Origin of the sequence: Flavobacterium notoginsengisoli (genome assembly GCF_042686225.1) — a bacterium.
In the GTDB taxonomy this organism is placed as follows: Bacteria; Bacteroidota; Bacteroidia; order Flavobacteriales; family Flavobacteriaceae; genus Flavobacterium; species Flavobacterium notoginsengisoli.
The window spans coordinates 1-57,671 of sequence record NZ_JBHUOT010000006.1; the positions used below are offsets into that span (position 1 = coordinate 1).

Annotated in this window: 42 protein-coding genes; 30 read left to right on the forward strand and 12 right to left on the reverse strand. The window is 34.0% G+C overall.

Annotation, left to right across the window (positions count from 1 at the left end):
• Positions 1-864: 864 nt before the first annotated feature.
• Complete coding sequence (locus tag ACFS3A_RS14275; protein ID WP_379826271.1) at positions 865-1,881, reverse strand: LLM class flavin-dependent oxidoreductase; 1,017 nt, start codon at positions 1,879-1,881, stop codon at positions 865-867.
• Between the two features lie 174 nt (positions 1,882-2,055).
• Between ACFS3A_RS14275 and ACFS3A_RS14280 the strand changes: the two genes are divergently transcribed.
• The 4 genes from ACFS3A_RS14280 to ACFS3A_RS14295 all read left to right on the forward strand — a co-directional run bounded on the left by ACFS3A_RS14280 (position 2,056) and on the right by ACFS3A_RS14295 (position 7,324).
• A complete protein-coding gene (locus tag ACFS3A_RS14280; RefSeq protein WP_379826272.1) occupies positions 2,056-2,571 on the forward strand; it encodes a DUF2975 domain-containing protein in 516 nt (171 codons plus the stop codon).
• A 2-nt stretch (positions 2,572-2,573) separates the two neighbouring features.
• On the forward strand, positions 2,574-2,780 hold the full coding sequence (locus tag ACFS3A_RS14285; protein WP_012024053.1) for a helix-turn-helix domain-containing protein: 207 nt from the start codon (positions 2,574-2,576) through the stop codon (positions 2,778-2,780).
• 115 nt (positions 2,781-2,895) lie between these two features.
• A complete protein-coding gene (locus tag ACFS3A_RS14290) occupies positions 2,896-3,780 on the forward strand; it encodes an ABC transporter ATP-binding protein (protein WP_379826273.1) in 885 nt (294 codons plus the stop codon).
• Positions 3,781-3,784: 4 nt separating this feature from the next.
• Complete coding sequence (locus tag ACFS3A_RS14295; protein WP_379826274.1) at positions 3,785-7,324, forward strand: ABC transporter permease/M1 family aminopeptidase; 3,540 nt, start codon at positions 3,785-3,787, stop codon at positions 7,322-7,324.
• Between the two features lie 166 nt (positions 7,325-7,490).
• Here ACFS3A_RS14295 and ACFS3A_RS14300 read toward each other — a convergent pair whose 3' ends face one another.
• The gene (locus tag ACFS3A_RS14300) at positions 7,491-8,723 is read right to left on the reverse strand and encodes a polysaccharide deacetylase family protein (RefSeq protein ID WP_379826275.1); all 1,233 of its coding nucleotides are present in this window, start codon (positions 8,721-8,723) and stop codon (positions 7,491-7,493) included.
• A 358-nt stretch (positions 8,724-9,081) separates the two neighbouring features.
• Between ACFS3A_RS14300 and ACFS3A_RS14305 the strand changes: the two genes are divergently transcribed.
• Positions 9,082-9,867 carry an alpha/beta fold hydrolase gene (locus ACFS3A_RS14305; RefSeq protein WP_379826276.1) on the forward strand — a complete coding sequence of 262 codons (786 nt, stop codon included), beginning with the start codon at positions 9,082-9,084 and terminating at the stop codon, positions 9,865-9,867.
• Between the two features lie 169 nt (positions 9,868-10,036).
• Here the strand turns inward: ACFS3A_RS14305 and ACFS3A_RS14310 are convergent, their stop codons facing one another.
• Entirely contained in the window at positions 10,037-12,010 is a 1,974-nt protein-coding gene (locus tag ACFS3A_RS14310) for a sigma 54-interacting transcriptional regulator (RefSeq protein WP_379826277.1), read from the reverse strand.
• Positions 12,011-12,217: 207 nt separating this feature from the next.
• Here ACFS3A_RS14310 and ACFS3A_RS14315 point away from each other — a divergent pair, with 207 nt between their 5' ends.
• From ACFS3A_RS14315 to ACFS3A_RS14365, 11 genes are all read left to right on the forward strand, one after another.
• Entirely contained in the window at positions 12,218-14,653 is a 2,436-nt protein-coding gene (locus ACFS3A_RS14315) for a tetratricopeptide repeat-containing sensor histidine kinase (RefSeq protein WP_379826278.1), read from the forward strand.
• A gap of 52 nt (positions 14,654-14,705) precedes the next feature.
• Positions 14,706-16,046 carry a sigma-54-dependent transcriptional regulator gene (locus tag ACFS3A_RS14320; protein WP_379826279.1) on the forward strand — a complete coding sequence of 447 codons (1,341 nt, stop codon included), beginning with the start codon at positions 14,706-14,708 and terminating at the stop codon, positions 16,044-16,046.
• Between the two features lie 334 nt (positions 16,047-16,380).
• Entirely contained in the window at positions 16,381-16,662 is a 282-nt protein-coding gene (locus ACFS3A_RS14325; protein WP_379826280.1) for a DUF7674 family protein, read from the forward strand.
• Between the two features lie 188 nt (positions 16,663-16,850).
• Positions 16,851-16,928: a K(+)-transporting ATPase subunit F gene (gene kdpF / locus ACFS3A_RS14330; protein WP_081909388.1), complete on the forward strand. Its 78-nt coding sequence runs from the start codon at positions 16,851-16,853 to the stop codon at positions 16,926-16,928.
• A gap of 91 nt (positions 16,929-17,019) precedes the next feature.
• Entirely contained in the window at positions 17,020-18,741 is a 1,722-nt protein-coding gene (kdpA, locus tag ACFS3A_RS14335; RefSeq protein WP_379826281.1) for a potassium-transporting ATPase subunit KdpA, read from the forward strand.
• Between the two features lie 203 nt (positions 18,742-18,944).
• Positions 18,945-21,002 carry a potassium-transporting ATPase subunit KdpB gene (gene kdpB / locus ACFS3A_RS14340; protein ID WP_379826282.1) on the forward strand — a complete coding sequence of 686 codons (2,058 nt, stop codon included), beginning with the start codon at positions 18,945-18,947 and terminating at the stop codon, positions 21,000-21,002.
• A 164-nt stretch (positions 21,003-21,166) separates the two neighbouring features.
• Positions 21,167-21,718 carry a K(+)-transporting ATPase subunit C gene (locus ACFS3A_RS14345; RefSeq protein WP_379826283.1) on the forward strand — a complete coding sequence of 184 codons (552 nt, stop codon included), beginning with the start codon at positions 21,167-21,169 and terminating at the stop codon, positions 21,716-21,718.
• Positions 21,719-22,174: 456 nt separating this feature from the next.
• Positions 22,175-23,254 carry a porin gene (locus ACFS3A_RS14350; protein WP_379826284.1) on the forward strand — a complete coding sequence of 360 codons (1,080 nt, stop codon included), beginning with the start codon at positions 22,175-22,177 and terminating at the stop codon, positions 23,252-23,254.
• Positions 23,255-23,408: 154 nt separating this feature from the next.
• Complete coding sequence (locus tag ACFS3A_RS14355) at positions 23,409-24,533, forward strand: histidine kinase (protein ID WP_035652123.1); 1,125 nt, start codon at positions 23,409-23,411, stop codon at positions 24,531-24,533.
• A gap of 260 nt (positions 24,534-24,793) precedes the next feature.
• On the forward strand, positions 24,794-26,512 hold the full coding sequence (locus ACFS3A_RS14360) for an ATP-binding protein (RefSeq protein ID WP_379826285.1): 1,719 nt from the start codon (positions 24,794-24,796) through the stop codon (positions 26,510-26,512).
• Positions 26,513-26,879: 367 nt separating this feature from the next.
• Complete coding sequence (locus tag ACFS3A_RS14365; RefSeq protein WP_379826286.1) at positions 26,880-27,641, forward strand: phosphatase PAP2 family protein; 762 nt, start codon at positions 26,880-26,882, stop codon at positions 27,639-27,641.
• Positions 27,642-27,733: 92 nt separating this feature from the next.
• Here the strand turns inward: ACFS3A_RS14365 and ACFS3A_RS14370 are convergent, their stop codons facing one another.
• Positions 27,734-28,507: an XRE family transcriptional regulator gene (locus ACFS3A_RS14370; protein ID WP_179001052.1), complete on the reverse strand. Its 774-nt coding sequence runs from the start codon at positions 28,505-28,507 to the stop codon at positions 27,734-27,736.
• Positions 28,508-28,604: 97 nt separating this feature from the next.
• Here ACFS3A_RS14370 and ACFS3A_RS14375 point away from each other — a divergent pair, with 97 nt between their 5' ends.
• The 6 genes from ACFS3A_RS14375 (at position 28,605) to ACFS3A_RS14400 (ending at position 34,026) form a co-directional block, all read left to right on the forward strand.
• Entirely contained in the window at positions 28,605-29,054 is a 450-nt protein-coding gene (locus ACFS3A_RS14375; RefSeq protein WP_379826287.1) for a LexA family protein, read from the forward strand.
• A 13-nt stretch (positions 29,055-29,067) separates the two neighbouring features.
• On the forward strand, positions 29,068-30,327 hold the full coding sequence (locus ACFS3A_RS14380) for a Y-family DNA polymerase (RefSeq protein ID WP_379826288.1): 1,260 nt from the start codon (positions 29,068-29,070) through the stop codon (positions 30,325-30,327).
• Between the two features lie 39 nt (positions 30,328-30,366).
• Positions 30,367-31,746, forward strand: coding sequence for an exonuclease domain-containing protein (locus ACFS3A_RS14385; protein ID WP_379826289.1), 1,380 nt, complete (start codon positions 30,367-30,369; stop codon positions 31,744-31,746).
• A 40-nt stretch (positions 31,747-31,786) separates the two neighbouring features.
• Entirely contained in the window at positions 31,787-32,413 is a 627-nt protein-coding gene (locus ACFS3A_RS14390; protein WP_379826290.1) for an alpha-ketoglutarate-dependent dioxygenase AlkB family protein, read from the forward strand.
• A gap of 157 nt (positions 32,414-32,570) precedes the next feature.
• On the forward strand, positions 32,571-33,032 hold the full coding sequence (locus tag ACFS3A_RS14395) for a DUF1810 domain-containing protein (protein WP_379826291.1): 462 nt from the start codon (positions 32,571-32,573) through the stop codon (positions 33,030-33,032).
• Positions 33,033-33,279: 247 nt separating this feature from the next.
• A complete protein-coding gene (locus tag ACFS3A_RS14400; protein ID WP_379826292.1) occupies positions 33,280-34,026 on the forward strand; it encodes a hypothetical protein in 747 nt (248 codons plus the stop codon).
• Between the two features lie 257 nt (positions 34,027-34,283).
• Here ACFS3A_RS14400 and ACFS3A_RS14405 read toward each other — a convergent pair whose 3' ends face one another.
• The gene (locus ACFS3A_RS14405; RefSeq protein ID WP_379826293.1) at positions 34,284-35,693 is read right to left on the reverse strand and encodes an APC family permease; all 1,410 of its coding nucleotides are present in this window, start codon (positions 35,691-35,693) and stop codon (positions 34,284-34,286) included.
• A gap of 366 nt (positions 35,694-36,059) precedes the next feature.
• On the opposite strand from ACFS3A_RS14405, the gene ACFS3A_RS14410 reads away from it, so the two are divergent.
• The 6 genes from ACFS3A_RS14410 to ACFS3A_RS14435 all read left to right on the forward strand — a co-directional run bounded on the left by ACFS3A_RS14410 (position 36,060) and on the right by ACFS3A_RS14435 (position 40,288).
• Complete coding sequence (locus tag ACFS3A_RS14410; RefSeq protein ID WP_379826294.1) at positions 36,060-36,443, forward strand: hypothetical protein; 384 nt, start codon at positions 36,060-36,062, stop codon at positions 36,441-36,443.
• 53 nt (positions 36,444-36,496) lie between these two features.
• Complete coding sequence (locus ACFS3A_RS14415; RefSeq protein ID WP_379826295.1) at positions 36,497-36,895, forward strand: DUF5958 family protein; 399 nt, start codon at positions 36,497-36,499, stop codon at positions 36,893-36,895.
• 101 nt (positions 36,896-36,996) lie between these two features.
• Positions 36,997-37,341, forward strand: coding sequence for a hypothetical protein (locus tag ACFS3A_RS14420; RefSeq protein WP_379826296.1), 345 nt, complete (start codon positions 36,997-36,999; stop codon positions 37,339-37,341).
• Between the two features lie 32 nt (positions 37,342-37,373).
• Entirely contained in the window at positions 37,374-38,132 is a 759-nt protein-coding gene (locus tag ACFS3A_RS14425) for a methyltransferase domain-containing protein (protein WP_379826297.1), read from the forward strand.
• Between the two features lie 358 nt (positions 38,133-38,490).
• On the forward strand, positions 38,491-39,915 hold the full coding sequence (locus ACFS3A_RS14430) for a sensor histidine kinase (RefSeq protein WP_379826298.1): 1,425 nt from the start codon (positions 38,491-38,493) through the stop codon (positions 39,913-39,915).
• Positions 39,905-40,288, forward strand: a complete 384-nt coding sequence (locus ACFS3A_RS14435) for a response regulator (protein ID WP_379826299.1) — start codon at positions 39,905-39,907, stop codon at positions 40,286-40,288. Before ACFS3A_RS14430 ends, ACFS3A_RS14435 begins: the two co-directional genes overlap by 11 nt.
• Before the next feature lie 4 nt (positions 40,289-40,292).
• Here the strand turns inward: ACFS3A_RS14435 and ACFS3A_RS14440 are convergent, their stop codons facing one another.
• The 5 genes from ACFS3A_RS14440 to ACFS3A_RS14460 all read right to left on the reverse strand — a co-directional run bounded on the left by ACFS3A_RS14440 (position 40,293) and on the right by ACFS3A_RS14460 (position 49,814).
• On the reverse strand, positions 40,293-41,447 hold the full coding sequence (locus tag ACFS3A_RS14440) for a C40 family peptidase (RefSeq protein WP_379826300.1): 1,155 nt from the start codon (positions 41,445-41,447) through the stop codon (positions 40,293-40,295).
• 313 nt (positions 41,448-41,760) lie between these two features.
• The gene (locus tag ACFS3A_RS14445; protein ID WP_379826301.1) at positions 41,761-44,025 is read right to left on the reverse strand and encodes an aconitate hydratase; all 2,265 of its coding nucleotides are present in this window, start codon (positions 44,023-44,025) and stop codon (positions 41,761-41,763) included.
• A gap of 139 nt (positions 44,026-44,164) precedes the next feature.
• Positions 44,165-46,936 carry a bifunctional aconitate hydratase 2/2-methylisocitrate dehydratase gene (locus ACFS3A_RS14450; protein WP_379826302.1) on the reverse strand — a complete coding sequence of 924 codons (2,772 nt, stop codon included), beginning with the start codon at positions 46,934-46,936 and terminating at the stop codon, positions 44,165-44,167.
• 412 nt (positions 46,937-47,348) lie between these two features.
• Complete coding sequence (locus ACFS3A_RS14455; protein WP_379826303.1) at positions 47,349-48,302, reverse strand: AAA family ATPase; 954 nt, start codon at positions 48,300-48,302, stop codon at positions 47,349-47,351.
• A gap of 78 nt (positions 48,303-48,380) precedes the next feature.
• The gene (locus ACFS3A_RS14460; protein ID WP_379826304.1) at positions 48,381-49,814 is read right to left on the reverse strand and encodes a peptidylprolyl isomerase; all 1,434 of its coding nucleotides are present in this window, start codon (positions 49,812-49,814) and stop codon (positions 48,381-48,383) included.
• A gap of 318 nt (positions 49,815-50,132) precedes the next feature.
• Here ACFS3A_RS14460 and ACFS3A_RS14465 point away from each other — a divergent pair, with 318 nt between their 5' ends.
• Together ACFS3A_RS14465 and ACFS3A_RS14470 are read left to right on the forward strand one after the other, a co-directional pair.
• On the forward strand, positions 50,133-51,725 hold the full coding sequence (locus tag ACFS3A_RS14465; protein ID WP_379826305.1) for a peptide chain release factor 3: 1,593 nt from the start codon (positions 50,133-50,135) through the stop codon (positions 51,723-51,725).
• A 168-nt stretch (positions 51,726-51,893) separates the two neighbouring features.
• Positions 51,894-52,706: a hypothetical protein gene (locus ACFS3A_RS14470; protein WP_379826306.1), complete on the forward strand. Its 813-nt coding sequence runs from the start codon at positions 51,894-51,896 to the stop codon at positions 52,704-52,706.
• A 318-nt stretch (positions 52,707-53,024) separates the two neighbouring features.
• Here ACFS3A_RS14470 and ACFS3A_RS14475 read toward each other — a convergent pair whose 3' ends face one another.
• Positions 53,025-53,336 carry a DUF3467 domain-containing protein gene (locus ACFS3A_RS14475; RefSeq protein WP_012024017.1) on the reverse strand — a complete coding sequence of 104 codons (312 nt, stop codon included), beginning with the start codon at positions 53,334-53,336 and terminating at the stop codon, positions 53,025-53,027.
• Positions 53,337-53,346: 10 nt separating this feature from the next.
• Positions 53,347-57,654, reverse strand: a complete 4,308-nt coding sequence (rpoC, locus tag ACFS3A_RS14480) for a DNA-directed RNA polymerase subunit beta' (RefSeq protein WP_379826307.1) — start codon at positions 57,652-57,654, stop codon at positions 53,347-53,349.
• Positions 57,655-57,671: the final 17 nt, after the last annotated feature.

Genomic DNA, 57,671 nt, shown 5'->3' on the forward strand with positions numbered 1-57,671 from the left:
TGAAACTTTTTTTTCGCCTCAGTTTTTCAACTTTTCCTTCCAATCTTTCAATGAGCTTCCGTGTTTTGCGGGGTGCAAATGTAAAAAGCATTTTCAAATCTCACAAGCTTTTCCGAATCTTTTTTTTTGAAAATTTCTTTTTCTCTTGATCCTTATTTCCTGTCAGTATTTCTGTGAACGTTTTTCGTTGTTGCGGGTGCAAAAGTAGCACCTTTATTCAGTTATACAAGCTTTTTGTCCGCCTTTTTTTGATCTTTTTTCACTCTTTTTCTTAACTCGCTGATAACTGATTCTTTACAGATCCAGAATTTTTTAATTATTGTGCGGTTTTTCTTCGTTTGGATGCATTTTCTTTATTCTGCACGCTTTTTCTCCCTGCAGTTTTGAGGAGTTTTCAGTCTTAAAGGCACTTTAATGAAGAGAAATTAAACTTTGAAGCTTTCCTTTCTGCCGATTTTAATCCCCGGGAGCCTCCTTTCTCTTCACTGATTTCGTTTTTTCCTGATATTTTCTTCTGGAAACAGGTGTCCTAGCCCCGATAGCAGTGGAAATCCTTTTGTGCCGGGGTTCGGCACAAAAGATTGGAACGGATAGCGGGATTAAGCTCCTTCATCATAACAAAATTCAATTTTTAAATCCCAAATTCCAAAAACTGACCGCTGAAGGCTTCGACTTCGCTCAGCCTGACACCACTATATACTATAAAGTATTATATATACGTTGCGCATTAGACGCACTGCCGTGCGTCTCTACAGAAAACCTGAATTTAATTACTCTTATATATATGTATAAAAAACAAACCCGACAGATTTTGAAAACCTGTCGGGTTGTGGGAATGAAATCTACTCTTACTATATAGTATACTTATATATGTATACTTTCGTTTAAGTTATCGATAGCTTCTTTTGTGATTTGAATGCTTTTTAGTTTTGCCTGATGATCAAAGATTGGACTTGTTACCATTAGTTCGTCTATTCTTGCATAGTCAATGAACTTTTTCAAATCGGTTATTAGTTGTTCTTTGTTACCTGTGAAGGTTCCTGCTGTCATTTGATTCACATGAAAACGTTCTTGCTCATTCATTATATCGTCTAATGATGGAACCGGCGGCTGTAAACCTTTGCGGTCGTTTCTAATTAGGTTCAGAAACATTTGATACAAACTTGTAGACAATAGTTCTGCTTCTTCGTTTGTGTCTGCTGCAATGATATTGACGCATGCCATTGTTTTTGGCTGGTCTAAATATTCTGAAGGCTGGAAATTTTCTCTGTAAAATTCAAATGCTTGGATCATTAGCTTTGGTGCAAAGTGTCCAGCAAAGGCATAAGGTAATCCGTAAGCTGCGGCTAAAGCTGCGCTATCCATACTTGATCCTAAAATCCAAATTGGGACTTTTAAGCCTTCGGCTGGGAATGCACGTACTTTTCCTGTTTCATTTTCGCTTGAAAAATACTCTTGAAGTTTGCTTACGTTTTGCGGAAAACGCTGTGCCTGCTCAAAAAAGTCTTTACGAATTGCTTCGGCAGTTGGCTGATCTGTTCCTGGTGCTCTTCCTAAACCTAAATCGATTCGGTTGGGATAAAGCGTTTCCAGAGTTCCAAATTGTTCGGCAACTACTAAAGGAGAATGATTCGGCAGCATAATTCCACCGGAACCTACTCGGATGTTTTTGGTCTGACTTGCCACATAACCAATTAAAACCACTGTTGCTGTACTTGCAACGTGTGCCATATTGTGATGTTCTGCAAGCCAAAACCGCTTGTATCCTAAAGTATCTGCTAATTGCGCTATGTCTTTTGTTTTTTGAAATGTTTCTGTGGCATTGCTATCCTGAGTGATGATAGCGAGGTCTAATAATGAGACTGAAATTGGGTTTTTCATATAAAAAAATGCTAGTCTACAAAATTAACTCATTTATACGGATGCCTTTTGTTTTCTAATGTTAATAGATTTATAATATTTCTAAAACTACTCAAAAGTGTATTTTTCAATAATTAATTATTGTTTTACGATAATTAATTATACATTTGCAATATCAATCTAACTTTTCATTATATGAAGACAACTCATATTGTATCTAGAATATTATTTTACTTTACCCGTTTTTTGTCTGTGGTTTATTTCTTTTTGGCCGGATATTCTGTTTTTACTTTAACAACAGGATTGTTTTTGACATTTAAAGATAGTGGAAAGTATTTTCAGGTTTGTTATCCATTTACTACTCATCCCCTAATGTTAGGTGATTATAACCTGCCGTATATTCTTTTTGATTTTTTGGCTCCACTGAGTTTATACGGACTTTTCTTTTTATTGAGCAGTAATGTTTTCAAAGTATTTTTTCAGCCTAAACTGTTTACTCAAAATGGAATTTCTCATTTAAGGCGTTTCTATTTATCCAATTTACTAATTCCGAGCATTGTAATATTTGTGGCTTTCTTTTTTGTTCCACTGGATAATGAAGTTTCGCTATTTATTCTGTTACATGGAATGCTGGGTGTTTTTGCTTACTTTTTAGCGGCCATTTTTAAACAAGGTTTAAACCTTCAGAACGAACAAGACTTATTTATATAACTATGCCAATAATTGTAAATGTTGATGTAATGCTTGCTAAACGCAAGATGCAGAGTAAAGAGTTGGCAGAAAAACTAGATATTACGCCTGCCAATTTATCGATTCTAAAAACTGGAAAAGCAAAAGGAATTCGGTTTGATACTCTCGAAGCTATTTGTAAAATATTGGATTGTCAGCCTGGCGATATTTTAGAATACGTGGCAGAATAGCTTTTTTTTAAATCTTATTTCACTCTTAATAAATCGGTTTTTGAAGCCGACAGGTATACTATTGCCTAATTTTTTCAAATCACATTTTAATTCAATCATCTAAATCAATCAAAAAATGAACAGTTTATCAATTCAAAATCTCAACAAAACGTATGAGAACGGCACAAAAGCGATTGACCAATTATCACTTGAAATTACAAACGGAATGTTTGGTTTACTGGGACCAAACGGCGCTGGAAAATCGACTTTAATGCGAACTATTGTCGCTTTGCAGGAACCGACTTCGGGAATTATTGAATTTAACGGAACTAACATTCTGGAAAATCCAATGTTTATCAGGCAAAATTTGGGGTATCTACCACAGGAATTTGGCGTTTTTCCTAAAATTTCTGCTTATCGCCTGCTCGATCATTTGGCGGTTTTAAAAGGAATCGTGGATAAACAGGAACGTCACGATCAAATTTTATATTTATTACAGCAGACGAATTTATTGCAACACAAAGACAAAGCGGTTCATTCTTTTTCCGGCGGTATGCGTCAGCGCTTTGGAATTGCTCAGGCTTTACTTGGAAATCCGAAGATAATTATTGTGGATGAACCTACTGCGGGGCTTGATCCGGAGGAAAGAAACCGATTTAATAATTTGCTGAGTGAGATTGGCGAAAGCATTATTGTAGTTCTATCGACTCATATTGTAGAAGACGTTCGTGATTTATGTCCAAAAATGGCCATTATTTCTAACGGAAAATTGATTTTGGAAGGAAAACCAAATGAAGCGATCGAATCTTTGAAAGATAAAATCTGGATGAAGGCGATTCAGAAAACAGAACTGAAGGATCATCAATCGAACTTTAATATTATTTCGTCCAACTTAAATTCAGGAAAAATCAATATTCACGTTTTCTCCGATCACCGCCCAGATTCTGGTTTCGAATTGATCTCGCCCGATTTAAGCGATGTTTATTTTAGTGTTTTAGCTCAAAATCAACTTAAAAATTAAAGTTATGCTTTCTAAATTAATACAATTTGAGTGGCATAACAATACCAGAAGCTGGACTTTTTATACCACTTTTATCATTTATTTGGTTTTAGGATTTTTTGTGAGTGCTTTTGCGAATTTCTCTTTTTCGGGTGCTTACAAAAATAGTCCGTACGTGCTTACTTATGCGATTGGCCTGATTTCACTGATGACGATATTTTCGATTACACTTCAGGTTGCACAGAGTTTCTTAAAGGAATATGAAACGAAATTCGATTCGATTATTTTCTCCGCTCCTATTTCTAAGTTTCATTATTTGGCTCCAAAGTTTATTACGGCATTTATAATCGCCGTAGTTTCTTTTGGAATGTTTATCGTTGGAATGATCGTTGGCCATAAAATGTCGTGGCTTTCTAAAAGCGAAATCGGTCCTTTTGAAATTATAAATTATCTCTGGCCGTATTTTGTCATTGTGATTCCGAATATTTTCCTGTGCCTTTCGATATTAACGGCTTTGGCCTGGCTTACACGAAGTAAACTCTTTATTTATGTTGGAGGTTTATTAATCTACATCTTATATATAGCAGGTTCGATTTTTTCTAATTCGCCCATCTTTGCAAATGCTTCTCCGTCTTCGGCGAAAGCCATGTCTTTATCGGCAAAAATAGATCCGTTTGGTTTGGGAGCGTTTTTAGAACAAACAAGATATTGGACTGCAATTGAAAAAAATACCGAATTGGTTTCGCTTTCCGGTAACTTTTTATTCAACAGAATATTGTGGGTTTCAGTTTCATTGCTTTTACTTTTTATTTCGTATCGATTGTTTTCCTTCCGAAAAACGAAAACTAAAAAGATAAAAACCTCAAAAACTATTTCAAAACAAGCAAAAGTACTTTCTTCGGAAATTCCAAAAAACATCGAATTCAAAACTTTTAGGCAAAATTGGGCGGTTTTTAAAAGCAATATCAAGCTGGATATTTTTTTAGTTCTAAAAGGAATTCCGTTTTTATTGATTGTTCTTTTGTTTTCGGGATTATTGGCAATTGAAATTTCAGATGAAATTGACGGCGGAATCCGATTAGCCGAAAAAATTACAGATACGGCTTTAATGATTTCCACGATAATGGATCGTTTGCCGTTTATTCTAATATTAATTCTTCTCTTTTACAGCAGTGAATTAGTAAACCGAAGCGAAAATTCCAGATTTGAAATGCTCGAAAATACTGCACCGTATTCTCAATTTGTAATTTTACTTTCGAAATTGACAGCACTTTTTATAATTCCGTTAATCATTATCAGCATTAGTATTTTGATTGGATGTGCCTTTCAGATTGCGAATGCGAATGCTCCAATCGAAATTGGGCTTTATCTTTCTTTGTTTTATTATCTTGGTTTTCCGTTGTTGTTGATCTCGATTTTGGTAATTGCGATTCAGACGTTTATTAAAAATAAATATATCGGCCTTTCCGTTGCTTCTTTTATATGTCTTCTGTTTTGCACCGGAATTGGAGAACAATTGGGAATTTCACATCCATTACTTCGATTTGGAGACGCTTTTAAAAGAGAGTATTTTGATTTGAATGGTTTCGGAAAATACACTTTTCCGTTTCACATTTCGATGTTGTACAATTTCGGATTGGCTTTACTGCTTCTAACTTTGACTGGAATTTTATGGAAAAGAAATACTTCAATTGTAAAAACCTTTCGAAGAAATTCATTTAATGGCATTCAGAAAGTAACTTTTGCATTGGGAATTATTCTTTTTATCGGTTTTGGAAGTTATCTTTTTTATAAAACCAATATCGAATATCCATATTTGACCGAAGAAGATCAGAATAACTGGAGCGAGAAATATGAAACTCAATTTAAAAAATACACTAATTTGCCTCAGCCCACGATCGTTTCTGTAAAAAGTAAAGTCGATTTATTTCCTGAGGAGAATCGCTATGAAGTAAAAGGCATTTATGAATTAATTAATAATTCTGAAAAACCTATTGATAGTTTACTCCTATATATAGATCGAAATTCGAAACTGACTTCTGTTGAAATTCCGAATTCTAAAAATCTGGATGATGTTTCGGCATTTCAGCATTATTGGTATAGATTGGAAAAACCTTTACAGTCGAAGCAGAAAATGAAAATGAGTTTTTCTTTTGAGTCTTCATGGTCGTCATTTAAAGGACATACTGCTTTTAATTCTATAATCGAAAATGGCTCTTTTATGCGAATAAGCCGTTACTTTCCGCTTTTTGGTTATCAGGAATCGAATGAAATCAGCAGTAAAAAAGAACGAGCAAACAGGCATTTGAAACCACAGACGCCTCTTAAAAAGCTGGAAGACAAATCGGAAATTAGATATGATTTTGTTGATTATGATGCTGTGGTTTCGACTTCTAAAAATCAAACGGCGATTGGTGTCGGAGATCTAATTGGAAATTGGACAAAAGACAACCGCAATTATTTTCATTATAAATCTAATGGTAAGATTCCGTTTCGATTTGCTTTTTCTTCTGCGGAATATGAAATTCAAAAAACGAATTATAAAGGCATTTCGATTGAAGTTTTTTATGATAAAAGACATTCCAGAAACATCAAAAAACTAATTCAGGATGTAAAAAACACTTTAGATTACTGCCAAAATAATTTCGGTAAATATCCGTACAAAACGATTCGTTATGCCGAAGTTTCTGCTTTCGCCGATGGATTTGCGGCGACTTCTTATCCGTCGACGGTTTTTATGAAAGAGAATTTCGGCTTCTACAGCAACCTCAACAACAAGGATAAGGAAGATGTAATTAATCAATTAACGGCTCATGAATTGTCGCATGAATGGTGGGGAAATTCACAGATCAATCCAGAACAAAAAGAAGGAAGCTGGATTTTGACCGAAACTTTGGCGCAATACACGGAATTGATGCTTTATGAAAAAGAACATGGTGTAGAAAAAGCGCTCGAAACTTTAAAAATTCATCTCGATTTATATTTGAGTAGTCGAAGTTACGATCCTGAAACGCCTTTGTATAAAACGAATTACGAAACTCCGCATTTACCTTATGACAAAGGAATGCTGGTGATGCATCAACTTCGAATTTTAATTGGTGAAGAAAAAGTAAATCTGGCTTTGAAAAATTTTCTGAATCATAATAAATATCCAAATCCGTTTCCTGATTCTGAAAGTTTATTAAAGGAAATTTATGGGGTGACGGATAAAAAACTGTATTCTAAATTAGATGAAATGTTTAAGCAGATTATTACGTATTCGTCAAAAATAGAATCGGTTTCAAGTATTCAGAAGAATGGTCTTTATGAAGTTTCTTTTAAAGCGGTTTCTGAAAAATTTAGAGAAAATGCAACTGGAGAACGAAAACTAATTGCAAACGATGCTACAATAGATATTGGAATTTACGATGAAAACGGAAAATTATTTCGTTATCCTTTCGCTATCAAAAACAATATAATTGAAGGGAAAATTAAACTCAAAACAAAACCTCAACGCTTTGTGATTGATCCGTATTTAATGAATATTGATACTTTTATAAAGGACAACGAAAAGGAAATTGATTAGTTATTTCTTGTGCATAATTTTTAAACACATAGAAACATAGATTTTATTACTGTTGAAAGGCGTTTCACTTGCATAAATACACATAGCTATCTATGTGTTAGAAACTAGTTTCTTTTGATTCCCTTTTTTTAGATAAAGCAAAAACTATGTTTCTATGTGTTTATTTTTATTTCAATTGAATGAAAATCTGTTTGTGGGTTGTTTTTCCGTCGTCTTTTATTTTCAAATCTTTACTGGATTCGATTTCAAATTTTGAAGAAGTATCAATTATCAACGAAATATCTTTATGTCTAAAAACTTCCGGAATTTCCGGCAATTCAATCGTAACTTCTATTTCTTTTTTATTCTGTTTGTAATCGACTTTAATTCTATCTCTTAGCCAAATATATTCGTAAACTTCCTGCCACGGCGCCATCCATATTGAATCGTTTCCTTTTTCTCCGTATTTATTGGCAAGCGTTGTCATATAATATTTAAAATCGGGAAAACGCATGCTTAAATTCCACAGATTTCCATTTCCTGTTCCGTGCGTGAAATCGTTAAACCAAACTGGTTCCGGCTGTTTTACGATTGAATCTATAGTCTTTAAATAACGATCCATTGTTTTGAAACTGGTTGTATCTTTTGAACTCAACACAAAAGTTCTTGCGGAAATCATTTTATCTAAATCAACTTTTGAATTCACTTTATAAACTGGACCAGTACCTTTATAAGAAGCAACAGAAAGGAATCCGTTAGCCAAAGCTTCTTTTTCATATTCTAAATGATAATCGGGATCGCCTTCTCCACCTGGAACTACAAAATGTGACATGGTGAATTTTAGATTTTGCTTTATTGAAGCTGTATTTTCGGTCACTTCTGTTTTGTAATTTGTTCCGTGTTTAGTTGCATGATGAAAACTATGATTCAGAATATCCCAGCCAGAATTGTACATTTCTTTAATTTCTGACCATGAAAGATGTCCACGGTTTTCTGGCAAATCACGAATTGATCCGCCATTTATTGCCAAAGCCAGTTTAAACGGAATTTTATTTCCGAATCCGTCTGAATAAAAAAGTCCTTTTGATGTTGTTCCGTCTCCACCTTGATCGATTTTCCATTCGTTTTTATTGGGATTGCTGATTTTTCCTCCATTCAATAATGGAAAAGCAGTCAAATAAGCAGATCGATATCCATCATCAAGTGTAAAACTGTAAGCGAAATGTTTATTGAATTTTAAAGAAGCTGGTTTTATTGTGACTTTATAGTCTGATTTCAATTTGATTGTAAAAGAAATAGTTTTCGTTTTTGAAGAATCGATTTTAGAATTCAAATCATTTCCAAAACAAACAAAAACCGAATTAATCAGAAGAACTAAAGTGAATAAAAAAGGTTTTATTCTGGAATGTGGTCGTTTCATTTTAAAGTTAGAATTAGAGTTTTTAAAGATACAAGATAATTGATAAGTTTTGAGTGCGATAATTGCACACGGATGAAACGGATTTGCTATCGCAAAGACACAGATTGACACAGATTTTTTCTAAAATTCAAATAAAAAAATCCGTTTTATCAACGTTTTCGCAAAGCGAATCTGTTTTATCAGTGTCTAATTTTTAATTATTGACATTCTAAAAAATGATATTTCAATACTCAAAAAAGTATTTAACGAAATATAATAATTCGAAAATGAACAAAATCTCGTTAACCCTATAAAAATTAATACTTCAAGAAACAGGCATACAGATTGCATTTTAAAATTTTACCTAAAAAATCCTGTTATGTATCTTTCAAATACCAAAACGATAGTGTTTATTTCGGGAGCTTTTGTGAGCCATTTTTATTGGGGGAAATGGCTCACGTTTTTTGAAAACAAAGGATACAAATTGGTTGCTCCGCCTTGGCTTCATAAAAATGATTCGGTTGAAAATTTAAGAAAACAGAATCCGTGCGTAAAAATTGGATCGATCACTTTATTTGATCTTTTGTGTTATTACACTGAAATCATCGAAAAACTTCCAGAAAAACCTATTTTAGTGGGACATTCTTACGGCGGACTTTTAGTGCAATTATTAGTTCAGAAAGATTTAGCCGAAGCTGGAATTTGTATTAATTCTTTTCCTCCGAAAGGTTTTACGGCTTTAAAATTTTCATTTTATAAAAATATTATACCTCTTTCATTTGGTGTTTTTTCTTCTAAAAAAACGCTCATTTTACCATTCGAAAATTGGAAGCAAACATTTTGTACTAACACATCTTTTGAAGAACAAAAAATGGAATATGAAAAATTCATTATTCCCGAATCTAAAAAAGCGTTGCGAGATTTATTTTCAAAAAATGCTAAAATAAATTTGAAGAAAAAACATGTTCCGCTGTTTTTTATTTCTTGTTCTGAAGACCAAATTATTCCATCGAAATTGGTTCAATGGAATTTTAGAAAACACAGAAATATACATTCTATAACTTGCTTTAAGGAATTTCAAAACAAGAATCATTTTGTAATTCTTCATCCTGAATGGCAGGAAGTCGCAGAATCTGTGGTAAAATGGATTGAGAAAGTTACTTGATTATTTTTTTAACACATAGAAACATAGTTTTTTCTTTATCCAATAGAGGAAATAAAAAGAAACTAGTTTCTAACACATAGCTATGTGTTTTATTACGAGTGAAACGCCTTTTAAAACTGCCTAGAATCTATGTGTCTATGTGTTTAAAAAAATCATTAAACTAATCATATTAACTGATTTCCCGCTTAATTTCCAGTTTCTTGATTTTTGAATTTAAGGTCGAAGGATGAATATCCAGAATCTCAGCTGCACCGCCTGCGCCGGAGATTTTTCCATTGCATTTTTTAAGGATATACAAAATGTAATCCCGCTCATTTTCCATAATTGTTTTTATTGAAAATGAATCGGTGTTTTGCTGTGTATGTATTTTTGAAGAAGGCGCTAATTCAATAGATTTGATAATGTTTCCTTCCGTAAGTAATAAAGTTCGTTGAATAAGATGTTCGAGTTCTCTAATGTTTCCCGGCCAATCGTAGTTTGTAATCTGCTGTAAAGCATTTTCAGAAAGTGTCGGTGCTTTTCGATTCATACGTTCGCTGTAGCTATTTATAAAATGATCTACCAGTTCTGGGATATCTTCTTTTCTCTTTTTTAATGATGGAACTAATATAGGAAAAACGTGAAGTCTATAATATAAATCCATTCTGAAACGTCCTGCTGCGACTTCCTCTTCGAGATTTTTATTGGTTGCGGCAATAATTCGTACATCGATTTTTATAGGCATCAATCCGCCGACACGTTCTATTTCGCGTTCTTGCAAAACTCGTAATAATTTTACCTGAAGTTCAAGAGGCATTTCTCCTATTTCGTCCAGGAAAATTGTTCCGCCGTTTGCGAGTTCAAATTTCCCGATTCGTTTTTCGGTTGCTCCCGTAAAAGCGCCTTTTTCATGTCCGAACAAAAGAGATTCGGCAAGGTTTTCGGGAATGGCACCGCAGTTTATTATAATTAATGGTTTGTCTTTTCGTGGAGATAAATCGTGAATACTTTTAGCTATTTTTTCTTTTCCCGTACCGCTTTCGCCTAAAATTAAAACCGAAGTATCAGACGGAGCTACTTTTTTGATGTAATTGAAAACTGTTACCATTTGCGAACTGTTTCCAATTATACCTTCGAAACCCGTTTTTATATTTTCTATTTTTTCTTTTTTCTGAGGCATTTCTTTTGTTTCAACAACTATTTTTTCAGCAGAATAAAAACGGGAAATAAATTGCGAAAATGTATTTTCAAGATTCGATAATAATTTTAGGTTTTCATCTGAATAAATATTAAAATTTCTGCTATAAAATGTAAAACAAAAACGTTGTGAAACGGCAATTGAAAGCGGAAAAACCAAATACGATTTGATTCCGAAATTATGCGAAATAATGCCTTTTATCGGTGCGGCCTGAAAATTATTAATTAACGATTCTTCACTGTAAATAGTGGGTTTAATATCAACCTGTGATTTTATATACGTCTCGTTTAATTCCCGAATCGATATGTCTGCAATCTGCGAAAGCTTTTCTACATTAATAATTTGATACTGATCGATATTTTTTCGAATGATTCCGAGGTTTGAATATTCTTCTGCATTTACAAATCCAGCTTCCAGATAATCAAAAGAAATAAAGGTCTGAATGTTTTTGGCGAAAGCCAATAAAGCATCTTCAAGTTTAAAATTGGAATTGATTACTTCTGAAATCTTATTTTTCAATTCCAATTGCTGCATTAACTGTGATTCTAAGCTGTATTCTTGTCTGTAAAAGGCAATTTCGAGAGTCGTTAAAATATCTTGTTCTCTAAACGGTTTTACAATAAATCCGTACGGATGTGTGGTTTTGGCCTGATCTAAAATTCGTTTGCTCGAATTGGCTGAAACGAAAATAAAACCAATATTTTTTTCTTTTAAAATATGGGCGAGATCTATTCCTGTTTTATCACCTTTGAGCATTATATCAACAAATACCAAATCTGGTTTTTGCGTCTGAATTGCCTCCAAAGCCTGATCTACGGAACGTGCAATTCCGATGACATTATAATTCGCTTTTTCCAAAATTAACTGCAGATCATGTGCTTCAATAAACTGATCTTCGACAATTAAAATTTGCTTTTGTAAGTTACTTTCTTCAGATTGGGTGCTTTTTTCAGACACAGTTCCCATAAATGTAGTATTTGTAATATTATATTTTTATAATTATCTGGTATAAAATTAGTTAAATAACCCCAGTAATTTCAGTGTTTCTAATTTTTTATGTCAAAAAAATCATATTTAATGTGAATTTTCCTGATATTTTTTAAAAAAGTCAGCCTGCTTTCTTTCTATATTTGTTTACCAAAACCAATCCAAAAAACTAATTTTTAACCTGTTATGAAACGAATCATTTTCTATTTGATTTTGCTTGTGAGTTATGCTTCATTTGGTCAATTATCTTCAGCTGTTGCCCAATATGATCTTCCTAAAAAAAGATTACTTATTCAAGCTTGTTCGATGTATTTGTTTAATGCCAATCAAGGTGCTATCGATGCAGACAGTTCGGTTGTTGTGGCTTGCAAAGCTTACAAACTTCCTGTTTCATTAGCTTATGACGAAGGTTTTAACGACGGATCGTATCTTATTGGAAAAGATTTAATAGAAAAAGGAAATATCAATTCGGTTACAAAACTTCTGGCAAAAACAAAAGGGGAAGACAAAGTCAAATTATCGCTTCAATTAGGAAATTTCTATCTTTTTAAACCAAGCACAAAACCGGACGATCTTCAAAATGCCAAAATCTACATTGACGAAGCTATTCGTACCAGCAATCAGCTTAAAAATAAAAAATGGCAGCAACAGAGTTTATTGCTTTTAGGCAAATATTATTTTCAGGTAAATAATCAGCCGGAAGGCAAAAAAATATTCTTACAGATTATAGCTGAATGCCGAAAACAGAATGATAAAAAAGCTCTCGCTGAAGCTTTGGATGCCTACGGAACTCTCTTATTCAATCTGGATCCCGAAAAAGAAAAGATCTTACTAGAGGCTGTTTCGCTTTATGCTTCTTTAGGAATGGAAGAAAAAAGAATTGAAAATTACATGAAGATTACGACCATTTATTTTTGGACAGGAAAAATAAATGAAGCTAAAAAAAGATTGTATCAAAATTTAATTGATTTACGAAAAATCGATTTTAAGCATCAGCAGTTTGCCGAAACTACAATTACTTTTATTGAAATAGCCCAGCACAATTTAGAAACAGCTTTATATTATGCCCTAAAAAGCGTAAAGCGAATGGAAGCGGAAAAAGACTTTACGTTTGGTGATATTTTTTACATGCGTTTGGGAGATGTTTATAATAATATCGGTCACAATCAGGAAGCGCTTGAAATGTATCAAAAGAGTATTGAAATAGGGCGAACTATGATTGATTCGGGAACTTGGTATAAAAGTTTTTTTAGTGCCGTTGCAGCATTATCCATAAAAGGAAAAAATAAAGAAGCTATTGATTACATTAATTCAATGACTGCAAAATATCCGCCCAAAAGCAATTTCGATAAAATGTCCGTTGCGTACATCAAAGCGAATTGTTATGAAGCTTTAAAGAATTATACTTTGGCTGAAAAATATTTTAAAGAAATGGACTTTTATGCGCAAAAAATAACCAGTCCGGAAACTTTTAGAGAAATTGTTCATGAATATACTTTAATGGCCTTGTTTTATGCTAATAGAAAGCAACCCGAGAAAGCTAAGTTTTATGCTGATAAGGTTACGGAACTTTGTAATAAGTATGGAAAAAAATACAATTCGGAAGCTCTTCAGATTTTACTTTTTAGAATGGACTCTCTGGAAGGTAATTATAAAGGTGCGCTGAGACATTTTCAAAATTTTAAAATAATAAGTGATTCTACGATTAGAAACACCAAAAGGAAAGAAATCGAAGAACTTAAAATTGCATACGAAACCAAAAACAAAGAACAGGAAATCAAACTTTTAAATCAGGAATCTAATTTAACGGAAGTTGCACTAAAGAAATCCAAAATGCTCAACAGCGTTTCGATCTGGAGTTTAGTTTTACTTTTAATTACCGTTGGATTATTGTACAATCGTTACCGTTTGAAACAGCGAAATAATGTCAAATTAGAATTAAAAGAAAAGGAAATCAGCAAAGCAAATGCGAACCTGAGACATTTACTGGAAGAAAAAGAATGGCTGTTGAAAGAAATTCATCATCGTGTAAAAAACAATCTGCAAACAGTAATTAGTCTGCTGAATTCGCAATCGGCTTATTTGGAAAATGACATGGCTTTGTCGGCGATAAAAAATAGTCAGCATAGAATTCATTCGATGTCTTTAATTCATCAGAAATTATATAATTCTGAGAATATTTCGACGATTAATATGCCTAATTATATTAAGGAACTGGTCGAATATTTACGAGAATCTTTTTCGCTAGGACAAAGAATCCGTTTTGAAGTAAAAATCGATCCGTTAGAATTAGATGTGGCACAGGCAGTTCCGCTTGGATTAATTTTGAATGAAGCCATTACCAATTCTATCAAATATGCTTTTCCAGATGACCGAACCGGAATGATTTACATTACGCTTGAAGCGAAAGACGAAAATCAATATCTTTTGACAATTTCTGATAACGGAATTGGTTTTGATCTGAACATCGATAAAAAAGCAAATTCTTTCGGAATGAGTTTAATAAAAGGTTTGACTGATGATCTTGAAGGAAATTTAACGATGGCAAATAATAACGGAACTATTTTGAAAATTGAATTTTCGCAAGAATTTCCGTTGAATCAAAAAAGGAAAATGATTTAAAACCTACATTTGTATATCAAAATACCAATTCGGTTTTTAGCTAATCTGCAAAATGACACACAAAATTTTAATTATAGACGACGAAGAAAAACTTAGAAGTCTATTGGCGCGTATTATAAAATCGGAAGGATTTGAAGTTTTTGAAACCAAAGATTTAAAATCAGGTTTTAAGAAATTAGAGCAAACCGAAATTGATGTTGTTTTATGTGATGTAAAACTTCCTGATGGAAATGGTGTTGATTTTCTGCAGAACATAAAAAACAGTTTTCCTTTGACAGAAGTTATTTTGCTGACTGCTTTCGGAAATATTCCAGACGGCGTTCAGGCAATGAAAAATGGCGCTTTCGATTATATTGTAAAAGGCGATGATAACGATAAAATTATTCCGCTTCTTTATAAAGCTGTCGAAAAAGTGCAATTGCAGAAAAAAGTACAGCAGTTAGAAAAACGAATTAATGATAAATATTCTTTTTCTACTATTATAGGTAAATCAAAAGGAATCGAACAGGTTATTGATCTTGCACAAAAAGTTGCCAAAACCGATTCGACTGTTTTATTGACAGGCGAAACCGGAACCGGAAAAGAAGTTTTTGCACAAGCGATTCACGAAAACAGTAATCGTGTTGGAAAATCTTTTGTAGCCTTAAATTGCAGTACTTTCACAAAAGAAATTTTAGAAAGCGAACTTTTCGGTCACAAACAAGGTGCTTTTACGGGAGCTGTAAAAGATAAAAAAGGGTTTATTGAAGAAGCAAACGGCGGTACTTTATTCCTGGATGAAATTGGTGAAATGCCAATTGATCTTCAGGCGAAATTATTGCGTGTTTTAGAAACTTCCGAATATATTCCGATTGGTGACACGACTCCAAAAAAATCAAATTTCAGATTAATTGCCGCTACAAACCGTGATTTAAAAACAGAAAGTGACGAACACCGTTTCCGCTCTGATTTGTATTTTCGTTTAAATATCTTCGAAATAAAACTACCTTCTTTAAGAGAACGAATTAAAGATATTGGAGTTTTGACGCAACATTTCGTAAAACAGTTTTCTGAAAAAACGAATAAAAAAACTTTACATATTAGTGATGATTTTCTGCAGAAATTAGAAAATTATTCCTGGCCTGGAAATATCCGCGAACTTAAAAACATTATTGAAAGATCGGTAATTTTAAGTAATGGCGATACTTTGACTTCGGATGTTCTACCTTACGAAATGCAAAATCAAACGAAAAAAAGTACTAAATCAATGTCGGCTTTCTCCATGCAGAGTGTTGAAAAATTGCATATTCAAAAGGTTTTAAACTATACGAAAGGAAATAAAGCGGAAACGGCTCGATTATTAGAAATTGGGATTGCGACTTTATATAGAAAATTAGAAGAATACAATATCTAATCGTAGTAATCATTTAAACACATAGAAACATAGACTTAAAATCTTAAACTTTAGATGTTTTTAGAAAACTAGTTTTTTCACATAGCTATGCGTTTTATTTTTAATGAAATGCCTTTCAACATATTTTAACTATGTTTCTATGTGTTTAGAAAAAATCGACGCAATTCAACAAACCTTATCATTTCAATAAAAGCTTATCATTTTGATAGGCTTTTTTTATGCCTGATTTTTGGCACAAAACTACATTCCTTTTATTGACAGTACTTTAACTGTAACTTCATTTTTTCGGAACATCTTTTGGCATAAGGAGGGAGAACATTAAAATTCATTCCAAATGAAAAATCAAGTAACCTCAATCTACAAACAAGCTGAACGGTTTGCCGAGATAACCAAAAAATCTATTATTTCTGGGAACATCGTGAGAGCAAAGAAATGTCTGGCTCTTGCCGAACGTTTGTTTATTACAGGAAGTATCGAAACTAAAAATGCCATTTCTAATGTCTATGTTTTTTCGGTTTCTTCTTTCATGGAAATGCGTCACTGCAATATTTCACATCTATTTCCTCAAACGCTTAAAACGGAATATATCAAGCAGGTTAATGCCTCTGGAGTTTAGTGTGAAATGTTATTTGCGAGATGTAAGATGTACTGATCACTTTTCGCAAATAACATTTTACTTCTCACATTTCATAAATCTAAAATCTAAAATAATCTCCTATGATCGCATTTCTTTTAATCGGGCTGGCCGTTGTGCTGTTTGCCATTTGTTTTCTCTCTGTTGAATTTTTTGAAAAAATCTAAATCATGACCGCACTATTTATTATTTCAATCGCCGTTTTCGTGTATTTGGTTTATGTATTAATCAAACCCGAAAAATTTTAATAATGTAAAAAGTTATAAGTGAGATGTTAGATGTTATGCGTCCGTCTCCTTTTACAAATTACATCTTACATTTTACAAAAACTCACATATTATGAACACAGAATTATTAGGCGTCATTGGTATTTTTATCCTGACTATTGTTTTAGCGATTCCTTTAGGGAAATATATTGCTAAAGTTTTCTTGGGAGATAAAACACTTCTTGACCCGATTTTCAATCCAATTGAAAAACTTATTTTTAAAATCAGCGGTATTAATTCGGCTGAAGAAATGAACTGGAAACAACACTTAAAAGCACTTTTAAGGATTAATATGGTTTGGTTCTTTCTTTGCTTTTTTGTCTTATTGTTTCAGGGTTCTCTACCATTAAATCCAGACAATAACCCATCGATGACACCCGATTTGGCTTTTAATACGGCTATTTCATTTATTGTAAACTGTAATTTACAGCATTATTCCGGCGAAAGCGGGGTTTCTTACCTTTCACAGATCGTCTTGATGTTTCTTCAATTTGTTTCTGCTGGTATCGGAATGGCTGCGGCTGCTATGATTTTCACAGCAATGAAAGAAAGAACGACAGAACAATTGGGCAATTTTTACAATTATTTCATCAAAAGCTGTACTCGTATTTTATTACCACTTTCAGCAATTGTGGCTGTTGCACTAGTATTTAGCGGGACTCCAATGACTTTTGAAGGAAAAGATGCTATTACAACTTTACAAGGTGATCATGTTGAAGTGTCACGAGGGCCAGCTGCTGCTTTTATCGCTATCAAACATATTGGTACAAACGGCGGTGGATTTTTTGGAGCCAACTCAGCGCATCCATTAGAAAATCCAACTTATTTTACGAATGGAGTTGAGCTTTGGGCACAAATGATTATTCCGTTTGCGATGATTTTTGCACTTGGATTTTTCCTAAACAAAAGAAAACTGTCGAATATTATTTTTGGTGTAATGACAGTTGGATTTTTACTTCTTGTTGTTCCAACAGTTATAAGTGAAATCAACGGAAATCCTGCTATCGAAAAAATGGGAATTGCACAGACAACTGGAGCGATGGAAGGAAAAGAAGTTCGGTTTGGCCCAGCAATTTCAGGTTTTTGGAGTATTGCTACAACGGTAATTTCTACAGGTTCTGTAAACAGTATGCACGATAGTTCGATGCCTATGTCTGGTACTATGCAATTATTATCTATGATGGTAAATGCTTTTTACGGCGGATGTGGTGTTGGTATTTTGAACTACTATATTTTCATTATTCTAGCTGTATTCATTTCCGGATTAATGGTTGGTCGAACACCAGAGTTTTTAGGTAAAAAAATCGAAGCGCGGGAAGTTAAAATTGCTGCATTTATCGCCATTCTTCATCCCTTATTAATATTAGCTGGAACTGCTTTAGCTTCTTATTTTGCTGCGCATGATACTGCAATGGGTTATTGGTTTAACGGCAACGCAACAGGCTGGTTAAATAACCCTGGAAATCACGGATTCTCAGAAATGTTATACGAATACACTTCAAGCGCTGCCAATAACGGTTCTGGTTTTGAAGGTTTGGGAGATAATAATCCGTTCTGGAATATCACAACTGGAATTTTATTACTGTTAAGCCGTTTTATTCCAATCATTGGCCCATTAGCAATTGCAGGTTTATTGGCAGGTAAAAAATACATTCCGGAGAGCGCAGGAACTTTAAAAACGGATACCTCAATTTTCGGCATCATGACTTTTGCCGTAATCGCAATTATCGCTGCTTTATCATTCTTCCCAGCGTTGGCACTTGGACCTTTGGCGGAATTCTTTACACTAAAATAAAAATGCTGGATATTTTAAACACATAAAAATAAACGCAAAATATTTCAAACATAGCCCGTGGTTTCAACCACGGGAAACGAATTGCGAGACACAGATTGTATATACGTTGCGTCCCAGCGGTTGAAACCGCTGGCTATGTTCTATAATCTATGTGTTTTTATCGCATAACATTTAACAAATAACATTTAACTTTTTACAAGAAAATGACAACTAATAAATCCACATCATTGTTTGAAAGTAAACAGGTAAAAGAAGCATTCTTGCAGTCTTTTGTCAAGCTGAACCCAAAAATGATGATCAAAAATCCGGTAATGTTTACCGTAGAAATTGGAACAGCCATTATGTTTGCTGTCTGTATTTCGATATTAATGGGCGCAAACGATCAGGGAAGTTTTACTTATAACTTAATTGTATTTTTAATTTTACTGGCAACGCTTTTATTTGCCAATTTCGCCGAAGCCATTGCCGAAGCAAGAGGAAAAGCACAAGCGGACAGTTTAAGAAAAACAAGAGAAGAAACTCCTGCAAGACAGATTCTGCCAAACGGAGAAATCAAAAATATCAGTTCTTCAGCATTAAAAAAAGACGATATTTTCGTTTGTGAAGCCGGTGATTTAATTGCTGCCGATGGTGAAATTATCGAAGGGTTGGCTACAATCGACGAAAGTGCCATTACCGGAGAAAGTGCTCCTGTAATTCGGGAAGCAGGCGGAGATAAATCTTCCGTTACCGGAGGGACAAAAGTATTATCTGATAAAATTAAAGTAAAAGTAACTTCTGAACCAGGCGAAAGCTTTTTAGATAAAATGATTGCTTTGGTTGAAGGTGCGAGCCGTCAGAAAACACCAAACGAAATTGCCTTAACCATTTTATTAGCCGCATTTACTTTAATTTTCGTGATTGTGTGCGTTACGCTAAAACCGTTTGCCGACTATGCCAACGCACCCATCACGATCGCGGCTTTCATTGCATTATTCGTGTGTTTGATTCCAACTACAATTGGAGGTCTGCTTTCTGCAATTGGTATTGCCGGAATGGACAGAGCGTTGCGCGCTAACGTAATTACAAAATCGGGGAAAGCGGTTGAAACTGCTGGAGATATTGACGTATTGCTTTTGGATAAAACTGGAACTATTACAATTGGAAACCGAAAAGCAACCAATTTTTATCCAACGAAAGGAATTTCTTTTGATGAGTTCGTTAAATCGGCTGTTTTGAGTTCGCTTGCAGATGATACTCCGGAAGGAAAGAGTATTTTGGAGTTGAGTGAAATGATAGATGTAAAAAATGAAACGAAAGCAAGTTTCTTAAAGACTACTTCTGATATTTCACATACTATCAAATTTACTGCGGAAACTAGAACTTCTGGAGTCGTATTAAAAGATGGAACTAATATTAGAAAAGGAGCACAAGACGCTGCAAAAAACATTGCGCAACAAGCCGGAAATTCTTTCCCTGAAGATACTGCACAACAAGTAATCACAATTTCATCTAATGGAGGAACTCCATTGGTAGTAATCAAAAACAATGAAGTTCAAGGTGTTATCGAACTTCAGGATATTATCAAAACCGGAATGAAAGAACGTTTTGAACGTTTACGCCGAATGGGAATCAAAACGGTTATGGTTACAGGTGATAATCCTTTGACGGCTAAATTTATCGCAGAAAAAGCCGGAGTTGATGATTTTATCGCTGAAGCAAAACCTGAGGATAAAATGAATTATATCCGAAAAGAACAAGCTGAAGGCCGTCTGGTTGCCATGATGGGGGACGGAACAAATGATGCTCCTGCCCTTGCCCAAGCCAATGTCGGCGTTGCGATGAACAGTGGAACTCAAGCGGCCAAAGAAGCCGGAAACATGGTCGATCTTGACAATGATCCAACGAAATTAATCGAGATTGTTGAAATTGGAAAACAGCTTTTAATGACCCGAGGTACTTTAACTACTTTTTCTATTGCAAATGACGTTGCGAAATATTTTGCTATTGTTCCTGCTCTTTTTATTACTGCGATTCCTGCGCTTCAAGGTTTGAATATTATGCATTTGCATAGTCCTGAAAGTGCGATTTTATCAGCTGTAATTTTCAATGCGATTATCATTCCGATATTGATTCCGCTTGCGCTGAAAGGGGTTGATTATCGTCCAATTGGAGCTAGTGCAATTCTTAAAAGAAACCTTTTGATTTATGGTTTAGGCGGATTGATTGTCCCTTTTATCGGAATTAAGGTAATTGATTTACTGGTAGCACTTTTTATGTAAGGTTCTAAGATGCTAAGATTCTAAGGGACTAAGGTTTTTCTCTTAGAATCGTAAAATTCAGGAATCTTTAAAAACTCAAATAAAAAACACAGACTTTAGATTGCTAAGCTTCTGAAAAAAAACTTAGAACCTTAGCAACTTAGTCCCTTAGAATCTCAAAAAAAATGAAAAATCTATTTTCTATAATAAAATTTACTGTGGCTACTTTAATCTTGTTCGCAGTTATTTATCCTTTAGCGATTTACGGAATCGCACAAATTGCTCCCAATCAAGGAAAAGGAGAAACAATTTCGGTTAACGGAAAAGTGGTTGGTTACCAAAAAATCGGTCAGAAATTCGATAAGTCGAATTATTTCTGGGGAAGACCTTCGGCTGTTGATTATAACGCGGCGGGAAGTGCCGGAAGCAACAAAGGCCCAAGCAATCCTGATTATTTGGCTTTGGTTCAAAAAAGAATTGATACCCTTTTATTGGTTCATCCGTACTTGAAAAAATCTGATATTCCGTCGGATATGGTTACGGCTTCTGGAAGTGGTTTAGATCCGAATATTTCTCCGCAAGGCGCTTTGATTCAGGTAAAACGAATTGCGAAAGAAAGAAATTTAGCTGAAGCTAAAGTAAAAGCTTTGGTTGAATCTAAAATTAATACTGCTGTTGTTGGGCCTGAAACTGTGAATGTTTTAGAATTGAATGTGGCTTTGGATCAGCTTCGCTAAGTCGCTAAGGTTCTAAGATACTGAGTCGCTAAGGATCTAAGATTTTTCTCCTAACAGGTTTTAAAAACCTGTTAGGTATGATTAATCTTCATCAACAATCATCATGAAGTAACCACACCGTTTGTCATCCTGAGGAACGAAGGATCACACGAGAAACTCCGTCCGCATGATCGTCAATCTTTGTCGAGTTTCTAGTGTGATCCCTCGTTCCTCGGGATGACAAAAAATGGCGAGAATTGGAATCGAAAAACTAAACTTACATTAATACCTAACAGGTTTTGGAAACCTGTTAGGATATGAAAATATTATAATCCAAAAACGCCTTTTTACCCCAAATGCCCTAGCCCCGATAGTAGTGGAAATCCTTTTGTGCCGGGGTTCGGCACAAAAGATTGAAGCGGATAGCGGGAAATAGCTCCTAAAAAATCTACTAATAAATAATAGAATACCACAAAAATGAAAAAAATAATACTTACTGCTTTAATCGCTTTTGGTTACAGCAATTTACATGCACAAGAAGAATCTAAAAGTCCATTGACATTTTCGGGATATGTAGATGCATATTATAGTTATGATTTCGGGAAACCGGAAAATCATACTCGGCCGAACTTTTTTTACAGTTATAATAAAAGCAACGAGGTAAACCTGAATTTGGGAATGGCAAAAGTGAATTATTCGAAAGAAAATATTCGGGGGAATTTTGCCTTGATGGCGGGAACTTATGCCGAATATAATATGTCTGCCGAACAGGGTTTATTGAAAAATGTTTACGAGGCGAATGTTGGTGTAAAGATTTCGAAAAACCATAATTTATGGGTTGATGCGGGAATTATGCCTTCGCATATTGGTTTTGAAAGTGCGATTGGAAAAGACTGTCAGACTTTAACGAGAAGTATTTTGGCTGAGAATTCTCCTTATTATGAAACGGGAGTAAAAATTGGTTATACGTCTGAATCTGGAGAATGGTATTTGGCGGGAATGTTCTTGAATGGCTGGCAGAGAATTGAGAAAGTAGAAGGCAATCAAACACCTGCTTTTGGAACTCAGGTTACGTACAAACCTTCTGATCGGGTTGTTTTGAACTGGAGTACTTATGTTGGAAATGAACAGCCGGATATTGATAAAAAATGGCGTTATTTCAACAACTTTTACGGACAATTTAAGGTAACGGAAAAGACAAATATTACAGCTGGTTTTGATATTGGATCTCAGCAATCGGCTAAAGGAAGTGATAAATATGATACTTGGTTTTCGCCAGTTTTGATTCTGCAGTACAAACCAGTTGACAAGATTCAGCTTGCAGTAAGAGGTGAATATTATAGTGATGAAAAAGGTGTAATTATCGCAATTGAAACGCCAAATGGTTTTAAAACTTACGGATTTTCGGCTAACTTTGATTACTTAGTCACTGATAATGTTATGTTTAGAATTGAAGCAAGAAATCTTTCAAGTAAAGATGAAATCTTCACCAATAAAGACAATCTTCCAACGGATACGAATACGTTTGTAACGACTTCGCTGACGATTAGTTTTTAGGAGAATATTTCTTGCCACAGATTACACAGATTAAAAGGATTTTTTTGTGCTAATTTATTCGCCACGAATTCACGAATTATTTCAAATAAAAATTCGTGAATTCGTGGCTAAAAAAAATAAAACTTTGTGACTTAGCGCCTTCGTGGCAAAAATTATGGAAAACGAAAATAATAACGCACAGCACTTTCTCGATTTAATTCAGAAATCACGAAAGGGAAAGTTTAAAATCTACATTGGAATGAGTGCCGGTGTGGGCAAGACTTTTCGTATGCTTCAGGAAGCGCATTCGTTATTGAAAAACGGAATCGATGTAAAAATCGGCTACATCGAAACGCACATGCGAAAAGAAACGCATGAATTATTAGCAGGTTTGCCGATTATTCCGAGACGAACCATTTTCTATAAAGGAAAAGAACTGGAAGAACTCGATGTTCAGGCAATTATCAATCTTCGTCCAGAAGTTGTGATAGTTGACGAATTAGCACACACGAACGTTGAAGGAAGTAAAAATGAAAAACGCTGGCAGGATGTTTTGGAGATTCTGGAAGCTGGAATTAATGTGATTTCGGCTGTCAATATTCAACATATTGAAAGTTTAAATGAAGATGTAAAACGGATTACAAACATTGATGTTCAGGAACGTATTCCGGACAATGTTTTGCGATTGGCGGATGAAGTCGTGAATATCGATTTAACATCTGAAGATTTGATTGCGCGTTTGAAAGAAGGGAAAATTTATACTCCGGATAAAATTCAGACGGCATTAACGAACTTTTTTAAATCGGAACAGATTTTACAACTTCGGGAATTGGCTTTGAAAGAAGTAGCGAGTCAGGTCGTTCGAAAAGTTGAAAATGAAGTTCCGAATCTTCATGCTTTACGACATGAGAAATTGTTGGCTTGCATTAGCAGTAATGATAAAACGGCTAAAATTGTAATTAGAAAAACAGCAAGACTCTCCAGTTATTATAACGGATTGTGGTATGTTTTATATGTGGAAACTCCGCAGGAAAGCAGTAATAAAATTGCTTTGGACAAACAAAGACATTTAATTAATAACTTTAAACTCGCCGTGCAATTAGGCGCAGAAGTAATTAAACTGGAAAACAGTAATATTGCCGATGCGATTTTGGCAACAGTTGAAGAAAAACAAATTACAACAGTCTGCATCGGGAAACCGCATTTGAATTTATTTAAAGTAATTTTGTCTACAACAATTTTTAGACGTTTGCTAAACAAACTGTCTTTATCAAATGTTGATCTTGTTATCCTGTCGTGAAAAATTTTTAAACCATATAAGTTATATTAAGTTCATTTAAATTCGAGGCGTTGAGTTTAACCGCAAAGACGCAAAGTTTTTACGCAAAGTTCGCTAGAGTTTTTGCTCGCAAAGTCGCAAGGGCGCAAAGTTTTTTGTCTGTACTATAAAAAAATCTTTGCGTGCTTTGCGAAACCTTAGCGTCTTTGCGGTTAAAAAAAAACTCTAATATTTTCTTATATCACTTATATGGTTCAAAAAAAAATTAAATGTTTTATAAAATGAGAATTAAAACCAAATTGAATCTGGGAGTTGGATTATTATTTTTAATGATCATTATACTTTCGTTAGTGAGCGGTTATTCTGTTTTTTTGATAAAAGCAGATACCGAGAATATTCTGAAAGCGAATTACAATACGCTCGAATATTCGCGAAATATGATTTTGTCTTTGGATGAAATTAAATCGAGTCCTGATAGCAAGATTCATGTTTTCAAGGAATATCTTGAGAAACAAACGCAAAATGTTACCGAACCCGGAGAAAAAGAAGCGACCGAAAACCTTGAAAAAAGCTTTACACTTTTAGAACAAAACGGAGCAAACGAAACCATAAAAGCAAAAATCAGACAGGATATTTTTGCCATCATGAAGCTCAATCTGGATGCTATAAAACAGAAAAGCGATATTGCCAAACATACCGCCGAAAATGCTAATTTATGGATTGCCATTGTGGGAAGTTTATGCTTTCTGATTGCTTTTAATCTGCTGGTTAATCTCCCAAACAATATTGCAAATCCAATTAAGGAATTAACGCTGAGTATTAAGGAAATTGCCAATAAAAACTATTCAGAGCGTGTTCATTTTACGAGTCATAGCGAATTTGGAGATTTGGCCAAATCGTTTAATACAATGGCGCAGAAACTTCAGGAATATAATGATAGTAATTTGTACAAACTCTTCTTCGAAAAGAAACGACTGGAAACTTTGATCAATAATATGAACGATCCTATTATTGGATTAGATCATGAAGGAATTGTTTTGTTTGCCAATGATGAAGCGCTGAAAATTGTTGGTCTGAAACTAGAAGATGTTATCGGGAAATCGGCTTCTACTCTAGCCTTGTCGAATGATTTGATTCGTTCTTTAATTTTAAAAGAAGATTCAGATTCTCCTAAAAAACAACCGCTTAAAATTTATGCGCACGGAAAAGAAAGTTATTTCGAAAAAGAAATTCTGAATATTACCATAATTCCGACTGGAGAAGAAAAAGAAATCAATATTGGTGATGTTATTATTCTAAGAAATATTACGCTTTTTAAAGAACTGGATTTTGCGAAAACCAATTTTATTGCAACCGTTTCACACGAATTAAAAACACCAATTGCCTCGATAAAATTAAGTCTAAAATTGCTTGAAAATGAAAAAACAGGCGATATGAACGAAGACCAAAAACAATTGGTCGAAAGCATAAAAGATGACAGTCAGCGCTTATTGAAAATTACGGGTGAATTGCTTAATCTATCGCAATTAGAAACTGGAAATATTCAGTTGAATATCGAAAAAAGCAATCCGCATGAAATTGTAAATTATGCTGTCGAAGCGGTAAAAGTTCAGGCGGAACAAAAACAAATCAAATTGGTTATTGACACTGATGAAAATCTACAAGACGTAAAAGCCGACAGCGAAAAAACAGGCTGGGTTTTGATTAATTATTTGTCGAATGCGATAAGATATTCTTCTGAAAAAAGTACCATTCACATCAAACTAAAAAAAGAAAATAATCAAATCGTATTTCAGGTTATCGACACCGGAAAAGGAATTGATACACGATATAAAGACAAAGTTTTTGATAAATATTTTCAGGTTCCTGGAAGTCAGAAATCTGGAACGGGATTGGGCTTAGCGATTAGCAAAGAATTTATTGAGGCACAAAACGGGAATGTTGGTGTAGAAAGCAATTTGGGATTGGGAAGTACGTTTTGGTTTTCTTTGAAAGTATAAAAAAATTGTGAATTGTGAATTGTGAATTGTGAATTGTGAATTATTAAAAGAAAAAATATTAAAAGAGCTTCGGAGAAGCGAGATATTTATAGCTAATTTGATTCACATTGATAATAAGCTCCAGCGGAGCGATATATTTCACCCCGCTGGGGCTTAAAAAACGTATCTAATAAATTTTCTATAAATATATCGTCCCGCTGGGACTTTATTTACTTAAAATCAACAATCTGAATAAATAAAATTTAGCCAATCTTAATCCAATTACCCTATTTAAAACCAACAAATTAAAGTTCGCTTAATGTTCAGTTAAGAGCAAAATACCGACATTAAACATTCGTTACTATTGCAAAATATAACGACAAAAACAATGTTTCACAAAACGATTTCCCTCGTATTCCTATTCGGATTATTTTCTGCGAATGCACAACAAAATGATTCGATCGCAAAAATTGACAGTACTTCTCATAATTTAAAATTCAATTACAAACAATTAATTATTCCGAGTGTATTAATTGGTTATGGTGTTATTGGTTTAGAAAGTGATCAGCTTTTGAGTTTCAATCACCAGATTAAAGCCGAAGTTACTGAAGACATTGACGAGAAAGTTACAATTGATGATTTCTCTCAATATGCACCCGCCGCATCGGTTTATGCTTTAAATGCTTTTGGGGTAAAAGGCAAGAATAATATGCGGGATCGTTCTGTCATATTTGTGACTTCGTATGCAATTATGGCGACAACGGTTTTAGGTTTAAAATCGATTTCACACGTAGAAAGGCCTGATGGAAGTTCGAATAATTCCTTTCCTTCTGGACACACCGCAACTGCATTTATGGGTGCCGAATTTTTATACCAAGAATATAAAGACAAATCGATTTGGTACGGAATTGCAGGTTATGCCGTTGCAACCGGAACGGGATTATTTAGAATCTACAACAATCGCCATTGGTTAACCGATGTTGCGGCTGGAGCAGGAATTGGAATTTTGAGTACCAAAATTGCGTATTGGATCAATCCGTATATTACAAAGAAATTATTCAAGTCAGATTCTGAGAACAAATCAACTTCTATGATAATGCCTTTTTATAACGGACAGCAATATGGGTTGAGTTTTGCGAAGATATTTTAGATTTTTTTTGCCACAAAGGCGCTAAGACACAAAGTTTTTTTAAGTTTTTTTTGAATAGCTTTGTGTCTTAGCGCCTTTGTGCAAAACTCTTTTTATGTATTCGAAGTATTATTCTTAATCTCTCGAACTTCACGTTTCAATTCTAAAAGCAAATCTTTCATTGCTCCAGTTTCTGTTGTTTCTTGTTTTTTGTCTGAACGACCGATGTTGCATTCGTATTCCCAAATCTCCAAAATATCAGAAGCCTTCACTTCATAATTTGGGTAAAAATTGTTGTCGGATTCTAAAACTAAACTATTCTTTTTGTTTTTATTGAGACGTTTATATACCATTCCTTCATTCTTAGTAATAAGAATATAGGTTTTTCCGTCCATCACCTCTCCCAGTTTTTCTACATAACGACCAATAATAATAGAACCATCTTCGTGTGGAGGCATTGAATCGCCTTCAACGGGAAATCCGCGATGTTTTCCTGGTCCCAAAAAAGGAAGTGTAATCTGTTGTAAACTTTCAATATATTCTGGATCAGCATAGCCGTTTAGATAACCCGCTTTTGCTTTTTGAGATACAATTTCAATAAAATTTTCTCCAAAACTATCCACTTGAATGGGTAAAATAAGTCGGTTGCCTTCTAATTTTATCAAATTTTGCACATCAATTTTGCGTATATCGACAGATAATATCAAGTCGATACTCATATGAAAATATAATGCAATCTTCTTTAAAATGTCATACGGAGCTTCCGAAGTTCCGTCTTCGTATTTCACGTATCTTCCTCTTGTAATACTTAGGTTTTCAGCTAATTTTTCTTGTGATATTTTATGCTTAACCCTTAATGCTCTGATATTGTCTGAAAATAAGGACATAATTAATTTGTTATAATTTGGAACAGCAAATATATAAAAAAATGTTATTATCTGTACTAATTTTGTTTCATACAAAAGCCATTTTTTTGACGTGATTATGAAATTGAGAAATATAAATACCAACAAATCAATTGAACTTTACATTACGGACACAAGTTCGGAAGTAAGACTGCCTTTTTTTGACGTTGGTATAAGTGCTGGCTTTCCTTCTCCCGCTGATGATTTTATCGAATTATCGATTGATCTCAACAAAGAATTCATCAAACATAAATATACGACCTATTTCGCTAGAGTAAAAGGTTATTCTATGAAAAATGTAGGTATTAATGATGGTGATTTATTGATTATTGATAAAAGCCTGGAACCACAAAACAATAAAATTGCTGTTTGTCAGATCGACGGCGAATTTACCGTAAAACGCATCAGAATAGAAAAAGATATAATATGGCTTATTGCCGAAAATGAAGATTATCAGCCTATAAAAGTTACCCCAGAAAATAATTTTGTGATTTGGGGAATTGTAACTCATAGTATCAAAACTTTTTAAAACAATTTTAGAAATGTTTGCTTTAGTCGATTGTAACAATTTTTATGCTTCTTGCCAAAGAGTATTTGAACCGCATTTAAGAGGAAAACCTATCGTTATTCTCTCCAACAATGACGGCTGTGTTATTTCTCGTTCTGACGAAGCTAAGGCTTTGGGCATACCAATGGCTATTCCTGCTTTTAAGTATGAACCTGTTTTTAAAGAAAAAAACATTTTTGTTTATTCTTCCAATTATCCTTTGTACGGCGATATGAGTAATAGAGTAATGAATCTGCTTCGAACTTATACTCCCGAAATCGAAATTTACAGTATTGATGAAGCTTTCTTGAAATTTTCAGGTTACGATTTATTTGATCTGAATAGTATGGGTTTAAAAATGCGGAAAGAAGTGACACAAGGAACAGGTATTCCTGTAAGTATCGGTTTTGCACCTACTAAGGCTTTGGCTAAAATGGCTAATAAAATTGCTCGAAAATTTGCCGATCGAACACAAAGTGTGTATTGTATCGATACAGAAGAAAAAAGAATTAAAGCCTTAAAATGGGCTAAAATTGAAGATGTCTGGGGAATTGGAAGAAAGCTCGCTAAACGGCTTAAAGCAAAAAAAATCAACACCGCTTATGAGTTTACCCAACTTCCAGATGCCTGGGTAAGAAAAGAAATGTCTGTGGTTGGTCTTCGGTTAAAACATGAATTAGAAGGAAAACCAACTTTAGATTTAGAAGAAGCTTCAGATCGAAAAATGATTGCCACCACTAGATCTTTCGAAAAAAGATATACTACTTATGAAGAAATATCAGAACGAATCAGCACATTTACAGCTTCATGTGCCGAAAAATTAAGACGCCAAAATTGTCATTGCAATATGGTAACGGTTTTTATCCAAACTAGTTTTATAAAAAACGAAGAATCCCATTATTCAAGAAGTATTACCATTACAACAGATTTTCCAACTAATTCTACAATAGAACTTAATGCAGCTGCACAAAAAGGATTTAAGGCTATTTTTAAAAAGGGCTATCGTTATAAAAAAGCAGGCGTAATTGTAATGGGCTTAACGCCAAACAACGAAACACAACTGAATCTATTCAATACTTCAAATCCTAAACACCAACCTTTGATGAGTGTTATTGATAAAATGAACCAGAATTATGGTAATAATAAAATCAAATTCGGCGTACAGTCTTTGGGGAAACAATGGAAAATGAAACAGGACAGATTATCTCCCAAGTTTTCGACTTCACTCAAAGATGTTATTATAGTCAAAACTTAATTAAACAACACCAATAGAACATTTTACGTTAATATAAAGATGAAAAATACGGAATATGCTATAGTCGATATTGAAACCACAGGCGGAAATGCCAGTGGCAGCCGCATTACAGAAATTGCAATCATTATTCATGATGGTAAAAATGTACTGGATCGTTATGAAACCCTTGTAAATCCGGAGCAGGACATTCCTCCATCTATTTTTGGATTAACTGGAATCAATAATGAGATGGTTGCTAATGCTCCTATTTTCGATGATGTTTCAGAGAAGGTTTTAGAAATGCTGACCGACCGTGTTTTCGTAGCGCACAACGTCAATTTCGATTATTCATTTGTTCATCATCAATTGGAACAGGCAGGCTTTAAATGGTCGGCTAAAAAACTTTGCACCGTTCGTGCCGCCAGAAAAATCAAACCAGGATTAGGTTCTTACAGTTTAGGAAATCTTTGCAACTCATTAAATATATCTTTAGAAAACAGACACCGTGCGGGTGGAGATGCCGATGCAACTGCTCTCCTATTTTCTCTTTTATTAGAATGGGACGATGCAGGAGAAATCGAAAAAATGATCAAAAAAACAGCGCAAGATCAACGTTTACCGCCTAATCTTCCGCCAGACGACTTTAATAATTTACCTGAAAAACCAGGGGTATATTATTTTTACAATCAGGCGAAAAAAGTGATTTATGTAGGAAAAGCGATTAATTTAAAGAAACGAGTTTCGTCTCATTTCAGTGGTAATAATATTAATCCGCAGAGACAGCATTTTTTAAGGGATATTCACGGAATTTCTTTTGAAGTCTGTGCTACTGAATTAATGGCACTTTTACTGGAATGCACCGAAATCAAAAAACTATGGCCAACGTACAACAGAGCTTTAAAACGTTTTGAAGCCAAATTTGGCATTTATCAATACGAAGCCCGAAACGGTTATAAATATCTCGCCATTGGGAAAGTAAGTAAATTTCAGGTTTGTATCCATGAATTCAGCAGTTTGTATGAAGGCATTAATTTACTCCGAAGTCTGGCCGAACGTTTTGAAATTGATCATCGTTTCTGCAAATATTCAAAATCCGAAGAAGGAGAGTTTTTTCAGAACAATAATCCACAAAGCCTACCTGATGTTCTAATGCATAATGCACAAGTCGACAACGCCATTGATTATTTGTTAAACAACAGACCTTCTTTTGCCATTATCGATAAAGGAAAATCAAAAGAAGAGCGCAGTTGTATCTGGATTGAAAACGGACACTTTTATGGTATGGGATATCTTCCTTCGGATGTTTCTATTCATGAACCTTCAGACGTAAAAAATTATGTTACGCCTTATAAAAGCAACCAATATATCGAACAGTTGATTTTTTCTTATGCAGAAAAACATCCTAAAAAAGTATTCTTCAAAAAGCATCTCTTAACCTAAAATCAGATTAGAGAAAAATAGAGCTGTAAAAATTAAAATTATGACACTATTTAGCGATACCGAATTATTTACGACTGGACAAACAGGCAAGAAAATTTTTGATCTCCCAGACTGCGAACTGATTCTGATTGATAATTTTTTCAGTAAAGAAGAATCAGATTCTTTTTATGAAAGAATACTGCGTAAAACCAAATGGCGAGAATATGAAATGGAAGTTTATGATAAAACGTACACTGTCCCAAGAATGATTGCATGGTATGAAGATAAAGACAATGCTGGTGCAGATCCCAAAGGTCCCGACTGGACGTATGAATTATTAAAAATCAGAAGTCGTGTAGAGAAAGAAACCCAGCTTGATTTTAATAGTCTTCTGTTAAATTTATATCGAAACGGAAAAGATGGCGTAGGCTGGCACAGCGATCGGGAAGACAATTCTGGTAAAGATCCTGTCATCGCTTCTGTTACTTTTGGAGAAACGAGAATGTTTAAACTCCGCCATAAATTCAGAAAGGATATTCCACTGGTTGAGATTCCGCTTCACCATGGTTCTTTCTTACTGATGGCGGGCACTACGAATAGTTTTTGGCAGCATCATGTTCCAAAAACGGCTCGTAAAGTTTTACCCCGAATTAATTTAACTTTTAGGCAAACGCAACGTAATACGTAATGCATTCAGAACTAAAAACTAGCTGATTTATTAGCTTAATCCGCATGAGGAAAATTCTGTCGAAAAAAGTTAAAATACTGATTGTATGAACGTTTTATTAGGCTGAACCTTCCTTTTTTACTATTTTTGCAAACTTTTAAAATTATATAATACCATAATGGCTTATTCAAACAACGATTTAGCACGCTTCTTAGATGCGCAAAATAAACTTTATCTTACTGCTCTTTCTGAAATCGGAAAAGGGAAAAAAGAAACGCATTGGATGTGGTTTATTTTCCCTCAAATTAAAGGTTTAGGAAAAAGTGATACAGCAAATCTTTATGCCATTAACGATCTAAAAGAAGCTTCAGATTATTTGGAACATCCTATTTTAGGGAAACATTTAATAGAAATTTCAGAGTTATTATTAACCTTTAAAATGAAGTCAGCTGACGGAATTTTTGGTGATTTAGATGCCCGAAAATTACGTTCTTGCATGACCTTGTTTTCTTTGGTAGAAAATGCAAATCCAATCTTTCAGGAAGTTATGGAAGCTTTTTTCTCCGGAGAATCAGATCCGCTTACCATATCAATTATTAATTCAACTATAGAATCATCTCTTGAGACTGCTGTGATATAAATAGTAATCCCACTGATTTTTAAATTCTAAAGACATTGTTTTCTAAGCAATGTCTTTTTTTTTGTCAGAGATATAAAAGCTTGTACTCTTTATATTTAACGAAATTTCACTAAATAAAATCTAATTTACGATATATAATACTTCACTGAAAACATAAAAATACTTTAAAAGCAATGTTTTAAAGGAATTGTTCGTCTGGCATGTGTATTGGTTTTAAGTAATCAATCAACATTAAACCATAAGAATTATGAAAAAATCTATCCTTATTTTGCTAATCCTCTTTTTTAATTATACTGTTTCAAAAGCCTGTGATAAATGCGGCACTTATAACAACAGTGATTTCAAGATAAAATCTGCTTCGATAACTCATAAAGCAGATTTAGGTATTACAGTCTGGGATATTAAAGTAGAAGGAACAGCAGGCAATACCATGCCTAAACCCGTTGGACAATTAAATGGAGCTCCTGTTCTTGCCTATGTTTTTCCAACGACTTTAAAATCATCTGATATCGGTTTCGGTCAGGTTGAAGGAATTGTTGCTTTGGGTTTAACTTCACATCCTGACTTTGAAGACACACCACTTTGGGATGAAAATCTGGACGGAAATTATCTTAATGATGGTCTGGTCTGGCATGCCCATTGGGTTCTTCTCGTAGAAAACAAACGTGTTGGAGGTGGACTTTCTGTTAAAGAATTTACAAAAGGAGATCCAAATATTGTACTTCCTCCAACAAATCCAGGAATGGCGATGTATATGGATAGTCCCGGTTTTAATATTGTTACAAAAGGAAATTCTATAAAAGTTATTGTTCCGGATTTTCGAATTAACAATAAAACAAATTTCAAGTTCGATGCAGTAACCTGTTATATGGAAGTTAGTACGGGAGCTGGAGGCTCGCATGAAGACGACGGAGCAAAACCAATGTTGGGGGTTTATAAGGTTTATAACGTTGCCAGCGGCAATCTTTCGCTTCCGTATTCTGTTAAAAATTAAAAACATCTTATACAAGCCCAAAGATTAAAAGATTATTTAGGCTATTTAACTAATTCGCGTAGTTAAAAAATCAGCATAATCCTATTTAATTGGTTTAATCTAAGGGCTATTTTCAAGTTAATATCTTTCTGGTTTTTCCTTGAATATAGTAATTAATTTTGGTTAGAATTTGTTTCAAAAAAAGCGCCTTGATGATTTCAAGGCGCTTTAATTATTTATAAAGCTCTACAGTTTTAACCTAAAACTTAAAACTAAAACTATTCCTTAGGTTTTGTTAGATAATAAACTGGAATACCTGTCAGCATAATCAAAACTCCCCATCCGCAGGTTGAAAATTTTGTGATTAATAACGAAATACAAATTGCTGTTGCTATGATAATATAAAGCATTGGTAAAAACGGATATCCAAAAGCTTTATAAGGCCTTTCAACGTCTGGCATTTTTTTACGCAAAATGAAGATTCCATAAATTGTTAGAATATAAAAAATCAGAACAATTATAATTACAAAGTCTAACAAATCACCATATTTTCCTGTCAAACACAAAGCCGAAGCCCAAATACATTGCGCCCAAAGTGCCCAAGCCGGCACACTTGACTTATTTAAAACTGCTGCTTTCTTGAAGAACAATCCATCTTTTGCCATCGTATAATACACTCTTGCCCCAGCCATAATTAATCCGTTATTGCAGGCAAAAGTCGAAATCATAATCATAATGGCAATAATCAGTGTTCCAACATTTCCAAAAATATACTGAGCGGCCACAACCGCAACACGATCCGATTTTGCTGTAGCTATTTCATCAAAAGGAACCACTGCCAAATACATAATATTCGTTAGAACATAAATTATAGTCACAATAAAAGTTCCTAGAAACAAACTGAAACCAACATTACGTTTTGGATTTTTAATTTCACCGGCAATAAAAGTAACACCATTCCAGGCATCACTAGAAAATAAGGACCCTACCATTGCAGCGGAAATCCCAGAAATTAATGCCGCCCCTCCAATTGGTAACCAAGAGCCACTATCTTTATCAAATGTACGGGTACTCCATCCGTCTGCCCAGTTAGCATCCCAAATAGAAGCTTTTGCACCAAGCGTTAAGCCAAAAACTACCAATCCTAACAGAGACAAAATTTTAATAATAGTTAAAACTGTCTGTAAAATTTTTCCATTTTTAACTCCGCGGCTGTTAATATAACTTAATAACACAATGGTAAAAATAGATACCAATTGTGCTGCATTAAGCTTAAACGAACCCAATTCGTACAGTATATTTTCATCGCTGAAAGGTTCATATAGATAAGCGGCAAACTTTGAGAAAGCTACTCCAACAGCAGCAATTGTTCCGGTTTGGATTACGGCAAAAAAGCTCCATCCGTACAAAAAAGCAATAAGTTTATTATATGCTTCTTTTAAATAAACATACTGTCCGCCGGCTTTAGGAAACATGGCACTCAATTCGCCATAACTTACGGCAGCGATAATTGTAATTAATCCGGAGATCAGCCATATAAGGGTCAGCCATCCTGCTGATCCTACTTGTCGGGCTATATCGGCACTTACTATAAATATTCCGGACCCTATCATAGAGCCAACCACAAGCATGGTTCCATCTAATAATCCGAGTTCTCTTTTAAAATTTTCCTGGTCGTTTTCTTGCATTTTTATTGGTTTAGTGTTGGTTAAAGATATACTTTTTTTGGAAATTTTAGATTTTAGATTGTTGGTTTCAGATTACTAAAAACTTTTTGGGCGTATCCCGCCGAAAAAGGCGGGTCGGGCTTTCGGCTATATCTTTTACTCCGTTTCTCTCCGTAAAAGGATACCGCCTCTATCCCTTACGCAAACTCGTTTTCATAAGATTTTTTTATAAAGCGAATGCTATTACGGTTTTCCATAAAACACGCTTTACTTCTTTATCTAAATTTGAGAACTTAAAGTTGAATATATACATTACACCTAATATTCATTTACAAGTATTTTACTTTAATAAAAATAAACACTAACTAAAAAATTAATCAAATTAACATGAAAAAACTATCTCTACTTTTACTTTTAATAGTATTGAATTCTTGTGCCAATAATTATTATTTTGTAAACATCGATGAAGACGCTAATATTTACAATTCTAAAGATTGTAAAGAAGTAATAGCAGTAATCCCAAAGGGATATGGGGCTTATATCAATACAAGTGATAACAAATATCGAAAAGTTAAATGGAAGAAATATAAGGGATGGGTCATAAATCCCGTTTATAGCAATTCTATCATGTCTTCTAACAATTATAATTATTCAAATACTACTTATACAACACCCACTTCGTCTGGCGGATCAGTTCGTGTAAAAGGTTATACTCGAAAAGATGGAACATATGTATCTCCTCACACAAGAAGCACTCCTAAACGACGATAATCTTTAATATTTTAGCAATAAATATTCTTTTAGCAGATAACGTTTTTTAACCAATGAACCAATACGAATTATTAATCAATAAAATTGCACAAGACAAAATTGACTTTGATTTTGGAGTTCAGTTGTTATTGGATAACAATTATTCTTTCGAACAACTTTTTAAAACACTTCACTTTTATATTTTCAATTCCATTCCAAACAAAACAGATTACAATTCACAAGTGTATCAAATGGCATTACATACAATTCCATTAAAACCAACTTATACGCCTATTGTGATTCTTAAAAGTTTTCCAACAAAAATTGCTTTTAATAAATTGGCTTCACTTCCTGAAAATGAAAATCGAAAAATAATAATTTCATTACTTTGGATTTTTAAAATTACTGATACAGAAAGAAGGAATACCGAGTGTAGAAATGGATGCGGTCATTTTTGGCATGAGCTTGAATAACTTTAAAATTCAACTTTTCAGAGGTTTAATAGATTTAAATCCTTAATTTTATTTCAGAATTATCACACAGAATATTGTTTCTCATTTTAAACTTCAAACTCATGAAAAAAGTCAATTTTGCTCTTTTATTCTTTTTCGCAGCTTTAAACATGTCCGCACAAGATATTAAAGGTGACTGGAAAGGTGTCCTCAAGGTTCCCGGTGCAGAACTAAATCTTGTGCTACATATTACAAAATCAGAAAACAAATTAACCGCTACTTTAGACAGTCCTGATCAGAAAGCACTTGGAATACCTGTTACTTCAACCACGTTTGAAAATTCAACATTAAAATTTACTGTTGATAATCTAACAATCGAATACGAAGGAGTTCTTGACAAAAATCAAACTATCACCGGAACCTTTAAACAAATGGGACAAGCGCTTCCTTTAGTTTTTAAACGTTAAAGATTTTTATTAACTTTAGAAAAAACAATAATATGACTTGGGATCCAAAAAAATACAACGAATTTAAAGAAGAACGTTCCAAACCTTTTGAAGATCTCACAAGTCATATTATTGACAAACCCAACCTAAAAGTTATTGACTTAGGATGCGGAACTGGCGAACTAACCAAAAAACTATCGGAAAAATTAAATAGTCCAACAGTTTTGGGTATAGATAACTCATCCGAAATGCTGGCAAAAGCTCCTGTTCAAAAAAATCTACAGTTTGAAGAAAAACCAATTTTAGCACAACTGAGCGATACAGCCAAATGGGATCTTATTTTTTCAAACGCAGCATTACAGTGGATCGATAATCATTATGAACTTTTTCCAAAGATTATTTCTCGTCTAAATTCTGGTGGACAATTAGCTGTTCAAATGCCTCAGCAAAATGAAAATATTCTAAATAAAATACTTTTAAACTTAGTACAAGAAGAACCTTTTGCTTCCTACTTAAATAACTGGACACGTCCATCTCCTGTACTTACTTTAGACGAATATGCTAAAATTCTTTTCGAGAATGGTGGTCAGAACCTTGTCTTATATGAAAAAGTATATCCTATTATTTCTACTGGTCAAAATGATTTTTTTGATTTTATTTCCGGCTCAGCATTAACGGTTTATCAAGAACGTTTAAAAGACGATGAATTTGAAGAATTATCTGCTGAATTTAAAAAAAGAATAAATACATATTTTCCGAATGTTCCGGATATTTATGCCTTCAGAAGACTGATTATTTATGCCCAATTTTAATCTACGCTACCAGACAAAATATCAGCTACATTTCTTTCCTTCTATTTTTCTCTTTTTTTGTCTTAAAATCAAGAGTTTAAAATTTTATTTAAACAAAAAACATAAACAACTACCAAACAATAAGTTAAACAAAAAATACTTCGCTTGAAAATTTTTCATTTTAGATTCATTTTTTTGTAAAACTTATAAGATAAATTTCACTATATTTGAGAAAACCATTCCAAATCTAATTTTTAAGCGCCGATAATTTTAACAAGTGTTTAGTTTTAATTTTAACCAATCTTTCCCAAATAAGATTGTTTTCAAATTAAAAAAACACGTAAAGACACTTTATTATTAACCTACTAATTATAAGATTATGTCTAAGTTACAAGCTTTAAAAAACTTTCGTTTTCCGAATGTTTTCATTCTTATTCTAATCGTTTTTATTTCCTGTGCACTACTTATCTGCATTAATTTTTTTACCATTAAAATTTTATCCGCAAATAGAGCTTATGTCAATGGAGAATCTCATTATTCCAAATCACAAAAAGACGCATCCCGACATCTAATAACGTATCTCTATACCAAAAACCCGAATCAATGGAGGTTGTATCTGGAAGAGTTAAAGGTACCACAGGGTGATGGTATAGCCCGAATTACACTTTTAAAAGCCGGCGATAATACAATTGCCCGAAAAGGCTTTTTAACCGGCAGAAATCACGAAGAGGATTTAGATGATATTATTTGGCTTTTTGACAACTTCAAACATGTTTCTTTTTTATCAAAAGCAATTGACGAATGGGGAAAAGGTGATAAACTTATTTTTCGATTGTTTGTAATTGGACAAGAGATTAATGCGAAAATCAATCGAAATCTTTTAACCGTACAAGATCAGCAAAAATTCCTAAAAGAAGTAAGCTCTATAAGTGATCAACTTACAATTAATCAACGTAATTTCTCTAATACTTTAGGAGAGGGAACTCGAAAAATAAAGGATTTACTCATTATTACAAATGTATTTTTCATTCTGATTATTATTTGTAGTGTATGCCTCTACTATTCAATTATGGTCAAAAGACTTTTAGTGTCAAAAAAAGAAACAGAAGTCAAAAATGAAAATTTAGTTATTGTAAACCGGGAATTAGACCGATTTGTCTACAGCGCTTCACATGATTTAAGATCTCCAATCACTTCCTTAAAAGGTCTTATTGAAATCACAGCACTGGAAGACGATGTTAATCAGATTCGCAACTACCTTCAAATGATGCACCAGAGTCTGGCTCGTCAAGATCAATTTATAAGCGACATCATTGATTATTCTAAGAACAAAAGAAAAGAGGTAATCATGGAACCGGTAAGCTTAAAAGAATTGTTTAATGAAGCCATTCTGCAGTTAATGCATATAGAAAATGCAAACAGAATAAAATTTACTCAGGAACTTCAGGTGGATCAAATTGAAAGCGACAGCCTTCGTCTAAAAATTATTATCAACAACTTAATATCGAATGCGATAAAATATGCTGACTGTAGCAAACAAGAAATGTTTATTACCGTCAAAACCTATCTTAGTGAGGGTTTAAATAAAATTGAAGTTGCCGATAACGGAATAGGAATTCACGATGAACATAAAGAAAATATTTTTGATATGTATTTTGGAACAAACAAAAATAAAGGCTCCGGACTGGGCTTATACATTGTAAAAGAAGCTGTCGAAAACATTAAAGGCGATATTAAGGTTTTCTCTGAAAGCAGCATTGGAAGCAAATTTATTGTAACTATACCAAACTCACATGCCATTTAGATCTCAATTTATTATTATAGAAGACAATTTAATTGATCAGTTTGTCACTAAAAAATTACTCAAAAAAGGACTCGATATTAATCCGTTGTTTATTGCAAACAATGGAAAAGAGGGGCTAGACTGGCTTATAAAACATCCAAATCACCAATCGCTGGTTATACTTTTAGATATCCAAATGCCTATTATGGACGGATTTGAATTTCTGGATGAATTTGCAAAACTTGCTGAAGACGTAAAAGATAAAATCGAAATCTTTGTACTTTCCTCCACTTTAGACAGTGATGAAATCAAGAAAGTAAAAGACAACAAATATGTTTCTGATTTTTGGAATAAGCCCTTCAGATTGGAATTATTACAGAGGACTTTCGTTTAAAGGACTATTCTAAAACGCGATTTACCTGAGAAAATGTTCTGGTATAATATGGTTCTTTTGTAGAAGAAATCATTACGCCGCCATGAGTAGATGAATGCACGAATTTAATTTCTCCATCAACATTTTCAACAACCATTCCAACATGATTTATATGCCTTCTACCGTTAGTTCTAAAGAAGATTAAATCTCCTTTTTGAGCTTCATCTGAAGCAATTTTTGTTCCGATTCTTGATTGTTCTATTGAACTTCTTGGCAATTTAATATCAAAGTTACCAAAAGTACAAAACATTAATCCTGAACAATCAAAACCTGCTTTTGTGGTACCTCCTGATCGATATCTAATTCCGATATTTTCAGTAGCATTAGCTATTATCTGGTCGATTAAGCCTGAATGACTCCCTATACTCCTAATGTATGTGGAATCTTTTTTTATTTCCGGTGCCGTTTCTGCAATTTGAGAAAGAGAAGAAACTACATTTTCATTAGATTCCTGAATTGTTTTTGCAGCCTGAATTACGTCCAATTTTTCTTTTGGAACCCGAATTTTCAGAACATAACCTACAGGCATCTTCCTTTTAATTGATGGGTTTTGACGTTCTAATTCTGCAACTGAAATTCCATATTCCTTAGAAATACCATATTTTGTCTCTTTAGCTTTGACTTCTCTTGTCAGTTCTACATCTGCCACAACTAGTTCCGGTACATTTTGATTTGTTTTTTCATCAACCGAAGCGATATTGTTTGAAGGAATAACAATCTGCTGTCCTATTTTTAATCCTTCTGTCTCCAAAAGTGGATTTGCTTTTTTTAAATCATCGACAGAAATATTATATTTCTTTGAAATTCCCCAAAGTGTTTCTTTGGCCGCTACTTCATGTGTTCCTGAAGAAATATCAAAAGAAGTATTATTTATAGCAAGTTCAGAAGGTTTTGCTTTTGAAGTATTTTTATTTTTATTAGGAATTAAAAGTATCGAATTTAGTTTTAAGATTTTGGGGGCATTTGGATTAGCATCTGTAATCTCTTTTACTTTTACTCCATATTTTTTAGCAATAACAGAAAGGTTGTCTCCTTGTGAAATTTTGTGCTTTATAAAATTCTGCTGAGAAAAAGCTCCAAAACTAAAAAAAAACAATACTATTATTAACCTATAAACCATATTTCCTGAATTACATTTTTATTACTATTTCAAGAGTTTAAAAACACTTCATTTTAAACTCGAAAAAATCATTTTTATTACGTGCATGGCGAATTTAACTTTTTAAAGTAAAAAAACCTCGACTTTTAACAACTATTTTTTATCAAATCATCAAATTTAAAGCTCTCTTAATATCAAAAAAGACTTCTTTATTGAGTTTCAGATTATTACATTTTTTAATAAATTTTCATATATTTTTATACGTTTTTAGATAGAACAACAATAAAAAACGCCCTGTTTTCACAGAGCGCCAAATATTGATTATTTATTAAAATTAAGCTTTTCCGGCAGCAATTAAATTTAATGCAGAACCAGCAACAAACCAGCCAATCTGTCCGGCATTATAAGTATGATTTGCCAAAATAATATCTTTTGTACCATTTGCATGAACAAATTCCAGTGTTAGCGGTTTTCCCGGAGCAAATTCAGTTAAGTCTAAGAAATTGATTGTATCATCTTCCTGGATTTTATCATAATCTGCTTCGTTTGCAAAAGTCAATCCTAACAGACCTTGTTTTTTAAGGTTTGTTTCATGGATACGAGCAAAAGATTTTACCAATACCGCTTTAACTCCTAAGAAACGAGGTTCCATCGCAGCATGTTCACGGGAAGAACCTTCTCCATAGTTATGATCTCCCACAACAATAGAAGGAACTCCAGCTGCTTTATAAGCACGAGCAACTGCAGGAACTGCATCGTATTGCCCAGTCAATTGATTTTTAACCGAATTTGTTTTTTGATTGTAAGCATTTACCGCACCAATCAGCATATTGTTAGAAATATTATCTAAATGCCCACGGAAACGTAACCAGGGTCCAGCCATAGAAATATGATCCGTTGTACATTTTCCAAAGGCTTTGATTAACAATTTGGCACTTGTAATATTTTTTCCATCCCAGGCATCAAAAGGAGCTAATAACTGCAAACGCTCAGATGCTGGATTTACCACAACCTGAACTCCTGAACCATCTTCAGCAGGAGCCTGAAATCCCGGATCTTCTGCATAAAAACCTTTAGCCGGAAGTTCGTCTCCTGTTGGAGCATCCAGCATTACTTCTTCTCCATCTTCATTAATTAATTTATCCGTTAATGGATTGAATCCTAAATCTCCAGCAATTGCCATTGCTGTTACTAATTCCGGAGATCCCACAAATGCCAACGTATTAGGATTTCCATCTGCACGTTTGGAGAAGTTACGATTAAAAGAGTGAACTATAGTATTCCTTTCTTCTTTTTCAGCACCTTCTCTGTCCCACATACCAATACATGGTCCACAGGCGTTAGCAAAAACAGTTGCCCCAATTTTATGAAAAGTATCGATAAATCCATCTCTTTCTATAGTTGAACGAACTACTTCAGAACCCGGAGTAATAGTAAACTCTGCTTTTGTTTTTAAGTTTTTATCTGCAACTTGCTTTGCTAAAGAAGCTGCACGGGAAATATCTTCGTAAGAAGAGTTCGTACATGAACCAATTAATCCAACCTGAATTTGTAATGGCCAGTTGTTTTTGATTGCTTCCTCTTTCATTTTAGAAATTGGAGTAGCCAAATCTGGCGTAAAAGGTCCGTTTAAGTGTGGCTCTAATGTCAATAAGTTGATCTCAATTACTTGGTCAAAATATTGTTCCGGATTTGCATAAACTTCCGGATCTCCCGTCAAATAAGATGCAATTTTATCAGCAGCATCAGCAACATCAGCACGATTTGTAGACCTCAAATAGCGTCCCATTGAATCATCATAACCAAAAGTTGAAGTTGTAGCTCCAATTTCAGCCCCCATGTTACATATAGTTCCTTTACCCGTACAAGACATAGACGTTGCTCCTTCGCCAAAATACTCAACAATTGCTCCAGTTCCTCCTTTTACAGTCAAAATACCGGCAACTTTAAGAATAACATCTTTTGGAGCCGTCCATCCTGATAATTTACCAGTTAGTTTCACTCCAATTAGTTTCGGAAATTTAAGCTCCCACGCCATTCCAGACATTACGTCGACAGCATCGGCACCACCTACACCAATCGCTACCATTCCTAAGCCTCCTGCATTTACTGTATGAGAATCAGTTCCAATCATCATTCCTCCTGGAAAAGCATAATTTTCAAGTACTACCTGGTGAATAATTCCTGCTCCTGGTTTCCAAAAACCAATTCCGTATTTATTAGAAACTGAAGATAAGAAATCGAATACTTCATTACTTTGTGTTTTCGCTCTGGCCAAATCGGTTGCCGCGTCTATTTTTGCCTGAATCAAGTGGTCACAGTGTACTGTTGTAGGAACCGCTACTTTTGATTTACCAGCATGCATAAATTGCAACAATGCCATTTGTGCTGTTGCATCCTGACACGCTACACGGTCTGGTGCAAAATCAACATAATCTACTCCTCTTCCAAATGCCTTTGCTGGATTTCCATCCCAAAGGTGATTGTATAAAATTTTCTCTGTTAAAGTAAGTGGACGTCCCACGATTTCTCGTGCTTTATCAACACGAGAAGGCATGTTTTCATACACTTTTTTAATCATTTCGATATCAAAAGCCATAAGTATATAATTGTTTTTTGTTTTTTTCTGTTTATTTTGACATCACAAGTTACGAAAAATAGAAGTGGTACAAAAGAAAAAGCCCGAGTTTATCACTCGGGCTTTCTATATATAATGATTATAACTAATCCTATATTTATTACATAACTAACTGTTTATTAGAAGGCGCAAACTTAGTTAAGTTAATACCATCTACAGCAGCAGTATACTCTTCAATAGTAGGAGTTCTACCTAAAATTGTAGATAAAACTACAACTGGTGTAGAAGAAAGTAAAGATTCTCCTTTTTTACCTTCCGTATCTTCCACAACTCTTCCCTGGAAAAGACGCGTTGAAGTTGCCATCACTGTATCTCCTTTTGCCGCTTTTTCTTGATTACCCATACAAAGGTTACAACCTGGACGCTCTAAATATAACATGTTTTCGTATTCTGTACGTGCAGCACCTTTTGGTGCATTATCGTCAAATTCGAAACCAGAATATTTCTGCAACACTTCCCAGTCTCCTTCTGCTTTCAATTCATCTACAATGTTATAAGTTGGAGGTGCAACTACAAGAGGTGCATTAAATTCAACTTTTCCTGTTTGTGCTTCTACGTTTTTCAACATTTGAGCAAGGATTTTCATATCTCCTTTATGAACCATACAAGAACCAATAAATCCAAGATCAACTTTTTTCACTCCACCATAGAAAGATAAAGGTCTAATAGTGTCGTGCGTATATCTTTTTGAAACATCAGCATTATTTACGTCTGGATCAGCAATCATTGGCTCAGAAATCAGATCTAAATCAACCACAACTTCAGCATAATATTTAGCATTTGAATCTGGAGTTAAAGCAGGTTTTTCAGCCGATTTAATTTCTGCAATTCTTTTATCCGCTTTGTTGATCAATCCCTGAAGAACGTGTTTATCATTATCCATTCCTTTATCGATCATGATTTGGATTCTGCCTTTAGCAATTTCCAATGATTCGATCAAAGTTTCATCTTCAGAAATACAGATAGAAGCTTTTGCTTTCATCTCTGCAGTCCAGTCTGTAAATGTAAATGCCTGGTCAGCCGTAAGCGTACCAATGTGAACCTCAATGATTCTTCCCTGGAATACGTTTTCACCACCAAATTGGTGCAACATCTGGGCCTGAGTAGCATGAACCACATCACGGAAGTCCATATATCCTTTCATATCTCCTTTGAAAGTCACTTTTACAGATTCCGGAATTGGCATTGAAGCTTCGCCGGTAGCCAATGCAAGAGCAACAGTTCCTGAGTCAGCACCAAAAGCAACACCTTTTGACATTCTTGTATGAGAGTCACCTCCAATAATGATAGCCCATTCGTCAATTGTAATATCATTAAGTACTTTGTGGATTACGTCAGTCATTGAATGATAAACACCTTTTGGATCACGAGCTGTGATCAAACCGAAATCATTCATGAATTTCATTAATTTAGGAATATTAGCCTGCGCTTTTTTATCCCAAACTGATGCTGTGTGACAACCTGATTGGTAAGCACCATCAACGATTGGCGAAATTACTGTAGCCGCCATAGATTCTAATTCCTGAGCAGTCATAAGACCAGTCGTATCTTGCGATCCTACGATATTCACTTCAACACGAACATCAGAACCTGCGTGTAATACTTTACCCGGAGCGATACCAACAGCATTTTTGTTGAAGATTTTTTCGACAGCAGTAAGACCTTGTCCTTCGTGTGAAATTTCTTTCGATGGAGCAAACACAAGAGGCGCTTCAACGTCTAAAACTTTTGCTGCTAATGTTTGTAGTTTTTTACCAAATACAATAGCGTACGAACCACCAGCTTTAATGAATTCCATTTTCTGAGGTGTAAATGCCTTAGAAATGTCAATTAATTCCTGATCTCCGTTATATAATTTTTTCTCTTTAATATTAATTGTCAATACAGTTCCAGTTGCAACAGAATAAGTCTGCTCCAGAATTGGCTCATCGTTTTCGTTACGTAAAACGTTACCATCTGCATCCACTTTTTTAACCCAGTTTTTAAGATCTAATCCAATACCACCAGTAACATCAACTGTTGTTAAGAAAATTGGAGAAATTCCATTTGTTCCACCAACGATTGGAGCGATATTAACGAAGGGAATATAAGGACTTGCTTGTTTTCCTGTCCAAAGTGCCACATTATTTACACCTGACATTCTAGAAGAACCAACCCCCATTGTTCCTTTTTCAGCGATTAACATTACGCTTTTATCCGGATGTTGTGCTTGTAACGCTCTAATTTCTTGCTGTGCCTGAGGAGTAATCATACACTGACCATGAAGTTCACGATCTGAACGAGAATGCGCCTGATTCCCAGGAGAAAGTAAATCTGTTGAAATATCTCCTTCACCAGCGATAAAAGTAACCACTTTAATTTCGTCAGCTACTTCTGGTAATTTTGTAAAAAATTCTGCCTGAGCATAACTCTCAAGAATTTCTTTTGCAATTTCATTATTATTTCTGAATGCCTCTACTAAACGATCTGTATCTGCCTCGTAAAGGAAAACCTGAGTTTTTAAAACTTTTGCCGCTTCTTTTGCAATAACAACATCATTACCTAATGCCAAATCAAGCAAAACCTTGATAGAAGGCCCACCTTTCATGTGTGACAATAACTCAAAAGCAAAAGCCGGAGTAATTTCTTTCACTTCAGATTGACCAAGAATGATCTCTTTTAAGAAGTCTGCTTTTTCACCGGCAGCACTAGTAGTACCTGGTAATGTATTATAAATAAAAAATTTAAGAGAATCTTCTCTGTATTCATTATCTAAATCTTTAATTTGAGAAATGATTTCGCTTACTAATTCAGCTCCATCAATTGGCTTCGGATGAAGACCTAAGGCTTTTCTTTCTTCAATTTCTTGAATGTAATCTTTGTAAGTATTCATAATTAAGTAGAAGTATTTTTTTTTGTACGCAAATTTAAAGATTAAAGCTGAGAATTAAAAAAAATATAATAGAAGTCGACTTTTTAAAAATTATTATTGTTAAAAAACGATTTTCAATGCTTGTTTTTGACAAAAAATCAATTTTAGAATCGAAAATTGATTTTTTGATATTTTAAAATCTTTTCTTTAACAAAGTCGAAATTTGATGTTACAAACTAAGTAGGATTTTACCTCTATTCACAAGAAGAATCGTTCTAAATAATCAATTATAACGTTATAGTTAGACTTTTTAAGTATCTACTTTTACTATTTTTAAGTACATCAAGATTATTGGTATTATAAAAGCAAACACATATAAAAGCAAAAAAGTCTGACACAATTATCAGACCTTTTTTAATATGAATTTTATAATTTACATCAACTTTTGAATAATAACCTCTTCCGTTATTCCCTCAGCATCTGCTTTATAGTTTTTAATAATTCTGTGTCGCAAAATTCCGGTTGCAACAGCCTGAACATCCTCAATATCCGGAGAGAACTTTCCACTAAATGCAGCATGTGCTTTTGCAGCTAAAATTAAATTCTGCGAAGCTCTTGGACCTGCTCCCCAATCAAGGTAATTTTTTACAAAATCATTTGTTAATGCATTATCCGGACGAGTTTTACTAACCAAAGTGACTGCATATTCAATTACATTATCAGCTACTGGAATTCTGCGGATTAAATGTTGGAAGTCTATAATTTCCTGTGCTGAAAATAACGGATTAATAACTGTTTTGACATCAGAAGTAGTACGTTTTACTACTTGTACTTCTTCTTCAAAAGTTGGATACTCTAATTTTATGGCAAACATAAAACGATCTAACTGAGCTTCAGGCAAAGGATATGTTCCTTCCTGCTCAATTGGATTTTGAGTTGCCAAAACAAAATAAGGTAAATCTAATTTATGATGTTGTCCTGCAATAGTAACAGATCTTTCCTGCATCGCTTCAAGCAAAGCAGCTTGTGTTTTAGGTGGTGTTCTGTTAATTTCATCTGCCAGAATAATATTAGAGAAAATTGGTCCTTTAATAAATTTAAAATTTCTGTTTTCATCCAAAATTTCACTTCCTAAAATATCAGAAGGCATTAAATCAGGCGTAAACTGAATTCTTTTAAAATCTAAACCTAAAGCTTGAGATAATGTATTAATCATTAAGGTTTTTGCCAAACCTGGAACACCAATCAAAAGTGCATGCCCCCCGGAAAAGATACAAAGCAAAATTTGATCCACAACGGCATCCTGCCCTACAATGATCTTCGCTATTTCTTTTTTTAATTCGTTTCTTTTTTGAACTAAATTATGAATTGCTGTTACGTCAGACATTTATGAGTATATTTTAAATTAAAAAGAGTTAGTTCTACGAATTCATAAAACTAACTCTTTTTATTTATTTAATAAAAATTATTTTTTCAACCAGTTGTTTGCGAATTCACATTCTTTGTACTCGCCAATAATTTTAATATAGGTATCTTTAATCTTATTATCAAACCATTTTGCAATTGCATTAATCTGTTTTTCTTTTAAAGCCAATTCTTTGATTTTGGTATAATCTTTAGCATAATCTGCTGTATGATCTTCAATACGATTTGTAACTGTAATTAACTTGTAAGTCTTTTTACCTTTATCATCAGTATTTAAAATCGGCTGAGAAATCTCATTCCCTTTTAAATTAGAAACCTGGCTGTATAAAGTCGGATCCATTTTTGTCAATTCAAAACGTGTATCCTGAGTTGTCGGATTTACTAAAGTTCCTCCGTTAGCTTTTGTTTCTTTTTCATCAGATTCTGTTCTGGCAGCATCTGCAAATGATATTTCGTTACCAACAATTTTATTTCTGACATTGGTAATTCTTTCTTTTGCTTCTTTTAAAGCTGCTTCAGAAACAGTTGGAGCGATCAAAATATGACGTAACTCCACTTCCTGTCCTTTAATTTTTTCCACCATAATAATATGGAATCCGAAAATTGTCTCAAATGGTTGAGAAATTTCTCCTGCCTGTAAACTGAACGCAACATCTTTAAATTCTTTTACGAAAGGAGTTTTTCTATTCATTTTGTAATAACCTCCATTTGGAGAAGATGCAGGATCCTGAGAATATAAAACGGCTTTTGTAGCAAAACTTGAACCATCTAAGACATCTTGCTTTATAGCATTTAATCTATCGATAACTTTTTTCTTATCTTCTGGAGAAATTTTAGGTTCTACTACAATCTGTGCTACTTCCATTTCGGCACCAAAAGTTGGCAATTCATCTTTTGGGATTTTCTTAAAGAAATTACGAACTTCTTCCGGAGTAATTTCTACATCTTTAATAATTTTATCTCTCATTTCAGAAGCAAGTTTTTGCTCTTTTAAGATGTCAGCAAAGTACGTTTTAAACTCTTCTACAGAACTTTTTTTATAATATTCAACAACTTTATTTATATCTCCTCCTACTTGCTGCGTCATATAATTTAAACGCTCTTCCATCATACCTCTAACTTCGGCATCACTAACAATAATACTATCCTGAATTGCCTGATGAGCATATAATTTATCTTCCAGAAGTTTTCCAAGCATTTGACATCTTGTAATATCTTTTATTGATCCTCCCTGAGCTGTAATTTCAAGAAATCCTTTATCAATATCAGAATCTAAAACAATATAATCTCCTACGGTTGCTATAATTCCGTCTACTTTTAATTTTCCACCTGTAGGTTTTTCAACAGGCTTTTCAGCAACAACATCAGGAATTATTTCTTGTGCTGAGATAATTGGAGCACAAAAAAGGAAAAAACAAATTGCCAATACGAATTTGTAATCAATTGTTTTTAGCTGGAACTTTTTTAATAACATTATTTTAAAATTTATTTGAATGTAAGTCTGTTTTAGATAATCCTCTAAAATTCTTCTGTCTTGGATAACTCCAACAACTTAAAGAATTAAAGTATAGTTCTTTTGTAACTTATAACGAACAAAAATAACAATTCAATTACATAATACAACTATCTGATATACTATTAACAAAAAATTATGGGATAAGAAGTTTGTTGTTTAAAACAGTCTTATTTTTTCGAAAAAAAGCTCAACAAATAAAGACTTCTAAATTTTAGGAAGTGAATATTTTTATAAAGTCGTATTTAATAGTACTTTTGCAACCTATTTATACGAAATATGAGCTTTTTAAAAGAAATACAACGCAGAAGAACATTTGGAATTATCTCGCATCCCGATGCCGGTAAAACCACATTAACGGAAAAATTACTGTTATTTGGAGGTGCTATTCAGGAGGCCGGAGCGGTAAAAAATAACAAAATTAAAAAAGGAGCAACGAGTGACTTTATGGAAATCGAACGCCAAAGAGGTATCTCGGTTTCAACTTCTGTGCTTGCTTTTAATTATAAAGATAAAAAAATCAACATCCTTGATACTCCCGGGCACAAGGATTTTGCTGAGGATACATTTAGAACCTTAACTGCTGTTGACAGCGTAATTGTTGTAATCGACGTTGCAAAAGGGGTTGAGGAACAAACAGAAAAATTGGTTGCAGTTTGTAGAATGCGTAACATTCCGATGATTGTTTTCATTAACAAATTAGACCGTGAAGGTAAAGATGCTTTCGATTTGATGGATGAAGTGGAACAAAAACTTGGATTGAAAGTTACTCCATTAAGTTTCCCAATTGGAATGGGTTATGACTTTCAGGGAATCTATAATCTTTGGGAAGAAAACATCAATCTTTTCAGTGGAGACAGTCGTAAAAATATTGAAGAAACAATTGCTTTTTCTGACGTACAAAACAACCCGGAATTAGATAAAATTGTGGGAGAAAAAGCAGCCGAAAAACTTCGTGAAGAATTAGAATTAATTGATGAAGTTTATCCAAAATTTGAGCGTCAGGATTATTTGGACGGAAAAATCCAGCCTGTATTCTTTGGTTCTGCTTTAAATAACTTTGGAGTTCGCGAATTATTAGATTGTTTCGTTGCAATCGCTCCGTCTCCAAGACCTAAAGATTCTGAAACTCGTACAGTTGAGCCAACAGAAGAAAAAATGTCTGGATTTGTTTTCAAAATCCACGCTAACATGGATCCAAAACACCGTGACCGTTTAGCATTCATCAAAATTGTTTCAGGAACTTTTGAAAGAAACAAACCTTATTATCACGTTCGCCAAAAGAAAAACTTAAAATTCTCAAGTCCAAATGCCTTTTTTGCTGAGAAAAAAGAAATTGTAGATATTTCTTATCCTGGAGATATTGTTGGTTTGCACGATACTGGAAACTTTAAAATTGGAGATACTTTGACTGAAGGTGAAGTAATGAGTTTTAAAGGAATTCCAAGTTTCTCTCCGGAACACTTTAGATACATCAACAACGCTGACCCGATGAAAGCGAAGCAATTAGAAAAAGGAGTTGACCAATTAATGGATGAAGGAGTTGCTCAGTTGTTTACTTTAGAGATGAACAATCGTAAAGTTATTGGAACTGTTGGAGCACTTCAGTATGAGGTAATTCAATATCGTTTAGAGCATGAATACGGTGCTAAATGTACATACGAAAACTTTCCTGTTCATAAGGCTTGCTGGGTAAAACCTGATGATACTAAAAATGAGGAATTCAAAGAATTTAAACGTATCAAACAAAAATTCCTTGCACATGATAAATATGGGCAATTAGTATTCTTAGCTGATTCTGATTTTACGATTCAAATGACGCAGAGTAAATATCCTAGTGTAAAATTATTCTTTACATCTGAGTTCGACTAAAAAATATTTTATTGAAGTAAAAAGGCTGTTTAAAAAAATAAACAGCTTTTTTTTATTCCTTTTTATCAGCTAATCCACAACTTATACGAATAATTTAATAGTATTTTTATTTAAAAAAAAATCTATTTTTACAATATAAAAATTAACCATAAATCAAATTTTTTAGAAATGAAAAAAATCCTTTGCTCACTTACCGCAATCATTTTTACAATTTGTGCAGCTGCACAAGAAATCAAAGTAAAAAACAATGAAGTAAAAATTGATGAAAAAGTAGTTGCCTACATGGAAGGCAAAAAACCAAATTTTCAAATTTTAAACTTAGACAAACAGTATACAGTAAGCGCCGAACTTAAATTCTTAGAATCTTCTGGTAAAAGATGGATGGTTTTGAAGAGCACAAAAACAGGAAAAACAAATGAAGTTGATTATAAAAAATTTAACCCATTAAATCAGCAAAAAAGTGCTATGGAAGCATTTATGGATAAAGGTTTTCTGAGTATAGAGGGACTAAACATTGATGCTATTGAAAATTTTATAAATGGTGAAGCTTCCGGAGTTTCAAGTAAAATCAAAGAAGAAGCAACCGCAGGAATAGAGAAACAAAAACGTATGGAAGGCTACCAAATAACAATTGATGATTCAGGATCTATATACAGTGTAGCCTCAAAAGATCCCAACAATAAAAACATTGGTACAATAAAAATTGCTGCAACAACTGGTATGGGAATTCAAAAATATGAGATATTTGATCTAGATGGTAATTTAACTGCAACATGGTACAACATGAGTAGTAAACATCCTGGTTATGATGGCTTTTTATATGAACAATTCATAACCTATGATGGTAAAGTTTTTAATGTAAAACCTGATACTTCTGGTGTGTTGCAATATAAAATGAGTTCGGACAAAACAGCAGCCATGATAGTAAAAGAATTAATGTTTAATGGATACATTTTACAACATCAGAGAGCTGGTAAATAATTATTTTAAATAATAAAGGAAAATTGTAAAATACAAAGAAAACATCAGTACAACAATATTGAGATTTTTTTGACACATACTCGAACTTTACATAAAAAAAGCGCTAATTTTCATTAGCGCTTTTCTTTTAATTTGAATTAAATCAACCTTACTAAGTCATTATATTTCAAAAATTAATTCTTCATAGGATTGCAAATATACTCTAACACAGATAAGTAAAGAAACTTTGTCGATTAAAGTAAATTAAATCGGACAAAGTGCATTTTGGTATACTTTTTCTATATAAAAAAAGCCCCATTTTGAATGGGGCTTTAGAATTTATGCTTGTCCCGCAGGACCAAAATTAAGCGGAATTGGCGCTTGTTCCGTTTCTTTGATTTCGCCATGAGCTGCCTCAAATCTGTGGATATTTTCACCTATTGCTCTTAACAATCTTTTAGCATGTTGTGGTGTCAAGACAATTCTTGATTTTACCTTGGCTTTAGGAATCCCTGGCATAATACTCACAAAATCTAAAACAAACTCTGATGATGAGTGATTGATAATTGCAAGATTAGAATAAATTCCCTCTGCAATAGTTTCGTCTAACTCAATATTAATTTGCTCTTGTTGTTGTTTCGGATTACTCATAGTTTCCTAATTAATAAATGTATTCTTCTTTATTAGCCATCATTTCGTTGTAATCGTCTTTAGATCCTACAATTGTATGATCGTATTCTCTCATACCAGTTCCTGCAGGAATTCTGTGTCCAACAATTACATTTTCTTTTAATCCTTCTAAGTCATCTACTTTACCAGCTACTGCAGCCTCGTTAAGTACTTTCGTTGTCTCCTGGAATGAAGCCGCAGAAATGAATGATTTAGTTTGTAACGAAGCTCTTGTAATACCTTGCAGAACTGGCGTTGCAGTTGCAGTGATTACGTCTCTTGCTACAACAAGATTTTTATCAGTACGTTTCAATAATGAATTTTCATCACGCAATTCACGAGGTGTAATGATCTGACCTGGTTTCAATACTGAAGAATCTCCAGCATCTTCAACTACTTTCATACCATATAATTTATCATTTTGAACGATGAAATCTTTAGTATGAATTAATTGGTCTTCTAAGAATAAAGTATCTCCTGGATCCTCAACTCTTACTTTACGCATCATTTGACGAATTACAACCTCAAAGTGCTTATCATTAATTTTTACCCCTTGTAAACGGTAAACCTCTTGAATTTCATTTACCAAGTACTGTTGAACAGCAGCCGGACCTTGAATTCTTAAGATATCATCTGGTGTAATTGCACCGTCAGACAATGGAACTCCCGCTCTTACGAAGTCATTTTCTTGTACTAAGATTTGGCTAGAAAGTTTAACTAAATACTTTTTAATTTCACCAAATTTAGATTCGATAACAATCTCACGGTTACCTCTTTTAATTTTTCCGAAAGATACAACACCATCAATTTCAGATACAACTGCTGGGTTTGAAGGGTTACGAGCCTCAAGCAACTCAGTAATTCTAGGAAGACCTCCCGTGATATCGCCTGCTTTAGAAGAACGACGTGGGATTTTTACTAATACTTTACCTGCTTTAATTTTCTCACCATTTTCAACCATTAAGTGTGCACCTACTGGTAAGTTGTAAGAACGAATCAATTCACCTTCTTTACCATAAACTAATAAAGTTGGGATTAATTTTTTGTTTCTAGCCTCAGAAATTACTTTTTCCTGGAAACCAGTCTGCTCATCGATCTCAACCATGAACGATTGTCCTTGCTCTAAATCTTCGTAAGCAATCTTACCAGTAAATTCAGAAACAATTACACCGTTATATGGATCCCATTTACAGATTACAGTTCCTTTAGCTACAGTTTCACCATCTCCAACGAAGATACTAGAACCGTAAGGAATGTTATGTGTATTTAAAACAATTCCAGTTTTCTCGTCAACTAATTTTAATTCAGTTGAACGTGAAACTACGATATCAACAGAGTTACCTTCTCCGTCTTCTCCTTTAACTGTTTTTAAATCTTCAATTTCAAGTCTACCTGCGAATCTTGTAACAATACTAGATTCTTCAGAGATACCTCCAGCAACCCCTCCAACGTGGAACGTACGAAGTGTCAACTGTGTACCTGGCTCTCCAATAGACTGAGCTGCAATAACTCCGACAGCTTCACCTCTTTGTGTCATCTTACCAGTAGCTAAGTTTCTACCGTAACATTTAGCACAAATACCTTTTAAAGCTTCACAAGTTAATGGAGATCTAACTTCTACTTTTTCAATTGGAGAAGCTTCGATAGTTCTCATAATTGCTTCAGTAATTTGTTGACCAGATTGAACCATTACTTCATTAGTAAGAGGATTAATAACGTCTTGTAATGCAACACGTCCTAAAATTCTCTCTCCTAAAGATTCAACGATTTCCTCATTTTTCTTCAATGCCGCAACTTCAACACCTCTTAAAGTTCCACAATCTTCGATGTTAACAATAACATCTTGAGAAACGTCATGAAGCCTTCTTGTTAAGTAACCAGCATCGGCTGTTTTAAGAGCCGTATCCGCAAGACCTTTACGAGCACCGTGAGTAGAAATGAAGTACTCAAGGATCGAAAGACCTTCCTTAAAGTTAGAAAGAATCGGGTTTTCAATAATCTCACCACCACCAGCAGTAGATTTTTTAGGCTTAGCCATCAAACCACGCATACCAGTTAACTGACGAATCTGTTCCTTAGAACCCCTCGCCCCAGAATCAAGCATCATATATACAGAGTTGAAACCTTGTTGGTCTTCTCTAATATTTTTCATTGCTAATTCTGTTAACTGAGCATTTGCTGAAGTCCATACGTCAATAACTTGGTTGTAACGCTCGTTATTTGTAATAAGACCCATGTTATAGTTAGTTGAGATACCTTCAACTTGCTCTCTAGCATCTGCAATTAACTTAGTTTTTTGTTCTGGGATTCTAATATCACCTAAAGAGAATGATAAACCTCCTCTAAATGCGAATTTATAACCCATATCTTTCATATTATCCAAGAAAGCTGCCGTTGTAGGTACATCAGTCACACTTAAAATGTGTCCGATAATATCTCTAAGGTTTTTCTTAGTCAATACGTCATTGATATATCCAGCTGCTTCAGGTACTACTTCGTTAAATAATACACGTCCTGCAGTTGTTTGAATAATTTTGTACACTAATTCTCCAGCGTCATTAAAATCTTTTGCTCTAATTTTCACACGAGCATTCAATTCTAATCTTCCTTCGTTTAATGCAATGTTTACTTCTTCAGCAGAATAGAAAGTCAAATCTTGACCTAAAATAATGTGATCTTCTGTAGAAATACGCTCTTTGGTCATATAATATAGACCCAAGACCATGTCCTGAGAAGGTACAGTAATTGGAGCACCATTTGCAGGGTTCAAGATATTGTGAGAAGCCAACATTAATAATTGAGCTTCTAAAATAGCTTCTGGTCCTAATGGTAAGTGAACCGCCATCTGGTCACCATCGAAATCGGCGTTGAAAGCCGTACATACTAATGGGTGCAACTGGATCGCTTTTCCTTCAATTAATTTTGGCTGGAAAGCCTGAATACCAAGTCTGTGCAAAGTAGGAGCACGGTTCAGTAATACTGGGTGTCCTTTAATTACGTTTTCTAAAATATCCCAAACTACCGGCTCTTTTTTGTCAATGATTTTCTTAGCAGATTTTACTGTTTTTACAATACCTCTTTCTATCAATTTACGGATAACGAAAGGTTTGTATAATTCAGAAGCCATATCTTTTGGCAATCCGCACTCATATAATTTTAACTCTGGACCAACGACAATTACCGAACGAGCAGAATAATCCACACGTTTTCCAAGTAAGTTTTGACGGAAACGTCCTTGCTTACCTTTTAATGAGTCAGATAATGATTTTAATGGTCTGTTAGATTCTGTTTTAACAGCAGAAGCTTTACGTGTGTTATCAAATAATGAATCTACAGATTCTTGTAACATACGTTTCTCGTTTCTTAAGATAACTTCTGGAGCTTTAATCTCCATTAATCTTTTCAAACGGTTGTTACGGATAATTACACGACGGTATAAGTCGTTCAAATCTGAAGTTGCAAAACGACCTCCATCAAGTGGCACAAGCGGACGTAATTCCGGTGGAATAACTGGAACCACTTTCATGATCATCCATTCTGGACGGTTTTCGCGGTTTTCGTTAGACTCACGGAAAGATTCCACAACTTGTAATCTTTTTAGAGCTTCAGTTTTTCTTTGTTTAGATGTTTCGTTGTTAGCGCTGTGTCTTAATTCATAAGATAAAGCATCTAAGTCGATACGAGCTAATAAATCCATAATACATTCTGCTCCCATTTTGGCAACAAATTTATTAGGATCTAAATCATCTAAATATTGGTTTTCTTGTGGAAGAGTGTCTAAAATGTTTAAGTACTCTTCTTCAGTTAAGAAATCAAGTCTTTGTAAAGATTCTCCATCAGCATTTTTAGCAATACCAGCTTGGATTACTACGTATCTTTCGTAGTAAATGATCATATCTAATTTCTTAGATGGAAGACCAAGGATATAACCAATTTTATTTGGAAGAGAACGGAAATACCAGATATGAGCAATTGGCACAACAAGGTTGATGTGTCCTACTCTGTCACGACGTACTTTTTTCTCAGTAACTTCAACACCACAACGGTCACAGATGATGCCTTTGTAACGAATTCTTTTATACTTACCACAAGCACATTCGAAATCTTTTACTGGTCCGAAGATTCTTTCGCAGAAAAGTCCATCACGCTCTGGCTTGTGCGTTCTATAGTTAATAGTTTCTGGCTTTAAAACCTCTCCTCTTGATTCTTTCAAGATAGATTCTGGTGAAGCCAATCCAATAGAAATTTTGTTAAATCTTTTTACTGGATTCTTATCTTTATTGTTTCTGTTATTCATCATAGTTTTTACTATTGATT

Excerpts from the sequence above, each read along its gene's own strand:
- ACFS3A_RS14275 (WP_379826271.1), bottom strand. The coding sequence starts at position 1,881 with ATGAAAAACCCAATTTCAGTCTCATTATTAGACCTCGCTATCATCACT.
- ACFS3A_RS14280 (WP_379826272.1), top strand. The coding sequence starts at position 2,056 with ATGAAGACAACTCATATTGTATCTAGAATATTATTTTACTTTACCCGT.
- ACFS3A_RS14285 (WP_012024053.1), top strand. The coding sequence starts at position 2,574 with ATGCCAATAATTGTAAATGTTGATGTAATGCTTGCTAAACGCAAGATG.
- ACFS3A_RS14290 (WP_379826273.1), top strand. The coding sequence starts at position 2,896 with ATGAACAGTTTATCAATTCAAAATCTCAACAAAACGTATGAGAACGGC.
- ACFS3A_RS14295 (WP_379826274.1), top strand. The coding sequence starts at position 3,785 with ATGCTTTCTAAATTAATACAATTTGAGTGGCATAACAATACCAGAAGC.
- ACFS3A_RS14300 (WP_379826275.1), bottom strand. The coding sequence starts at position 8,723 with ATGAAACGACCACATTCCAGAATAAAACCTTTTTTATTCACTTTAGTT.
- ACFS3A_RS14305 (WP_379826276.1), top strand. The coding sequence starts at position 9,082 with ATGTATCTTTCAAATACCAAAACGATAGTGTTTATTTCGGGAGCTTTT.
- ACFS3A_RS14310 (WP_379826277.1), bottom strand. The coding sequence starts at position 12,010 with ATGGGAACTGTGTCTGAAAAAAGCACCCAATCTGAAGAAAGTAACTTA.
- ACFS3A_RS14315 (WP_379826278.1), top strand. The coding sequence starts at position 12,218 with ATGAAACGAATCATTTTCTATTTGATTTTGCTTGTGAGTTATGCTTCA.
- ACFS3A_RS14320 (WP_379826279.1), top strand. The coding sequence starts at position 14,706 with ATGACACACAAAATTTTAATTATAGACGACGAAGAAAAACTTAGAAGT.
- ACFS3A_RS14325 (WP_379826280.1), top strand. The coding sequence starts at position 16,381 with ATGAAAAATCAAGTAACCTCAATCTACAAACAAGCTGAACGGTTTGCC.
- kdpF (WP_081909388.1), top strand. The coding sequence starts at position 16,851 with ATGACCGCACTATTTATTATTTCAATCGCCGTTTTCGTGTATTTGGTT.
- kdpA (WP_379826281.1), top strand. The coding sequence starts at position 17,020 with ATGAACACAGAATTATTAGGCGTCATTGGTATTTTTATCCTGACTATT.
- kdpB (WP_379826282.1), top strand. The coding sequence starts at position 18,945 with ATGACAACTAATAAATCCACATCATTGTTTGAAAGTAAACAGGTAAAA.
- ACFS3A_RS14345 (WP_379826283.1), top strand. The coding sequence starts at position 21,167 with ATGAAAAATCTATTTTCTATAATAAAATTTACTGTGGCTACTTTAATC.
- ACFS3A_RS14350 (WP_379826284.1), top strand. The coding sequence starts at position 22,175 with ATGAAAAAAATAATACTTACTGCTTTAATCGCTTTTGGTTACAGCAAT.
- ACFS3A_RS14355 (WP_035652123.1), top strand. The coding sequence starts at position 23,409 with ATGGAAAACGAAAATAATAACGCACAGCACTTTCTCGATTTAATTCAG.
- ACFS3A_RS14360 (WP_379826285.1), top strand. The coding sequence starts at position 24,794 with ATGAGAATTAAAACCAAATTGAATCTGGGAGTTGGATTATTATTTTTA.
- ACFS3A_RS14365 (WP_379826286.1), top strand. The coding sequence starts at position 26,880 with ATGTTTCACAAAACGATTTCCCTCGTATTCCTATTCGGATTATTTTCT.
- ACFS3A_RS14370 (WP_179001052.1), bottom strand. The coding sequence starts at position 28,507 with ATGTCCTTATTTTCAGACAATATCAGAGCATTAAGGGTTAAGCATAAA.
- ACFS3A_RS14375 (WP_379826287.1), top strand. The coding sequence starts at position 28,605 with ATGAAATTGAGAAATATAAATACCAACAAATCAATTGAACTTTACATT.
- ACFS3A_RS14380 (WP_379826288.1), top strand. The coding sequence starts at position 29,068 with ATGTTTGCTTTAGTCGATTGTAACAATTTTTATGCTTCTTGCCAAAGA.
- ACFS3A_RS14385 (WP_379826289.1), top strand. The coding sequence starts at position 30,367 with ATGAAAAATACGGAATATGCTATAGTCGATATTGAAACCACAGGCGGA.
- ACFS3A_RS14390 (WP_379826290.1), top strand. The coding sequence starts at position 31,787 with ATGACACTATTTAGCGATACCGAATTATTTACGACTGGACAAACAGGC.
- ACFS3A_RS14395 (WP_379826291.1), top strand. The coding sequence starts at position 32,571 with ATGGCTTATTCAAACAACGATTTAGCACGCTTCTTAGATGCGCAAAAT.
- ACFS3A_RS14400 (WP_379826292.1), top strand. The coding sequence starts at position 33,280 with ATGAAAAAATCTATCCTTATTTTGCTAATCCTCTTTTTTAATTATACT.
- ACFS3A_RS14405 (WP_379826293.1), bottom strand. The coding sequence starts at position 35,693 with ATGCAAGAAAACGACCAGGAAAATTTTAAAAGAGAACTCGGATTATTA.
- ACFS3A_RS14410 (WP_379826294.1), top strand. The coding sequence starts at position 36,060 with ATGAAAAAACTATCTCTACTTTTACTTTTAATAGTATTGAATTCTTGT.
- ACFS3A_RS14415 (WP_379826295.1), top strand. The coding sequence starts at position 36,497 with ATGAACCAATACGAATTATTAATCAATAAAATTGCACAAGACAAAATT.
- ACFS3A_RS14420 (WP_379826296.1), top strand. The coding sequence starts at position 36,997 with ATGAAAAAAGTCAATTTTGCTCTTTTATTCTTTTTCGCAGCTTTAAAC.
- ACFS3A_RS14425 (WP_379826297.1), top strand. The coding sequence starts at position 37,374 with ATGACTTGGGATCCAAAAAAATACAACGAATTTAAAGAAGAACGTTCC.
- ACFS3A_RS14430 (WP_379826298.1), top strand. The coding sequence starts at position 38,491 with ATGTCTAAGTTACAAGCTTTAAAAAACTTTCGTTTTCCGAATGTTTTC.
- ACFS3A_RS14435 (WP_379826299.1), top strand. The coding sequence starts at position 39,905 with ATGCCATTTAGATCTCAATTTATTATTATAGAAGACAATTTAATTGAT.
- ACFS3A_RS14440 (WP_379826300.1), bottom strand. The coding sequence starts at position 41,447 with ATGGTTTATAGGTTAATAATAGTATTGTTTTTTTTTAGTTTTGGAGCT.
- ACFS3A_RS14445 (WP_379826301.1), bottom strand. The coding sequence starts at position 44,025 with ATGGCTTTTGATATCGAAATGATTAAAAAAGTGTATGAAAACATGCCT.
- ACFS3A_RS14450 (WP_379826302.1), bottom strand. The coding sequence starts at position 46,936 with ATGAATACTTACAAAGATTACATTCAAGAAATTGAAGAAAGAAAAGCC.
- ACFS3A_RS14455 (WP_379826303.1), bottom strand. The coding sequence starts at position 48,302 with ATGTCTGACGTAACAGCAATTCATAATTTAGTTCAAAAAAGAAACGAA.
- ACFS3A_RS14460 (WP_379826304.1), bottom strand. The coding sequence starts at position 49,814 with ATGTTATTAAAAAAGTTCCAGCTAAAAACAATTGATTACAAATTCGTA.
- ACFS3A_RS14465 (WP_379826305.1), top strand. The coding sequence starts at position 50,133 with ATGAGCTTTTTAAAAGAAATACAACGCAGAAGAACATTTGGAATTATC.
- ACFS3A_RS14470 (WP_379826306.1), top strand. The coding sequence starts at position 51,894 with ATGAAAAAAATCCTTTGCTCACTTACCGCAATCATTTTTACAATTTGT.
- ACFS3A_RS14475 (WP_012024017.1), bottom strand. The coding sequence starts at position 53,336 with ATGAGTAATCCGAAACAACAACAAGAGCAAATTAATATTGAGTTAGAC.
- rpoC (WP_379826307.1), bottom strand. The coding sequence starts at position 57,654 with ATGATGAATAACAGAAACAATAAAGATAAGAATCCAGTAAAAAGATTT.